This is a genomic window from Pseudomonas sp. D8002, assembly GCF_013385695.1.
Classification (GTDB): Bacteria; Pseudomonadota; Gammaproteobacteria; order Pseudomonadales; family Pseudomonadaceae; genus Aquipseudomonas.
The window spans coordinates 89,751-146,497 of record NZ_JACAPM010000012.1; the positions used below are offsets into that span (position 1 = coordinate 89,751).

54 protein-coding genes, 3 tRNA genes and 1 riboswitch (1 of these 58 only partly in view) are annotated in these 56,747 nt (G+C 58.6%); of the genes, 34 read left to right on the forward strand and 23 right to left on the reverse strand.

Annotation, left to right across the window (positions count from 1 at the left end):
• Nucleotides 1-9: 9 nt before the first annotated feature.
• The 4 genes from HX807_RS06790 to HX807_RS06805 form a co-directional block, all read right to left on the reverse strand.
• A complete protein-coding gene (locus HX807_RS06790) occupies nt 10-525 on the reverse strand; it encodes a DUF1003 domain-containing protein (protein WP_003211469.1) in 516 nt (171 codons plus the stop codon).
• A gap of 80 nt (nt 526-605) precedes the next feature.
• Nucleotides 606-1,925 (reverse strand): PAS domain-containing methyl-accepting chemotaxis protein, encoded by a 1,320-nt coding sequence (locus HX807_RS06795; protein WP_177049565.1) that lies wholly within the window; start codon nt 1,923-1,925, stop codon nt 606-608.
• 239 nt (nt 1,926-2,164) lie between these two features.
• On the reverse strand, nt 2,165-3,223 hold the full coding sequence (locus HX807_RS06800; RefSeq protein WP_177049567.1) for a diguanylate cyclase: 1,059 nt from the start codon (nt 3,221-3,223) through the stop codon (nt 2,165-2,167).
• A 188-nt stretch (nt 3,224-3,411) separates the two neighbouring features.
• Nucleotides 3,412-4,032 (reverse strand): TetR/AcrR family transcriptional regulator, encoded by a 621-nt coding sequence (locus HX807_RS06805; protein ID WP_003211473.1) that lies wholly within the window; start codon nt 4,030-4,032, stop codon nt 3,412-3,414.
• A gap of 124 nt (nt 4,033-4,156) precedes the next feature.
• Here HX807_RS06805 and HX807_RS06810 point away from each other — a divergent pair, with 124 nt between their 5' ends.
• The 3 genes from HX807_RS06810 to HX807_RS06820 all read left to right on the forward strand — a co-directional run bounded on the left by HX807_RS06810 (nt 4,157) and on the right by HX807_RS06820 (nt 7,721).
• Nucleotides 4,157-5,215 (forward strand): MBL fold metallo-hydrolase, encoded by a 1,059-nt coding sequence (locus tag HX807_RS06810; protein ID WP_008432945.1) that lies wholly within the window; start codon nt 4,157-4,159, stop codon nt 5,213-5,215.
• Between the two features lie 123 nt (nt 5,216-5,338).
• On the forward strand, nt 5,339-6,103 hold the full coding sequence (locus tag HX807_RS06815; protein ID WP_177049569.1) for a hypothetical protein: 765 nt from the start codon (nt 5,339-5,341) through the stop codon (nt 6,101-6,103).
• A gap of 235 nt (nt 6,104-6,338) precedes the next feature.
• Nucleotides 6,339-7,721 (forward strand): amidase family protein, encoded by a 1,383-nt coding sequence (locus HX807_RS06820; protein ID WP_256349372.1) that lies wholly within the window; start codon nt 6,339-6,341, stop codon nt 7,719-7,721.
• 6 nt (nt 7,722-7,727) lie between these two features.
• On the opposite strand, the gene HX807_RS06825 is transcribed toward HX807_RS06820, so the two are convergent.
• Nucleotides 7,728-8,522 (reverse strand): SDR family oxidoreductase, encoded by a 795-nt coding sequence (locus tag HX807_RS06825; RefSeq protein WP_177049571.1) that lies wholly within the window; start codon nt 8,520-8,522, stop codon nt 7,728-7,730.
• Between the two features lie 116 nt (nt 8,523-8,638).
• Here HX807_RS06825 and HX807_RS06830 point away from each other — a divergent pair, with 116 nt between their 5' ends.
• Nucleotides 8,639-9,577, forward strand: a complete 939-nt coding sequence (locus tag HX807_RS06830) for a GlxA family transcriptional regulator (protein ID WP_177049573.1) — start codon at nt 8,639-8,641, stop codon at nt 9,575-9,577.
• Nucleotides 9,578-9,594: 17 nt separating this feature from the next.
• Here HX807_RS06830 and HX807_RS06835 read toward each other — a convergent pair whose 3' ends face one another.
• Nucleotides 9,595-9,975, reverse strand: coding sequence for a helix-turn-helix transcriptional regulator (locus tag HX807_RS06835; protein WP_177008444.1), 381 nt, complete (start codon nt 9,973-9,975; stop codon nt 9,595-9,597).
• A gap of 104 nt (nt 9,976-10,079) precedes the next feature.
• Nucleotides 10,080-10,850 carry a helix-turn-helix transcriptional regulator gene (locus tag HX807_RS06840; protein WP_177049575.1) on the reverse strand — a complete coding sequence of 257 codons (771 nt, stop codon included), beginning with the start codon at nt 10,848-10,850 and terminating at the stop codon, nt 10,080-10,082.
• Between the two features lie 115 nt (nt 10,851-10,965).
• Between HX807_RS06840 and HX807_RS06845 the strand changes: the two genes are divergently transcribed.
• The 3 genes from HX807_RS06845 to HX807_RS06855 all read left to right on the forward strand — a co-directional run bounded on the left by HX807_RS06845 (nt 10,966) and on the right by HX807_RS06855 (nt 12,912).
• On the forward strand, nt 10,966-11,772 hold the full coding sequence (locus tag HX807_RS06845) for a sulfite exporter TauE/SafE family protein (protein WP_177049577.1): 807 nt from the start codon (nt 10,966-10,968) through the stop codon (nt 11,770-11,772).
• A gap of 77 nt (nt 11,773-11,849) precedes the next feature.
• Nucleotides 11,850-12,212: a hypothetical protein gene (locus HX807_RS06850; protein WP_003211495.1), complete on the forward strand. Its 363-nt coding sequence runs from the start codon at nt 11,850-11,852 to the stop codon at nt 12,210-12,212.
• 43 nt (nt 12,213-12,255) lie between these two features.
• Nucleotides 12,256-12,912 carry a hypothetical protein gene (locus tag HX807_RS06855; RefSeq protein WP_102369730.1) on the forward strand — a complete coding sequence of 219 codons (657 nt, stop codon included), beginning with the start codon at nt 12,256-12,258 and terminating at the stop codon, nt 12,910-12,912.
• Nucleotides 12,913-12,924: 12 nt separating this feature from the next.
• Here HX807_RS06855 and HX807_RS06860 read toward each other — a convergent pair whose 3' ends face one another.
• From HX807_RS06860 to argH, 6 genes are all read right to left on the reverse strand, one after another.
• A complete protein-coding gene (locus HX807_RS06860; protein WP_177049579.1) occupies nt 12,925-13,875 on the reverse strand; it encodes a hypothetical protein in 951 nt (316 codons plus the stop codon).
• A 64-nt stretch (nt 13,876-13,939) separates the two neighbouring features.
• Nucleotides 13,940-15,109, reverse strand: coding sequence for an MFS transporter (locus HX807_RS06865; RefSeq protein WP_003211499.1), 1,170 nt, complete (start codon nt 15,107-15,109; stop codon nt 13,940-13,942).
• A gap of 147 nt (nt 15,110-15,256) precedes the next feature.
• Nucleotides 15,257-16,078: an ABC transporter substrate-binding protein gene (locus HX807_RS06870; RefSeq protein ID WP_008432932.1), complete on the reverse strand. Its 822-nt coding sequence runs from the start codon at nt 16,076-16,078 to the stop codon at nt 15,257-15,259.
• 25 nt (nt 16,079-16,103) lie between these two features.
• Nucleotides 16,104-16,868: an amino acid ABC transporter ATP-binding protein gene (locus HX807_RS06875; protein ID WP_003211502.1), complete on the reverse strand. Its 765-nt coding sequence runs from the start codon at nt 16,866-16,868 to the stop codon at nt 16,104-16,106.
• A 24-nt stretch (nt 16,869-16,892) separates the two neighbouring features.
• Entirely contained in the window at nt 16,893-17,771 is an 879-nt protein-coding gene (locus tag HX807_RS06880; RefSeq protein ID WP_003211504.1) for an amino acid ABC transporter permease, read from the reverse strand.
• A 138-nt stretch (nt 17,772-17,909) separates the two neighbouring features.
• Nucleotides 17,910-19,337, reverse strand: a complete 1,428-nt coding sequence (argH, locus tag HX807_RS06885; protein WP_102369728.1) for an argininosuccinate lyase — start codon at nt 19,335-19,337, stop codon at nt 17,910-17,912.
• Nucleotides 19,338-19,599: 262 nt separating this feature from the next.
• Here argH and HX807_RS06890 point away from each other — a divergent pair, with 262 nt between their 5' ends.
• From HX807_RS06890 to HX807_RS06900, 3 genes are all read left to right on the forward strand, one after another.
• Nucleotides 19,600-20,559: a LysR family transcriptional regulator gene (locus HX807_RS06890; RefSeq protein ID WP_102369727.1), complete on the forward strand. Its 960-nt coding sequence runs from the start codon at nt 19,600-19,602 to the stop codon at nt 20,557-20,559.
• A gap of 284 nt (nt 20,560-20,843) precedes the next feature.
• A complete protein-coding gene (vapB, locus tag HX807_RS06895; RefSeq protein ID WP_008432930.1) occupies nt 20,844-21,083 on the forward strand; it encodes a type II toxin-antitoxin system VapB family antitoxin in 240 nt (79 codons plus the stop codon).
• Nucleotides 21,076-21,480 (forward strand): type II toxin-antitoxin system VapC family toxin, encoded by a 405-nt coding sequence (locus tag HX807_RS06900; RefSeq protein WP_008432929.1) that lies wholly within the window; start codon nt 21,076-21,078, stop codon nt 21,478-21,480. The genes vapB (HX807_RS06895) and HX807_RS06900 overlap by 8 nt, the downstream gene beginning before the upstream one ends.
• A gap of 41 nt (nt 21,481-21,521) precedes the next feature.
• On the opposite strand, the gene HX807_RS06905 is transcribed toward HX807_RS06900, so the two are convergent.
• From HX807_RS06905 to HX807_RS06930, 6 genes are all read right to left on the reverse strand, one after another.
• Nucleotides 21,522-22,163 carry an HAD-IB family hydrolase gene (locus HX807_RS06905; RefSeq protein ID WP_087693117.1) on the reverse strand — a complete coding sequence of 214 codons (642 nt, stop codon included), beginning with the start codon at nt 22,161-22,163 and terminating at the stop codon, nt 21,522-21,524.
• 73 nt (nt 22,164-22,236) lie between these two features.
• Entirely contained in the window at nt 22,237-22,953 is a 717-nt protein-coding gene (locus HX807_RS06910) for an HNH endonuclease (protein WP_177049581.1), read from the reverse strand.
• Nucleotides 22,954-23,019: 66 nt separating this feature from the next.
• A complete protein-coding gene (locus tag HX807_RS06915; protein ID WP_177049583.1) occupies nt 23,020-23,631 on the reverse strand; it encodes a Bro-N domain-containing protein in 612 nt (203 codons plus the stop codon).
• Between the two features lie 358 nt (nt 23,632-23,989).
• The gene (locus tag HX807_RS06920) at nt 23,990-24,844 is read right to left on the reverse strand and encodes a DNA adenine methylase (RefSeq protein ID WP_177049585.1); all 855 of its coding nucleotides are present in this window, start codon (nt 24,842-24,844) and stop codon (nt 23,990-23,992) included.
• Between the two features lie 6 nt (nt 24,845-24,850).
• A complete protein-coding gene (locus tag HX807_RS06925; RefSeq protein WP_218174046.1) occupies nt 24,851-26,284 on the reverse strand; it encodes a ParB/Srx family N-terminal domain-containing protein in 1,434 nt (477 codons plus the stop codon).
• A gap of 175 nt (nt 26,285-26,459) precedes the next feature.
• Nucleotides 26,460-27,710, reverse strand: coding sequence for a ribonucleotide-diphosphate reductase subunit beta (locus HX807_RS06930; protein ID WP_169355882.1), 1,251 nt, complete (start codon nt 27,708-27,710; stop codon nt 26,460-26,462).
• 483 nt (nt 27,711-28,193) lie between these two features.
• Between HX807_RS06930 and vapB (HX807_RS06935) the strand changes: the two genes are divergently transcribed.
• Entirely contained in the window at nt 28,194-28,424 is a 231-nt protein-coding gene (vapB, locus tag HX807_RS06935) for a type II toxin-antitoxin system VapB family antitoxin (RefSeq protein WP_177049589.1), read from the forward strand.
• Nucleotides 28,421-28,834: a type II toxin-antitoxin system VapC family toxin gene (locus HX807_RS06940; protein ID WP_177046730.1), complete on the forward strand. Its 414-nt coding sequence runs from the start codon at nt 28,421-28,423 to the stop codon at nt 28,832-28,834. Before vapB (HX807_RS06935) ends, HX807_RS06940 begins: the two co-directional genes overlap by 4 nt.
• A 36-nt stretch (nt 28,835-28,870) precedes the next feature.
• On the opposite strand, the gene HX807_RS06945 is transcribed toward HX807_RS06940, so the two are convergent.
• The 3 genes from HX807_RS06945 to HX807_RS06955 all read right to left on the reverse strand — a co-directional run bounded on the left by HX807_RS06945 (nt 28,871) and on the right by HX807_RS06955 (nt 31,523).
• Nucleotides 28,871-30,127, reverse strand: a complete 1,257-nt coding sequence (locus HX807_RS06945; RefSeq protein WP_177049591.1) for a DUF1479 domain-containing protein — start codon at nt 30,125-30,127, stop codon at nt 28,871-28,873.
• Between the two features lie 128 nt (nt 30,128-30,255).
• Nucleotides 30,256-31,119, reverse strand: a complete 864-nt coding sequence (locus HX807_RS06950) for an AraC family transcriptional regulator (protein WP_177049593.1) — start codon at nt 31,117-31,119, stop codon at nt 30,256-30,258.
• Nucleotides 31,120-31,253: 134 nt separating this feature from the next.
• Nucleotides 31,254-31,523, reverse strand: coding sequence for a DUF2790 domain-containing protein (locus tag HX807_RS06955; RefSeq protein ID WP_008435250.1), 270 nt, complete (start codon nt 31,521-31,523; stop codon nt 31,254-31,256).
• A 394-nt stretch (nt 31,524-31,917) separates the two neighbouring features.
• Between HX807_RS06955 and acs the strand changes: the two genes are divergently transcribed.
• From acs to astE, 14 genes are all read left to right on the forward strand, one after another.
• The gene (acs, locus tag HX807_RS06960) at nt 31,918-33,873 is read left to right on the forward strand and encodes an acetate--CoA ligase (RefSeq protein ID WP_003214346.1); all 1,956 of its coding nucleotides are present in this window, start codon (nt 31,918-31,920) and stop codon (nt 33,871-33,873) included.
• A 684-nt stretch (nt 33,874-34,557) separates the two neighbouring features.
• Nucleotides 34,558-35,343: an ABC transporter substrate-binding protein gene (locus tag HX807_RS06965; RefSeq protein ID WP_003214343.1), complete on the forward strand. Its 786-nt coding sequence runs from the start codon at nt 34,558-34,560 to the stop codon at nt 35,341-35,343.
• A gap of 91 nt (nt 35,344-35,434) precedes the next feature.
• A complete protein-coding gene (locus HX807_RS06970; protein ID WP_003214341.1) occupies nt 35,435-36,124 on the forward strand; it encodes an ABC transporter permease in 690 nt (229 codons plus the stop codon).
• The gene (locus HX807_RS06975; protein ID WP_008435252.1) at nt 36,121-36,819 is read left to right on the forward strand and encodes an ABC transporter permease; all 699 of its coding nucleotides are present in this window, start codon (nt 36,121-36,123) and stop codon (nt 36,817-36,819) included. Before HX807_RS06970 ends, HX807_RS06975 begins: the two co-directional genes overlap by 4 nt.
• 1 nt (nt 36,820) lies before the next feature.
• A complete protein-coding gene (locus HX807_RS06980; protein WP_008435255.1) occupies nt 36,821-37,933 on the forward strand; it encodes a succinylglutamate desuccinylase/aspartoacylase family protein in 1,113 nt (370 codons plus the stop codon).
• 27 nt (nt 37,934-37,960) lie between these two features.
• Nucleotides 37,961-38,725 carry an ABC transporter ATP-binding protein gene (locus HX807_RS06985; protein ID WP_003214336.1) on the forward strand — a complete coding sequence of 255 codons (765 nt, stop codon included), beginning with the start codon at nt 37,961-37,963 and terminating at the stop codon, nt 38,723-38,725.
• A 247-nt stretch (nt 38,726-38,972) separates the two neighbouring features.
• Nucleotides 38,973-39,953 carry a GlxA family transcriptional regulator gene (locus HX807_RS06990; protein WP_003214334.1) on the forward strand — a complete coding sequence of 327 codons (981 nt, stop codon included), beginning with the start codon at nt 38,973-38,975 and terminating at the stop codon, nt 39,951-39,953.
• A gap of 309 nt (nt 39,954-40,262) precedes the next feature.
• On the forward strand, nt 40,263-41,483 hold the full coding sequence (locus HX807_RS06995) for an aspartate aminotransferase family protein (protein WP_003214332.1): 1,221 nt from the start codon (nt 40,263-40,265) through the stop codon (nt 41,481-41,483).
• 245 nt (nt 41,484-41,728) lie between these two features.
• Entirely contained in the window at nt 41,729-42,748 is a 1,020-nt protein-coding gene (aruF, locus tag HX807_RS07000) for an arginine/ornithine succinyltransferase subunit alpha (RefSeq protein ID WP_003214328.1), read from the forward strand.
• 49 nt (nt 42,749-42,797) lie between these two features.
• A complete protein-coding gene (gene astA, locus HX807_RS07005; RefSeq protein WP_003214325.1) occupies nt 42,798-43,823 on the forward strand; it encodes an arginine N-succinyltransferase in 1,026 nt (341 codons plus the stop codon).
• Nucleotides 43,820-45,289: a succinylglutamate-semialdehyde dehydrogenase gene (gene astD / locus HX807_RS07010; RefSeq protein ID WP_168197533.1), complete on the forward strand. Its 1,470-nt coding sequence runs from the start codon at nt 43,820-43,822 to the stop codon at nt 45,287-45,289. The genes astA and astD overlap by 4 nt, the downstream gene beginning before the upstream one ends.
• A 158-nt stretch (nt 45,290-45,447) precedes the next feature.
• Entirely contained in the window at nt 45,448-46,794 is a 1,347-nt protein-coding gene (gene astB, locus HX807_RS07015; protein ID WP_102369720.1) for an N-succinylarginine dihydrolase, read from the forward strand.
• Nucleotides 46,795-46,817: 23 nt separating this feature from the next.
• On the forward strand, nt 46,818-47,108 hold the full coding sequence (locus HX807_RS07020; RefSeq protein WP_003214319.1) for a hypothetical protein: 291 nt from the start codon (nt 46,818-46,820) through the stop codon (nt 47,106-47,108).
• 11 nt (nt 47,109-47,119) lie between these two features.
• The gene (gene astE / locus HX807_RS07025) at nt 47,120-48,124 is read left to right on the forward strand and encodes a succinylglutamate desuccinylase (RefSeq protein ID WP_177049595.1); all 1,005 of its coding nucleotides are present in this window, start codon (nt 47,120-47,122) and stop codon (nt 48,122-48,124) included.
• Between the two features lie 130 nt (nt 48,125-48,254).
• On the opposite strand, the gene HX807_RS07030 is transcribed toward astE, so the two are convergent.
• Nucleotides 48,255-48,764: a 6,7-dimethyl-8-ribityllumazine synthase gene (locus HX807_RS07030; protein WP_003214313.1), complete on the reverse strand. Its 510-nt coding sequence runs from the start codon at nt 48,762-48,764 to the stop codon at nt 48,255-48,257.
• Nucleotides 48,765-48,875: 111 nt separating this feature from the next.
• A riboswitch (FMN riboswitch) is annotated at nt 48,876-49,045 on the reverse strand.
• A 190-nt stretch (nt 49,046-49,235) separates the two neighbouring features.
• Here HX807_RS07030 and ltaE point away from each other — a divergent pair.
• The 8 genes from ltaE to mgtE all read left to right on the forward strand — a co-directional run.
• Nucleotides 49,236-50,240 (forward strand): low-specificity L-threonine aldolase, encoded by a 1,005-nt coding sequence (gene ltaE / locus HX807_RS07035; protein WP_177019548.1) that lies wholly within the window; start codon nt 49,236-49,238, stop codon nt 50,238-50,240.
• Nucleotides 50,241-50,386: 146 nt separating this feature from the next.
• Entirely contained in the window at nt 50,387-53,005 is a 2,619-nt protein-coding gene (gene alaS, locus HX807_RS07040) for an alanine--tRNA ligase (RefSeq protein ID WP_177049597.1), read from the forward strand.
• A 95-nt stretch (nt 53,006-53,100) separates the two neighbouring features.
• Complete coding sequence (locus HX807_RS07045; protein WP_003214308.1) at nt 53,101-54,342, forward strand: aspartate kinase; 1,242 nt, start codon at nt 53,101-53,103, stop codon at nt 54,340-54,342.
• 186 nt (nt 54,343-54,528) lie between these two features.
• Nucleotides 54,529-54,717 (forward strand): carbon storage regulator CsrA, encoded by a 189-nt coding sequence (gene csrA / locus HX807_RS07050; RefSeq protein ID WP_002554426.1) that lies wholly within the window; start codon nt 54,529-54,531, stop codon nt 54,715-54,717.
• A 62-nt stretch (nt 54,718-54,779) separates the two neighbouring features.
• Nucleotides 54,780-54,870: transfer RNA gene (locus HX807_RS07055), tRNA-Ser, on the forward strand.
• Between the two features lie 108 nt (nt 54,871-54,978).
• Nucleotides 54,979-55,055: transfer RNA gene (locus tag HX807_RS07060), tRNA-Arg, on the forward strand.
• A gap of 72 nt (nt 55,056-55,127) precedes the next feature.
• Nucleotides 55,128-55,204: transfer RNA gene (locus HX807_RS07065), tRNA-Arg, on the forward strand.
• A gap of 339 nt (nt 55,205-55,543) precedes the next feature.
• Nucleotides 55,544-56,747, forward strand: the 5' portion of a protein-coding gene (gene mgtE, locus HX807_RS07070) for a magnesium transporter (RefSeq protein WP_003214265.1). Its footprint extends 239 nt past the window's final position; only the first 1,204 of its 1,443 coding nucleotides appear in the window; its start codon is at nt 55,544-55,546; its stop codon lies beyond the right edge, outside the window.

A 56,747-nucleotide genomic window follows, 5' to 3' on the forward strand; every position in this document is an offset into this window, starting at 1 on the left:
GTGGGAGGGTCAGGTCTTGCGCACGAATTGGTCGTGCATTTCGCTGGTCAGCCCTTCGATGCGTTCGGTCAGTTGTTTGGTCATCTCGGTGAGCTTGGTGTTCTGCTCCAACAGTTCCAGGAGTTGCTTGGTGGTCTGCGCCGCCTGGGCCTGGCGTTCGGTGTTGGCCACGGCCAGGGCTTCGCGGTGCTGGGCGTCGGCGTCGGATTGGGCCTTGTCCCGTGCGGCCTGGCGGGTCTGGGCGAGCAAAATCAACGGCGCGGCGTAGGCCGATTGCAGGCTGAACGCCAGGTTCAAGAGGATGAACGGGTAGACGTCAAAGTGCGTGATGCCGGTCATGTTGAGCACGACCCACAGAATCACGATTGCCGTCTGCGCCCCCAGGAACGTCGGGGTGCCAAAGAAGCGCGCGAAGGCTTCGGCTTTCAACGCAAAGGTGTCGTTGCCAAAGGTCGGCGCGAGATGGGCGTGTTTACGATGAAAGCGCAGGTGGTCAACGTTGGCTTCAGGTTTATCCGGGGTCATGGCGGGCTCGAATCCGTGGCGTAAGACAAGCCACCACTATAGACCGAGCCCTCGGCCTGGCACATGAAGAAGCCTGTCGCTTACCTGTTGCCCCGTTCATTGGCAAACGCACTCACAGCCTGCACCGCCTCGCTGGCGCCTTCGCGAATCTGCAGGATCACGGTGCCGGCCTGGTTGGCGAGGTCCACGCCCTGGGCGGCGCGGTCGCGGGTACCGTCCATGCTGTCGATGGCCTGGCGGGTTTCGGTCTGGATCATCTCGATCATCGACGAAATCTCGGCCGTTGAACCGCTGGTGCGCGCCGCCAATTGCCGCACTTCATCGGCCACCACCGCAAAGCCACGCCCTTGTTCGCCGGCGCGTGCGGCTTCGATGGCAGCGTTCAATGCCAGCAGGTTGGTCTGGTCGGCAATCCCGCGAATGGTGTTGACGATGGCGGTGATCTGCTGCGAACGCTCGCCCAGCTTGGCGATCAGCGCGGAAGAACCGTCGATATTGGCGGCAATCTCACGCATGCCGGTGGCGGTCTGCTGGATCACCTCGGCGCCTTTTTCGGCGATGTCCCGGGTTTGCAGCGAGATGTGATAAGCCTGGGTGGCGCTTTGCGCGTCGGCCGCGTGTTTCTCCACCATGGCCGTGACGTCGGAGGCGTATTTCACCACCTTGCACAGGCGCCCGCTGGCGTCGTATACCGGGTTGTAGTTGGCTTCCAGCCACACCACCTGGCCGTTTTTGTCGATGCGTTCGAACTGGCCGTTGAACAGCTCACCCTGGTTCAGCCGTCGCCAGAAATCGCTGTAGGCGCTGCTGTTGGCCAGCTCCGGTGTGCAGAACATGCGGTGATGCTTGCCCTGCACCTGCGCCAGGTTGTAGCCCATGCGCTGCAGGAAATTCTGGTTGGCGCTGATGATGGTGCCGTCGAGGTTGAACTCGATCACCGCCATGGCGCGGTCGATGGCCTGCAACTTGGCGTTGGCTTCACTCTCGGCCTGCATTTTCGGGGTGACGTCCATGGCGTACTTCACCACTTTCACCACGCTGCCGGACTCGTCGCGCACCGGGTTGTAGCTGGCCTCCAGCCAGATCGGCTGGCCGTCGCTGGTCACGCGCTCAAACGTGCCGGATTGGAATTGGCCGTTGCGCAGTTGCGTCCATAGCTGGCCGTACTCGGCGCTGCGGGCAAAGACCGGGGTGCAGAACAGGCGGTGGGACTGGCCCACGACTTGGTCGGCGGTGTAGCCCATGGCCTTGAGGAAATTCTCGTTGGCCCGCAGGACTGTGCCTTGCAGATCAAATTCAATCACCGCCATGGAGCGGTCGATGGCGTCGAGAAGGCTGGCTTGCTGGGCAAGGGTGGCTTGCAGGGTACTGATGGTTTTTTTATGGGCGTTGAATAGCATGGTCGTGTGCTCGGGGGAAGCAAGCGTCAGGGGTATCCATGGGGGCGCCTGCCACCGTAAGGCCTGGCCCTACGGCAAACGTGCTCATTGCCAGCTTCCTTGTGCTGACAGCGGGGTGGAACAGCGGGTTCTGAGTCGTATGGCCGGCAAGAAGTTCTATGCCAGTCGACCAATGGCGGCATTATGCTATCGGTCGGCGACGGGCGCGTTTAATTCAGACGAGATGCAGAGGGCGGGATTCAGGCGGAATGGGCGACCACGTAGTCGCTGATATTGACTCGGTTACGGCCGGTGTCCTTGGCCGCGTACAGCGCGCGGTCCGCTGCGTTGAGCCACATGGCCGCGTCGGTGAAGGTGCTCTGGAAAGACGCCAGGCCAATGCTCAGGCTGACCCGCAGCTCGGGGATTTCCGGGTTGCGGTAATTGCTGAACACCTCGCGCATGCGTTCCATGACTTGCGCGGCCTGTTCCATGGGCATGTCAGGAAGAATCACACAGAACTCGTCGCCGCCGTATCGCCCGGCCAGGTCGTTTGCCCGCAGGTTGCGTCGAAGTTCCAGGCTTAGTTGGCGCAGAACCTGGTCACCGATGATGTGCCCATAGCTGTCGTTGATCTGCTTGAAATGGTCGATGTCGATCAGTGCGATGGTGGCGTTCCCATGTTGTTGCTGGCACTTGTGAAACTTCAGGTGCAGCAGGTCTTTCCACGAACCGTGGTTGAGCAGGCCGGTGAGGCTGTCGGTGCGGCTCAAGGCGCTCAGGGCGCGTTTGTGTTCCGACAATTTGATCGCCAGGCGGTAGCAGACCATGCCCAGCGCCATGGGATACAGGGTCAGCATCGGCAGGCAGGCGTAGACCTGGACCAGGCTGACGTCGGGATTGAAGTGGATGCCAAACAGCAGCCAGGACACGCCGATACCTGCCAGTTGCGCCACGATGCCGTGGAGGAACAGGCGTTTGCCGCCGGCGGCGACGTTGTTCATGGTCATCATCGACAGGATGGTCACGGCCGTCAGTGGCGTGAACTGTGTAGTTGCCGCCCAGAACCCGCCGAGCAGCGAGTCGTAGAGCAGGTTTCGCCGTTCCGCCTTGTAGGGGAAATCGGAGCGGGTCGAAAGTTGATAGGCCAGGTGCGCCCAGCCAAAACCATTGAACAGCAGCAACGCCCAGACCCAGCCTGGCATTGGCAGTGGGTAGAGCGCGGCGATGACGCTGATGCAGCCGATGCCCAAGCCGATGATCCTTGGCCTGTAGATACGTCTGGCAAATGACAGCCCTTTGCCTCGTTGGTTTTCCATAGATTCCTGGGTCGATTCTTTTTTTGCAGGTACGACGGCACACGTGATCGGGAAAACCACTGGTCGGATAATACGTGTGAATATTGTCAGTTATTCGCGTGGGAATAATCAGTGTCCTTCCAGGCCATTTGCAAAGGACACGCGGCGAATCAGATAAAAACGACCTTGGATGTCGTTCCTGCAACAGGTCAGTGCTGCGGCACGACCTCATAGCCTGCGAGGAACAGGTCGATGGCCGACTCGATGACGTTCGCTTGGGCGTCGGCGTCCAGGGTCGGCTGGCCGAGGGTGATCTGTGGCCAGAAGGCAAAGGCCTTGAGCAGGCTTTGCACCTGGTGGGCGGCGAAGCATGGGTCGGTGCAGCTCAGCCGGCCGTCTTCCTGGGCGGCGCGCACCCATTGGGTGAAGCCTTCTTCACGCTTGCTCAGGCGGTTGACCATGTCCTGGGCACGTTCCGGCGAGTGGATGGTGGCGGCAATCGCGACCCGGGCCAGGTCGAGGAAGTTGGCGTCCGACATCATCGTCATCTTGGCCTGCAGCAACCCGCGCAGTTGCTCTCGCAGCGGGCGGTCGCTGGCGTAGCTGACGTCCAGTTGCGCAACACTGCTGGCCCACAGTTGATGCAGGATCTCGGCGAACAGCTCTTCCTTGCTCGGGAAGTGGTTGTACACCGTGCGCTTGGAAACCCCCGCCGTGGCGGCAATCTTGTCCATGCTGGTGACCTCGAACCCGTTGTCACGAAACTCGGCAATGGCGGCTGCCACGATGGCTTCGCGTTTACGGTCGGTGAGGCGCAGGGGTACAGTCATGGTGGGAGTTCGGCTCTGAAGGGAAACTTACACTCGGTAGTTTACTTGCTCCCGGTTTTGTTGCAATCTAGAAACTACACTGTGCAGTGTAATTTTTAGAGCAGTCTGCAGGAGTTCCTCGGTAATGGCCACGATCTCAACCCGTCTCGACAGTTCTTCTACAGCGCCCAAGTCTTCCGAACAGCATCAAGGTCACTTCACCAATCAGAAGCCCATCCAGCATGGCGGCTTGGGCAAGACCCTGGGCATCATGTGGAAGATGCTCTTCCAGAAGCCCCGTAGCACGCGCCCGGTGGGTGAGATCCCGGTGCAGCCGCTGACTCGCGAGCAACTGTTTGCCGCCCCGGACCATAGCGTTTTCCGCCTCGGCCATTCCACCGTGCTGCTGAAAATGCGCGGCAAGTTCTGGCTGACCGACCCGGTGTTCGCCGAGCGTGCTTCGCCGTTCAGTTGGGCGGGCCCCAAGCGTTTCCATCAGCCGCCGATCAGCCTTGAGGACCTGCCGCCGATCGAGGCGGTGATTCTTTCCCACAACCACTACGACCATCTGGACCACAAGGCGGTGGTGCAACTGGCGGACAAGACCCGCTATTTCCTCGCGCCGCTGGGTGTGGGCGATACGCTGGTCAAGTGGGGCGTGGATGCCAGCAAGGTGCGGCAGCTGGATTGGTGGCAGGGCACTGAAGTGGACGGGATTCGTTTTGTGTCCACGCCTGCCCAGCACTTTTCCGGGCGCGGCCTGTTCGATGGCAACCAGACGCTGTGGTGTTCGTGGGTGATGATCGACGGCTCACGGCGAATTTTCTTCAGCGGTGATACCGGCTATTTCGAGGGCTTCAAGCGTATCGGCGAGCAGTACGGCCCGTTTGACCTGACCCTGATGGAGACGGGTGCCTACAACGTCGACTGGCCCCACGTGCACATGCAACCGGAAGAAACCCTGCAGGCGCACATCGACTTGAAGGGCCGCTGGCTGCTGCCGATCCATAACGGCACGTTCGACCTGGCGTTTCATGCATGGCACGAACCCTTCGACCGCATCATGGCGCTGGCATGGGAGCGTAACGTGTCGATCACCACACCGGCGATGGGGCAGGCGTTCATGCTCAACCAGCCGGAGCGCGGGCAGGCCTGGTGGCTGGACGTCGAGCATCAGGGCAGTGAAGCGCACGTCAGCGGATAATCACCGTCTGATCGCGCTTTCAGGGCTTTTGAACGAGCCAAAACCAGCCATTTCCGACAGACATCCACCTCGCTGAAGGGATGCAATCACGCCTCGAAACTTTATTCCGGGGCGTGGGAGTGTATGGACGATAAGAGTAGGAAGGTCACGGGGCCGGGCGTGCGCTGCCTGTTCAAGCCTTCAGGATCGGGGGACAGTTGTACTCCCCAGCCTTGCGCCCCCACTGCCAGCCAGGGTGTTGTGTTTGGCAGTCATGCGGCCGGTACGATCGTCAATTCGGCCACTCACCAGGGCGGCCTGGAGTTTGGCTCCACGGGCGGTTACGGCCCCAGGCTCGACCTCCCTGGCCCCATGATGCACAGCGTGCGCGATCCCGCGTTATCACTGATTGCCCTCAGCGGTGTCGACCCCGAGGGGCGGGTGATGGTGGAGATTCCACCCGTCGCTGATCCGGGTCATCTGATCAACACACCGCCCCTGGCTGGCAGCCGTATTGGTTTTGCCAGCGAGTACGTTACCGGTGATGTGCGCAAACCCGCCAAACACAGCCCGCACTTTGCCCGGGTACTGGACGTACTGCGTGCAGCCGGTGCGCAATTGGTGCCTGTGACGGCGCGGGTGACCGATGACACACGTCACTTCACCCTGGACCCCGGCAATGAGATTAACGACCGGGTCACGGAAAACCGCCTGGATGGGGTGGTGGCGGATGCGCAAGGTGTTGCTTTCCACAAAGCAGCGACTGCCGATAACCCACGCTTCAGCGTGCCCGCGGGCACCGACGTCGACGGGGTGTCGAGGGTCGTCTGGTTCTATGGTGCGCACTGGTCCAGAGATCGTCTGGCGGCGTTGGTGCGAGGTTGTCAGCAGGTTCTAGGGCGGCTTTAAGGGCCTACGCCATGGGGAGAGTGATCGTACGCCGCGGTAAGAGTTGCCCCCGAGTCATCGAGTATTTCGCTTCTTAGACTGAGGCAGGGATATCGAACGGTATTCCCAACATTCAGGCAGGCGGGGAGTATTTATGATTGGACCAGGTTTGGGCGCGGGATGGGCAGCGGGGCTTTTCGATGCAGTGGTGAACCCGCCACAGGCCTACAGGAGTGCCGACGATTTGGCGGCGGCCATGACCCGGCCCAATGGGGCCAGTTCCGATTCGGTGGTGAGGGATTCGCTGAAGCTGATCGCCAACATGGACAAGGGCTTGCAGGGCGGCAATGCGTTCATTGAAATCAATCCTGACGCTCGTGTGAACGCCCGTGCGCTGGATCTGGAACGGGCCGAAGGCAAAGTGCGCGGGCCTTTGCATGGCGTTCCGATAGCGCTCAAGGATGTGTTCGAAACCGGCGACAAGATGCAGACCAGCGGTGGCTCCATGGCGCTGGTGGGCAGGCCCGCTTCAAGGAACGCCAAGGTGGTGGACAACCTGCTGAAGGCTGGCGTTGTGATTATTGGAAAAACTAACATGAGCGAATTGTCCAATTTTCGCTCTGAGGCGCCGGTTGATGGCTGGAGCTCCAGGGGCGGCTTGACCCTCAACCCGCATCGGCTGGATGGCCAGGCGGCGGGCTCGAGTACGGGCTCTGCGGTAGCCGTTGCTCAAGGGATTGTGCCCTTGGCATTGGGGGTCGAAACCAATGGTTCAATCATTACGCCGGCGGCTTACAACGGTGTTATTGGTTTCAAACCGACCGAAGGGTTAGTGAGCACTGAAGGGGTGATGACCAGTTCCCGCCAGGACACGGTGGGCACCTTCACCCGTAACGTGCGTGATGCGGCGCAAGCACTGGATGCGATGACGGATACCAACCGCTACACCCAGGGAATCAAGCCTGACGCCTTGGTGGGCAAGCGCATCGGCTATACGCCGTTGCCTGAGTTATCTGCAGAAGATGCCAACGACCCGGCGAAAAAAGCCGACAGGCAGCACTTCGAGGATGCCATTACGTTGCTGCGAGGCAAGGGCGCGACATTGGTACCCGTGGGTCAACTGGGTGAGGGCGTCCCGTACGAAACCCATGAACAATATAACGACGCGTTGTTATCGGACGTTAAACACCAGCTTGAAGCCTACCTGGCCGGACGGGCAGGCTTGCCGGTGAAGTCGCTGGCTGAGCTGATTGAATTCAACGAGCGCAACAGCGGTCCGGGTGTGCCGGATCAACAGATGCTCACCATGATCAACGGGATGGATATCAGTGATGAGGCGCGCAATGAGTTATGGGCTGCCATCGGCCCGATTTTCAAAAACACCATCGATAAGCCGCTGGCCGAGCATAAGCTTGACGCAATAGTGTCCAATTTTCACTCGTACAGTTACTACTACTCGGCAGTGGCCGGTTATCCCGGTATCTCGATGCCATCGGGAATGGATGATGAAGGGATGCCAACGGCCGTTCACTTTTATGGGGCAAATTTGAGCGAAGCCACGTTGCTGTCGGTCGCCTACGGGTATGAGCAGGCCTCCCATGCAATCAGGAAGCCTGCGTTTACACCCGGCCTGCGCTAGTCCGGATTACTTCAACCCATAACGAGCGGCGGGTTCACGGTGCGACAGGTTCGGGCCCAGGGCCAGCCGTGCGCTTTCGTAGGTGTCCCAATCGGCGCTGTCCGGCAGGGACGGAATCGTCACGGCTTCGCCTTGGGCGAGGCCTGCCAGGGCGGCGTCCACCAGGTTTTCGGTGGTCATCACCATGGCTTCCGGCAGGTTGTTCACAGGCAGGCCGGCGATGTCCCAGAACTCCGTGGCGGTAGCGCCTGGCAGCACCACCTGGACCACTACGCCCTTGTCACTCAGCTCATGCTGCAGCGATTCGCTGAACGCCTGCACGAACGCTTTGGTACCGCCATACACGCCGTTCAGCACTTTGGGAGCGAGAGCGACAATCGAGCCGATGTTGATGATCGTGCCACGCCCTTGGGCGACAAAGTTGGTTGCCGCGGCTTTGGCCAGGCGGGTCAGCGCCAGTACGTTCAGCAGAATCATCGCGTCCATTTTGTCGGCATCCGACTCCAGCAGCGAAGCTGTGGCGCCCACACCGGCGTTATTCACCAGCAGGCTGATACGGCTGTCGTCCTGCGCGAGCTGGGCAATACGCGCCAAGTCGGCCGGCAGATTGAGATCGGCCGCTATCACTTCAACGTCACGCTGGGTGCTGGCCTTCAAGCGTGTTGCCAACTGCTCCAGGCGTTGCTGGTTGCGGGCCACAAGAATCAGGTCGTAGCCGGCACGGGCCAGGCGGTCGGCATACACCGCGCCAATTCCTGACGAAGCACCGGTAATCAGGGCATAACCTTTATGTTGCGACATGGCAGTTGCTCCAAATGGGCCGGGGAGGGGATCGGCCTTGTTGGAACCAAGATTATGGGTGTAATGTGGTGGCCGCAATGTCATATATCCCTCCTTTAGAGACATGAGGTTTGGCCATGGTGTCCGTCGGTATCGTGCTGTTTCCCGGTTTCCAGGTGCTCAGCCTGTCCACCAGCAGCGTGTTCGAATTTGCCAACTTCGTGGTGGGGCGACCGTTCTACCGCGTGGACTTGTTGTCGGAGCATGGCGGGCCGATAAAAAGCTCCATGGGCTTTGCCATTGATAGCCTGGCGTTCGGGCAGCAGGTCTACGACACGATCCTGGTGCTGGGGGACAACGAACTACTTGAGCCCACTCCTGGCATGGTGGAGTACCTGCAAGCATCATTGACGGCGTCGCGCCGGGTTACATCGGCCTGCACCGGTTCGTTCCACCTGGCAGCGGCCGGCCTGTTGGAAGGGCGCAAGGCAACCACCCACTGGTACCACGCCATGACGTTTCGCCAGCGCTACCCCAACGTGAAGCTGGAGGAAGACCGGATCTTCACCGTCGATGGCCCGCTCTGGACCTCTGCCGGGATGACCGCCTGCATCGACCTGGCCTTGGCCCTGGTCGAGCACGATTTGGGCGTGGAAGTGGCCCGCGACGTGGCGAAAAAACTGGTGGTTTACCATCGCCGTGCCGGTGGCCAGTCGCAGTTCTCGGCGTTGCTGGAACTGGACCCAAAGTCCGACCGCGTACAAACCGCCCTGGCGTGGGCCAAAGGGCACTTGCACGAGGACCTCTCGGTAGAACAACTGGCGCAAGCGGCACACCTCAGCCCGCGTCAGTTCAGCCGACTGTTCCGCGCCGAAACCGGGCAATCGCCGGCCAAGGCGGTAGAACACCTGCGCATTGAAGCCGCGCGCTTGATGCTCGAATCCGGCAGCCACTCCATCGACGTCGTCGCCCGGGAGACGGGCTTCGGTGACCCGGAGCGCATGCGTCGAGCCTTCCTGCGAGCGTTTGGCCAACCGCCACAAATGATCCGTCGGGCGTTGCAGTTGCAGGCGTGAGTTGATGGCCTTGCGCGCTACGCACCATTGGGCTGAGGTGTTGTTGGGTCAATGGACGCCGCTGTTGAATCCAGAAACCTTGAGATGATCCCTTTGGCGGCCGGTTGTGCCGGAGTGCTGGCGCGGCCCCGCACATTCATCCCCCAGCCCGGCGCAAAGCCCGGGAAAAACACCAACCCTTCAGCCTCCAGGCGAAACGCCACACTCAGGCGGACTTCATCGTCCACATCGCCATGGCTTTCAAAACGTTGAAGGGCGTCCACTTCCACATCCGCTTCCCGGGCCAGGTCTTCCCGGCTCCAGCCCAGCATCAGGCGGGCCTGGACGCTGTGCCGTGGGGTGAATTGATGAAGGACGATCTGCTGTTCTACGGTGCTGCTCATTGCCAGAGAGGACATGGACTTTCTCCAGGTTCGACGGGGGGAGGGCAAACTATACTGTGTTTTTGTACAGTTGTTTTGACCGCTCATCAACTGGATTTTCCGATAGCGCTGCCGCCGCTCTATTTCGCCCCTTCCAGGTAGGTGCTCGGTGACTGCCCAAGCACCCGGCGGAACATGCTGGAAAATGCCGCCGGGTTTTCATAGCCCAGGTCCAGGGCGATCAGGGTGACGCTTGCACCGCTGGCCAACCGCGCCAAGGCCTGCACAACACAGGCCCGCTGGCGCCACTGCACGAAGCTCAGGCCGGTTTGTTGGCGGAAATGCCGGCTGAAGGTGCGCAGGCTCAGGTGCGATTGTTGCGCCCATTGAACCGGTGACTGGTGCACGTCCGGCCGCTGCAGAAACGCCAGGCACAGAGCAAGCAGGCGAGGGTCCTCCGGCAGCGGGATATGCAGGGGCAAGTGCGTGGCGCGTGCCAGTTCATGCAACAGCAGGCTGACCAGCGCACCGTCGCGCCCGGCCTCGTCGTATTCCAGCGGCAGCTCCACCGCCTCCATCAGCAGCTGGCGCATCAGGGGGGAAACGTTGATGACGTGGCAGTCGGTGCCCAAGTCGGTGACGGCGTGCGGTTCGATATACAGGCTGCGCGTCGACACGCCGAGCATCAGCACTTCATGGGGCACTTGGGCGGGAATCCACACCGCGCGCTGGGGCGGCACAACCCAGTTGCCTTGCTGGGTGCTGACTTGCATCACCCCGGTGGCGCCATACAACAACTGGCCGCGCCGATGGCTGTGGCGCTTGAGCAGATAGCCGTGGGGATAGTCGGTGCCGATTGCCACGACCGTTCGCGGGGTCAGGTCGAGCTGAGCGATGGAAACGTTGCGCATGGAGCTGATCCCGGAAGTGGCAATATCTCGCACATTATTGGCCGACATGCGCAAGCGGGCCAAGCCTTGAATCTCTATCGTCGACAGCTCTCCCTGATACTGAAGGCGATTCTCGATGTTCTATCTATTACTGGCACTGTTCGGCTGCATGACCGGCGTGACCGCTGTGCTGTTCGGCTTCGGTGGCGGGTTCGTGGTGGTGCCGTTGCTGTACGGCATGCTCAAGCTCAGCCACGACGCGGGCGTGAGTGGATCAGCGATGCATATCGCGGTCGCCACCTCGACCTGCGTGATGATCGTCAACGCGCTGCTTGCTACCGGAAAACACCAGCGCAAAGGTAATCTGATTCGCCACTACCTGTGGCCGTTGGGCGGGTACATCGGGGTCGGCGCCGTGCTGGGGGCAGGGGCTGCAATGTTCGCCAGCGGCGATTTCATGCGGTACGCCTTTATCGCCTACCTGGCCGTCACCATCGTCGATTGTCTGTTGCGCAGGGGCTTTCTCAGCCAGGACGACAGGCTCCAGCCACGACGCCTGAGCGGCATGGAAGTGACGGGCGGCGGCATCGCCATTGGCCTGATCGCGACCTTCCTGGGGGTGGGCGGCAGCGTGATGACCGTGCCGCTGTTACGCCGTTGTGGCTTGAGCATGTCCCAGTCCACGTCCATGGCTAATCCGCTGAGCGTGCCGGTGGCGCTGGCCGGTACATTCACCTACATGCTCATGGCGGGATTCGCCAAGGTGCAATTGGGCGCGTGGTTTGTCGGCTATGTCGATTTGCTGGCGTTTGCCATCCTCACCCTGGGTTCGCTGCTGGGCATTCGCCTGGCCACGCCGTGGATTGGTCGTATCCCGGATGCACTGCATGCGCGGGTGTATATCGGGTTGTTGGGCGTGGTGATGGTGAGCATGCTGGTCTGACGCAAGTGGATTTTGCGTTCTTTTAGCCGCAGGCTAGGGTTACTTCTCTATTCAAAAGAAAGTGACCGGGGGATGTCATGTCCATTTCCGAAAGCGATTGGCAGAAGTTCAAGGTCCTCAGGGCATTGGCGCTTGAACGCTTTTACCTAGGCGTACTGGCTGATGCAAAGACCATCAGCGAGCGCGAAACGCTTTCTGCCGAGGCTCGGTACAGGACGCTGTATAGCCTCACCAGGGATCGCGATAACGATGTCGTCCGAATGTTTGATCTCTACAGTCGTTCGAAAGCCCGCGAGAGCCTTGCGCAAATGATCAGGCATGATTTGTTGAGTGATTCAGAGTTGTCGGTATTAAGCGAAGAGACATTGAGCGCTATCGGCTACGCGGTCAGGCAGCGTTACGAAATCGAGTGGGTTGCTGCACACGTACAAGGCGACTGAGTCTTGTCTTAGACTTCAGTCAGAATATTCAGGAAATATCTTGATGCTTAGTTTTAATTGTACGCAGGCGGCTGGTAATTTTTTTAGCCGGGTTCACAAAGGCAAAAAAATTACCCCGGTTCAAAAACTGCCGACACAAGAGCGCCAGGGCGATGACCTGTACGCCGACCCTCATCAGTGGCTGGTCCATGCCGCGACGGTGCAACGTAAACATGTGCTGTTGGCGATACATCTGAAAACCCGCTATTGCATGCTGTTTTTTGATATGAAAAAAGCCGACGCCGATGGCTTCGTGCGCACCTTTATTAATCGGTGGATGAGTGGTGTTTTGGATCTCGCCTTGAAGTCTGATGTTTTGGATTTGGTTGATCCGTCTGTGCCTGAGCAGCAATTCGTCAGTTTGGTCGAGTCGTACTCTCTACAGCAGCGGGGTGATCGGAGTGCGCAGACTCAAATCAACGAAATATTGCGGAGTTTTGAGATGGACGCAGAAGGCGTGGATCTTGTTGCAATGCCTTGGAGCGCTCTGCATTACGACGCTCGAATCAACCATACGCCTCGAAGCTTGAAAGATGTGAAGGGGCTTCATTTACCGGATGAGGAAATGCTGATTCACTGGTTGGTCACGGTAGGCGGCTTGGACCCTGCGGGCGCCGCACTTGCACGTGAAAAGTACCGTTTATTCAGCCGAAGGGCCTGACCTGGAATCGCATTACCGTTCTCCCAACCCCGGCGCCTCGCGAATAATCAGGTGATCCAGGTTCTCGATATTGGCACTGAATACCCCGAACGTCTGCTCGGGGTTTTTCTTGCTTGGCACCTGTTTCAGCTCCGGCGTTACCCCGTAGAAGAAGCAATACAGCGCTCGATCACTGTCCACCGCGGCCTTGATCTGCTCCAGGAACGCCTTGCGCTTGCGGTAGTTCTCGATCAGTTTTTTGCTCAGGTAAACGTTGATGGAATAGGGCTTCTTGTCGAGCCAGGCTTTCTTTTCGAAGTCGATGCGAAAGCTGCTGGTGTAGTCCTTGATCTCCTTGATCTTGCCCCAGTAGATCAGGCCTTTGTTGTCCTGCAGGTATTCGATCTTCTTGAAAAACGTCCAGTAGGTCGCGGTGTGCTCGCCGATCTTCAAGGGCATGCTTTTGAGCTTGTCCTTGTCGCCGATATTGGACACGTAGCATTCCACCGGGTGGGCAAAGACGCTGGTCTTGTCCGGGGTGGTGTCGCTTGAGCTGTGAGACAAGGCGTTGCGGGTTGCCGGCGTTTTCGGCGGCTCTTGTGCGGTGCCACCCTCAGCACCGATGACCGGCGTTTTGCGTTCGTACTGGCGCCGCGTCAGGACAAATTCCGACGGAAAGTTTTCCTCCGGCCCATCCTCAGATTCGCCTTTTCCGGCAGGGCGACTGGCGTAACGGCAACCCTCGATATGCCGGGTGCTGGGGATGTTCTTGAAGTGGGGCGTACGCAGGTAATTGACGTTTTTTGCATTGAACGTGCCCAACACATTGCCCGCCGCAAACGCCGCCCGGCATTCGTCGTTGGGGCACAGGAAACTGTCCTTGTCGGAATCGAAGGCGGCGGTTTCGTCGAAATTCAGGTCGCGCACGTCATAGATCGACAGCTTGTCGTCGAGACTCAGGCTGTAGGCCGTGTCGAATTTCATGGGGCTCGGGTCCGTGAGAGGTTTCGCTATTAATAGCGGGATATCGAGCAAATATCAGTAGAAATTACGCACGGACCACCACACGCCGGCCACTCAGGAAACACAAGGTGCCACCCACCGCCGTCAGCCCGCTGAGTACATAGAACATAGAGGCGGGGGATGCGTTGATCAGCAGGTAGCCGCAGATCACCGGGCTCAGCGCCCCGCCAAATGCCGCCAGGTTTTGTGCGCCGTAATAACTGCCGCGCAGGGCGTCCGGGGCGATGGTGTCGATAAACAGGAACTCGGACGGGTAGATGATCATCTCCCCGAGGGTGAACACAAACATCGCGACACACCACGACACCAGGCCGTCTGCCATGCTGAAGCCGATCAACCCGGCAATAAACAGCGAGGTGCCAAGCACGATCCAGTAGCGCAGTTGTTCACGCTTGAGGAAGCGGCCGATCTGGTACTGCATAAGGATCACCGTGATGGCGTTGCACGCCAGCACCGCAGAGAGAATTTTCAGCGCGTTCTCCGGCTTGTAGGCCACCAGCAGAAACTGCGACAGATAGAGGGTGTAGCGCCCGTGGACAATGGTGCTCAACAGGCTGCCGCTGGTAAACAGGATCAAGGTGCGATCGCTGCGCAGGGTCCTCAGGGTGCTGAGAAAACTTAAGGGTTTGTTGCTGTCGTCGCGCTGGGTCGGTGGGATGCCGATCATCAGGAACAGGCTGCCAAAGGCAATCGCGCTGGCGATCAGGAACGGTGCCAGGGGCATCTGCCCGGCAATCACCACGCCGAGCATCGGGCCGGTGGCGTAGCCGACATTGGTCAGGGTGTAGCGCAGGGAAAACACCTTGGCCCGCTGGCCCACCGGCAGGTTCTCGCTGATGATCGCCTTGGAGCCGATCAGGAACAGTGCCGAAGCGGCTTCGGTGATCACCAGGGTCAGGGTGGTCAGGTACAGGTTGCTGGCGAAGGTCAGCAACAGAAAACCGATGGAGCTGGAAAGCATCGCCAGGATCAGCAGCTTGCGCTTTTCCAGGCGGTCGATGATGTAGCCACCATATAGGCCCAGCAGGGTGGCGATGAACACGGCGATGCCCATCAGCAAGCCGATGTCTTGCTGGTTGAGGCCCAGGCGGGTGCTCAGCAACAGGGCGAGCAATGGGCTGGTCATGGCGCGGCTGACGACGATGGTCACCGAGCAGATCATCAGGCGGCGGATTACCAGGGAGTACGTGGCCACGGTGGGGCGGATGTCCTTATTCTTTTTTCAAGGCGATGAAGATCCAGTGTGGGAGTGGGCTTGCTCGCGAATGCGGTGTGTCAGTGCCAACTGTACTGGCTGATCCACCGCATTCGCGAGCAAGCCCGCTCCCACATTTAGATCGAGTTACTGGCCGGCATTGATGCTGATTTTTTCCACCGCACCCTGCTCCAGATCCCACTTCTTCAGAATCTTGCCATACGTCCCATCATCAATCATGCCCTGCAACGCCTCACTGATGGCCGTGACCAACTCGGTATTGCTCTTCTCAATCCCAAGCCCGGTGAACTGCTTGGAAATCGCCAGGCCCACTGGCTTGTACTTACCCTTGTCCAGCGACATTAGGTAAGGAATGGTTTCACTGCCCTGCATCGCCGCATCCAGACGGTTCTGCTGCAACTGAGCCCGCGCATCCGCCGAGCCCTCGGTACCAATCACCACGATGGCTGGCTTACCGGCCTTTTCGCAGTTTTCCTTGCTCCACGCGGCAATTTCCGACGGCCAGGTCGTACGTCGGCTGGTGCCGACTTTTTTACCGCACAGGTCAGTCAATTCCTTCAGGTCTTCACGCTTGGCCAGAGTGTACAGCTGCGGGCCGCTGGTGAAGTAGTCGATAAAGGTCACCGCCTTCTGACGCTCGGCAGTGTCGCTCATGCCCGACAGCACAATGTCCACGCGCTTGGTGGTCAGGCCGCTGAGCATTTGTTCGAAGCCGGTTTCCTGCCACTTGATCTTCACCCCCAAACGCTCGGCCAGGGCGTTGCCCAGGTCAAAGTCCAGGCCGGTGAGCTTGTTGGTGGCGGTGTCCTTGAAATCCATCGGCGGGTAGTTCGGCACGATGGCCGCGCTGATCTCACCCTTGTCCTTGATCGCTGCCGGCAACGCCGCCAAAACCGAAGTGGAGGCCATCAGGCCTACGAGCAAACTTGGAAGAAACAGATTTTTCATGGGGGCGTTCTCGTTAGTTTTTTAGTTAAGTGCGAACGGCAGAAATAAAGCTTTGGGTACGCGGGTTTTGTGGGCTTATTAGAATTTCTTCCGGGCTGCCGGCTTCCACAATCTGGCCGGCATCCATAAACACCATGCGGTTGGACACTTCGCGGGCGAAGCCCAACTCATGGGTGACCACAATCATGGTCATGCCGGTGGTGGCCAAATCGCGCATCACCGACAGCACTTCTCCTACCAGCTCCGGGTCGAGGGCTGACGTGGGTTCGTCAAACAACATCAGCTTGGGGCGCATCGCCAACGCACGGGCAATTGCCACACGTTGTTGCTGGCCGCCGGACAACTCCACCGGGTAGGCATTGCGTTTGTCCGCCAGGCCGACGCGGGCCAGCAACTCCAGCGCGTCCTCGGTGGCTTCCTTGGGCGAGCGCTTGAGCACCTGGCACGGGCCCTCGATGATGTTCTGCAACACAGTCATGTGCGGGAACAGATTGAAGCGCTGAAACACCATGCCGGTGGCCAACCGCTGACGGGCGATCTGTGATTCATTCAATTCGTGCAGCTTGTTGCCGACGACCCGGTAGCCCACCAGTTCGCCATCGACCCACAGGCCGCCCTTGTCGATTTTTTCCAGCTGATTGACGCAGCGCAGCAGGGTACTTTTGCCGGAACCGGACGGGCCGATGATGCACAGCACTTCGCCTTGTTCGACTTCCAGGTTGATGTCCTGCAACGCGTGATACTGGTCGTAGTACTTGTTCAGGTTCACGGCCTTGACGATGCTTCTCATGGGGCAAATCTCCTCAGTCAGGGCTTACGAACGCTTGCCGGCGCCGCGGGCAAAACGACGCTCAAGGCGGCTCTGACCGAATGAAAGAACAGTCACCACCGCCAAGTACCAGATGCCTGCAACAATCAGCAGCTCCATGACCCGGGCGTTGGCGTAGTAGATGTTTTGCGCGTTGTGCAGCAGCTCCGAGTACTGGATCACACTCGCCAGGCTGGTCATTTTCACCATGCTGATGAACTCGTTGCCTACAGGCGGAATGATCACCCGCATCGCCTGGGGCAGAATCACCCTACGCAGCGCCTGAAGGCTCGGCATGCCGATCGACTTGGCGGCTTCGTACTGACCGGTGTCCACCGACAACAGGCCGGCGCGCACCACTTCAGCGGTGTAGGCACCCTGGTTGATGCTCAGGCCGAGGAGGGCGGCCACGAACGGCGTCATCAGGTCCACGGTGTCGATGCTGAACAGCCCGGGAATCGCGATCACCGGGAAAATCAGCGCCAGGTTGAACCACAACAGCAGTTGCAGAATCAGCGGCGTACCCCGGAACAGCCAGGTGTAGGTGATGGCCACGTAACGCAGGATCGGGTTGGCCGACATGCGCATGATCGCCGTGATCACCCCGATCACCACGCCCAGCGCCATGGCCAGGATCGACATGATGATGGTGTTCACCAGGCCCCAGATGATCGCCTCGGACGTGAGGAACTGACCGATGTAGGACCATTCGATCTGGCCGTTGGCGAATGCACGCAGCAAGGCAGCCAGTGCGATCACGATCAACGTGGCAAAAAACATCCGCCCGTAATAGCGACGCGGCACGTGCTCGTACTGGGTGATATCGAACTGGTTCTCGGTCTGCTGGCGCTCGGCTTGCAAGCGCTCTGCCGGGGTTTGTTTCATGGTGACTCTCCAAAACAACTGAATACACTGATCGTTCCCACGCTCTGCGTGGGAATGCAGCAAGGGATGCTCTGCGTCCCCAAAGCGTGACGCGGATCGTCACAAGAGGCATTCCCACGCAGAGCGTGGGAACGATCTTTAAATTCGAAAGCCGGTGTAGTTTTCTGCCCACTTCTGTTGCGCAGCCAGGGCCACCTTCAACCGCCCAATCTGCTCCCGCACCCGATCCGGCGCCGTACCGCCCCAACCACTGCGCGCCGCAATCGCCGCTTCCAGGGTCAGGCACTCACGCACTTGCGGCGTCAGCCGCGTATCCACCTCTGCCAACAACGCCGGCGAGGCTTCCCACAATTCAATTTCATGCTTCTCACAGGCCTGCACCAAGGCACCGGTAATCTCATGGGCCTCCTTGAACGGCACACCACGAGTGGCCAGCCAATCCGCCACCTCAGTTGCCAATGTGAAACCCATCGGCGCCTGACGCCGCAGCTCTTCCACCTGCACCTTCATCGTCGCGACCATCCCGGCCATCGCCGGCAGCACCAGCAGCAACGTATCCACGCTGTCCAACACACTGTGCTTGTCTTCACTCAAATCGCGGTTGTACGACAGCGGCAACGACTTGAGCGTGGACATCAGCCCGGTCAGGTTGCCAATCAATCGCCCGGCTTTACCCCGCGCCAATTCGGCAATGTCCGGGTTCTTCTTCTGCGGCATGATCGAGCTACCGGTGGCGTAGGCATCGTCCAACTGCACCCAGCGAAATTGCCGCGACGACCACAGGCAAAACTCCTCCGACAGCCGCGAAATATTCACCCCGAGCATGCCCGCCACAAACAGAAACTCCGCCACGTGGTCGCGACTGGCTACAGCGTCGATAGAGTTTTCGCACGGCCCGGTGTAACCCATCTCCTTGGCCGAATGCTCCGGCTGGCGCGCAATCGCCGAGCCGGCCATCGCCGCAGCACCCAACGGCGACAACGCCGTACGCGCATCCCAGTCCACCAGGCGCTGCACATCCCGCAGCATCGATTGCGCATGAGCCAACAAGTGATGGGCGAACACAATCGGCTGCGCCTGCTGCAAATGGGTGAAGCCCGGGCAGATGCTCTCGATATGCTGCTCGGCCTGGTCCACCAGCGCCTGCTGCAAGCCCAACACCTCGGTGGTGATGGTGCGCGCGTGGTCTCGCAGGAACAGGCGCAAATCGTTGGCCGTCTGGTCATTGCGCGAACGCCCGGCGCGCAGCTTGCCGCCCAGGGCGCCCAAACGCTCGGTCAACACCCGCTCGATGAAGGTGTGCACATCCTCGTCATCCAGCGTCGGGTGCAGTCGGCCAGCGGCAAAGTCCTCACCAATCCGGTCCAGCGCTTCCAGGGTGCGCAAGGTTTCCGACTCATCCAGCAACCCGGCGCGCTGCAACTCACGGGCATGGGCCCGGGAGCCGGCGAGGTCGTAGGGCGTCAGGCGAAAATAGCGCTCGGGGCAACGGGACAGCGCCGCCAAAGCAGCAGACGGGCCGGACTTGAAACGAGCACCCCAGAGGCGATCGGTGGGCTGAGACATGGTGTTCCTCACGCTTGTTTTTAGAAGTGACAAGCCCGATGGACGTGGCTTGGCCTTATGGATTCGGAGGGCAGTAGCAAAACGAAAAGTCCTGATCGTAGTGTCAGGTTTTTAGGGGCGTTAAATCAGCCGGTAAAAGCTGTTCAACCCGCTGTATTCAAGGTTGCCAAGGGCGGTTAAGTATGTTCATTATTGCCGCCCGGCGATGTTCATGGAGTAGGTCAAAGCCTGTTGAATATGGCACTTGAGGTCAACACGTATTATGGAAACCCCACTTTCCAATTCTGGAAACATACCGCCAAAACCCGGCACAAGACCGCCCCTGCAACTCAGCGGCCTGGACTTCAAATTGCTGCGGGTGTTCAAGGCTGTGGTCGAAGCGGGCGGCTTCAGCGCGGCGCAGAACGAGCTGAATGTGGGCCTGGCGGCGATCAGCAAGCAGATTTCCGACCTGGAAATTCGCATCGGCATGCGCCTGTGTACGCGAGGGCGGGAAGGGTTTGGCCTGACCGAAGAAGGCAAATTAGTCTATCAAGCGTCCATTGAATTATTTGCCTCGGTAGACAGTTTCAGAGACAAGCTTAGTTCAGCACAGAACGAACTGATCGGCGACCTTAGTGTGGGCGTTATTGATAACACCGTCTCCGACGTTAATTCACCGCTGATTAATGCGCTGGGAAGATTACATACAGAGTCGCCAAAAATAAGATTACGCCTGCATGCCTCGCAACTGGACGAAGTTGAACGGGGCGTGGTGGAAGGGCGGCTGATTGTCGGCATCGTCCCGGTGTACCAGCGGCGGGAAGAATTCGATTATTTCCCGCTGTACGAAGAAAAGTCCCACGCGTACTGCGCCGTCGGACATCCGCTGTTTGAAGCGAGTGACATCAACGCAGATGTGTTGCGCCAGCATGAAGTGGTCAACCATCGTTACGCGATCCACAGCGACAAGGCCAACTTCGTCAGCTACGACAGCCAGTCCGCCTCAGCCTCCCAGGTAGAAGCCGTGGCCATCCTCATTCTCACCGGCCGCTTCCTGGGCTTCCTCCCCGAACACTACGCCGCGCCGCTGGTGAGGGAAGGGCGCCTACGCGTGTTATGCCCGGAGCAGATCCACCTGAGCACGCCGTTCAACCTCATCCTGCGCCACAACGCCCCACGAAGCCCGCTGGTCAAAGCCTTCGCAACGGCACTGGGCGTGGATCTCAAAGCGCCAATCTAACGAATTCCCACCACCCTTAGAACCTACAGAGATCCCCTGTGGGAGCTGTCGAGCCCCAGCGAGGCTGCGATGGGATCAACTCGGTCTACCCGCAGACCCTATCCACCCGCATCACTGCCGCAACTTGCCCAACTTCTTCTTCGCATGAAAATGCGCTTCCTGCGCCGCCACCAACAGCTACCTGTTCGGCTACGCTCGTCGGGTAGCTGCTATAGAGCTATGCAATAGAGCACCTGCAAACTATCATTCTTACCTGTCTTCCCATGCCTTGAGAGGTGTTCCTTATGTCTACTGGAACGATCTTCACCAATAACCGTACACAAAATATCCGCATCCCTGCTGACATGCGTTTTCCCGCTGGGGTGAAAACTGTAGAGGTGCGTGCCGTGGGGCGCGAACTGATTATTTCGCCGGTTGAAAACACTTGGGACAGCTTTTTCCTTGCAAGCGAATCGGTATCTGATGATTTTATGGAGGAGCGCGCCGACCAAACCCAGCAAGAGCGAGAGTCCTTTGATGATTAAGTACATGCTTGATACGAACATCGTGATCTACATCATCAAGCGTCGGCCTATGGAAATACTGGAAAAATTCAATGCGAATGTAGGTCGTATGGTGATCTCTTCGATCACCCTTGCGGAATTGATGCACGGGGCCGAAAAAAGCCAGTTTGTTGAGAGAAATACTCGGGCGGTGGAGGACTTCATCTCCCGGCTTGACGTCATTCACTACGATGACAAGGCCGCTTTTCACTACGGCTCGATCCGCTCCGATCTCGAAAAGAAGGGCACTCCAATCGGCGTAAATGACCTGCACATCGCGGGCCACGCCAGAAGCTCAGGATTGGTCTTGGTGACTAACAACGAAGGTGAGTTCAAGCGAGTGAATGGCTTGATCGTGGAAAACTGGATCGCCGCCTAAGGCAGTCAATCCAGCGCACACAGATAGGTCGTCCAGGCGATTCAGCGTTGCTTGATTCGTTTCTTCTTCGCATGAAAATGCCGAAAATGCGCATCCTGCGCCGCCGCCAACAACTCCCGATCCCCGCGCGTATCACCCCAGGCCCTGAGCCGATACTCCCCCAGATCCCCATAAACCGCCTCAAGCCGAAGCACCTTGTTCTCGCACCGGCAATTATTCCCCGTGAGCTTGCCCGTCAATACTCCGTCAACCACCTCAAGCTCAGTGCCTATCAACTTGATCCCAAGCCGATCCGCAAACGGCTGCAACACCAACGCTGGCGATGCCGAACACAGCGTCACCACCGCCCCGGACTTCACCTCATCGGCCACCGATTGCAGCCCGGTTGGCCGCATCAACTTGTTCCAATAGGCCTGGCAATACGCTTCAGCTTTCTGCTGAACCCACGCCTTATCCACGCCGGTCATAAAGGTGCGGATCAACTGCGCCTTGAGCTCATCACGGCTGATGACGCGCAACAGAAACTGCGCGCCAGGCACCGCCAGCTTCACCATCCTGCGCACGAACTCGCCTTTACCAAAGGCGAACTTCAGGAACGGCACGAAGCTGTCGTGGTGGGTCAGGGTGCCGTCGAAGTCAAAGACGGAGAGTACTTTGGCATCCAAGGGGCCGGATTCGAGCATGTCTGGGTTCACGGGCGGGTCTCGGTCCTATCTACTATTTTTTGGAAGGTGCATCTGCTCTGACAGCAGGAGTTTACTCCGGTATCAATCTGTTGATTTTGGAGTAAAGCCCTTTGGTGAAAACATCCCGGTCGCTCGACCGGTGACACCGCTGATGGCAGTTGGGGCACAAGGCTACAGCATTGGTGATGCGATCCGAACCCTTCTGGGCGAGGTGCTTGACGTGATGTACTTCAAGAAATGGCTCGCCGTTGTCTAGCTTAAACGGGGCATCCAAGCCGCAACCTTCGCATTTGCCTTCCGCCTGCTGACGTATCCACGCCCGCACCACCGGATCGCGTACGTAGGATGTGCTGGTGGTGCTGACCTGTTGCGGCACAGCGATGCCTCCAGGTTCAGTCTTGATGGGTTTGCTTTGAAGCTTTGCCGCGCGCCGCTCAAGTGTCTCTTCATCAAACGTTGGGGCATTGTCTTCAGATTCAAAGATTCCCCGCTCTGCGAGCATTCGACGAATACGAGAAACTATTCTCGAGCCGACATTATGTGCAGCGGTGTAACCAGCAATCGGCTTTTGATTCAGCATCTCAAACACAGCAGAAATATTGCGCATACGGTAGTCGACCGACGCTTTGGAACGAGCGCTCAGAGCACCGGCTAACAAAAGTGCGTGCTCCGCTGACTTTTTAAACGGCTGGCTAGCACTCTCCAGCTTTAACATTTTCAGATAAGCATCGACGGAAGCTTCAAGCTCCTCATCGGTCCATCCGGTATTACCTTTTTGTGTGTCCATACAGCCGCCGAGGGTAGAAAACCCTCGGACGATACTGAGTGGCCATTATTACGTCTATGAAATTTCCTACGGCTCGGTCGGATTTGGCGGTCGTATATGCCAGGAAAATCGCTGCTTCATTCGGAAAGTCTGAGTCAGCTTTCGCCACCACGGCGTTCTTGCTAACTCCCTTCGGCAGGTGCTGGTCACCAATAGATATGGCATATCCCGGAGCCGTATCCAACCTTCATCTTGCCAATGCAGCAGGTTTAACGACATCTCCGGCCAATCCGGCATGCTTAGCAACGGCCGCTCAACCGTTCTTGGCTGACGCTCGTCTCGTAAAGTTGGGATAACTTCATGAGTGAGCCAACTACGTAGCAACCTGTTCTCCGGCGCGTAGTGGTAGACCAGCAACGCGTAGGCGCCGGACTCGCTAATCATCAGCATTTCTTCCGGTTGACCGTGAAACAGCAATCGCAGGCTTTGCCGCTGATCCTGATCAAGCTTACGGGTCGTTCGCTCATCCAGATATAGCACCATCAGCCGCCCGAGATCGCGGGCACAAAACCAGGGTTGGTTTTCTAAAAGAAGGGCATGAAGGTGAAGATTATGGCGAGTGAAAACGATGGCAATAGAAGGGTCGGGCTCGGCTACTTTCTTAGCCGCCGACGAGTCGAGCAGATATTGGCTAGGCATTTGCTATGACCTCTACGTGATTTTCGGGAGGGCCAGAGCCCAACGTAGAGAAAGAGGGTTTAAGAAACTCCAACTTGCATGACCTCAATACATAGTTAGATCCGCGTGAATTTATATCAGGCGGATTTTTGACTGTGTGAGTGAGGCCGGCTTCTACGTTGGGCGTTTCTTAGGCACCTATCAATAGAGTAGTCGAAAATTTATACAGTGAATACCGATAAAAATCCCATTTCGCTGTGAGAGCATTCTGAAGTGGGGATCTTACGTCGAAAGTTAAAATTCAGGAGTTAATAGAGTATTTCTGGAGGGGGAAGCTGTAGATGAATATAGGGTGACGCAACATGTGTCACCCACACGTTCATTCGTCAAAGCGAATGCTTGGAGGGATAAGTATGTTTTTCGAAAAAAACAGTACTTCTTGCCCTTTCATTTTTTTTGCTGCGCTATAAACGAGGTCTATTTCGGTGATTCGATGGTCGGCATATATGCGTCGAATCTGAGGGTGGTCATCATAGGATAGCATCCAAGGTGTTGTAAGCGTTTTTAATAGTTCGCTTATTCTTGAGTGGTCACCCTCTTCGTAGAAGTTGTCATATAGTCTTTTGCCTTTAACAAAGTATGGAGGATCTATATATGACAGGGCATCACGGAAGTTTCTTCTGTCTATTTCGCTTAAAAAAAGCTCGGCGTCTAAGTTGTATAAAGAAATTTTATCTTTGGCTTTGGCAATTGCGGTGATCCTATCTATTAGATCATGTTTGTTGAAGCGAGCATCGATTTTATAATTGCCTTTCTGCTCATATCCTCCAATTGCTCCAGCATTAATTATGCCGGATCGATTTGTTCTGTTGAGGAAAAAGAAGGCAAACCCTATTTCTAGCGAGCTGTGATTTTCAGGATTTTTTATAACCTCGCGCTGCACATACCATGTAGTCATGTCAACAGTGCAGTCGTAAATTTGTTGCATAAGGGCTTCAGTATTATTCAGCAAAGTATGCCAAAAGCTATAGACACCCCTATTTAAGTCATTTATGTGTACATGTGACACTGATCCGCTAAGCAGTAAATCCATCGCCACTGCTGCGCCACCTGCGTAGGGCTCAACATATTGTCCCCCCAAGAAGTCGTTAGCGGATAATAGGTCTTTAACTAGCCAGGATAATTTAGACTTTCCACCAGGATATCTAAGCGGGGTAAAGTATCTAGTTGCCATGCTGGTTTAACCTTGAGTATCTTTTATGTGCGTCCATAATGCTCTTAAATATTCCTCGTAACAACGATCCCACGCCTCTTTAAGGTTTGTCATGGAATTTTCGTACCGTCCATGCATGAAAGCGTGAAGAGCTTGTGGGTGTAGAAAACTATTAGGGTTGGCGGCGTCGCCGCTTGATATTAAGTTGTTTAATTCTCGTGGTATACGGTTTTCTTTGAATAGGTTGGCCGAGGCAGCCTTTACCATGTCACCTAAAGCTATCTGTCCGAACGAGTTTTTTCTCAAGCTTTCGCCGAGTTTAAAGTCCTCTACATAAATTTGAGAAGATATATCAACCAACGCGCGCGCAGCGCAGGCTACTACTAATCCGTGCTCGTTAAGTTTTAATGTGTCAATTTGTCTATATAGCGTACTGCACTTGGTTTTCGCAGGAGGTATGCTGAGGCTGCCGATAAATAGTTTGTCTCGGTCAGCTGGATTTTGAAGTTTTCTTGGTTTTGGTTTTGGATAGAGGCCTTCCAGCTTATCTACGCTAATAGATTTTTGATTAGGTGCGCTAGTGTTTTTATTGGTGCTTTGTGGTAGTGGGAATTTTTCTGTGCCAGAAGTGTTTATTTCTTTCGTGGCTGGAGTTTGTGAACCTTTGTTTGCTACTTCGTCTAATATCTCTGTAATGAATGAGCTTTTTTCAGCTGAGTCATAAATTTTTGATACGATGAACGAAGGCTCAGAAAGGCGCTCAAGAATTTTCCCCAATACTTGGTCGTGTACAGATTTTTCAATTGAAGTTCTTACTGATGAATCTTTGTACGAAACCCCTAGCGCTCTCTTGAATTCAGCGCTAGGTACAAGACGGTCAAGGTTAGATATTTTTTCGCTGATGCGGGCTGCTTGTTGATCAGTTATTAGTTTGTGTTCTAGGGCATAGTTTATGAAGTGCAGAGATCTCCAGTACCGCGCTTTTCCAGAGTAGTCTTGCTCATGTCTGCTCTTTTCCGCGGCGCCCCATTTGAAAGTTCCTGCACCATTTTGCTGACCAAGGTGTCTTAACCCCATCATCCATAGAACTCGGTGGCGGTCATCGCATGAGATACAATCTATTTTATAGTTGAAATTTAACGGTTGATTTATATTTTCTATTTTCTTTCGAAATAAGGGGTCGTCACAAAGAGATGGGTCGCGTAGAAGTTTAATTGCGGCCATGCGCCTATTGCCTTCCTTTACGACATACACATTGCCTAGCGGCTGAACTAATATTTTTTCTATATCGCTTAGCCCATCTTTTGCAATGCTGCGCATGAGTTGAATAAGTTGGTCGCCCAAAATATTTGCATGCCAGTTTATGATTTCTTTTTGATCTTGGAATATTTCGTGACGCGGATTCTCGCCATCCATCAAAATTTTTGAAGTGTCGAGTTTAACATTCAAGATTGTCGCCATCATAATTCCCTATTCAGCATGACGTTTCTTTTCGTTTTGACCTAGCACCATAAGGCATGCTGAGGAAATTTTACGCATGCTGGCACAATGATTTCGATAGGTCTACAGAATGACGAATCCCTACTTGTTAAAAAAGGTGTGAAAAAGGGCCTCGTAAGGCCCTTCATTGCGCTGGTTAGTCCCAGCTCAGCGCGCCACCAGTCTGATACTCGATCACACGGGTCTCAAAGAAATTCTTCTCTTTCTTCAAGTCCATGATCTCGCTCATCCACGGGAATGGGTTAGTCGTCCCTGGATACTCTTCCTTCAACCCAATCTGCGACAGACGACGGTTCGCGATGAACTTGAGGTAATCCTCCATCATCGCCGCATTCATCCCCAGCACCCCACGCGGCATGGTGTCGCGAGCGTATTCAATCTCCAGCTGAGTCCCTTGCAGGATCATCTGGGTCGCTTCTTCCTTCATCTCGGCATCCCACAAGTGCGGGTTTTCGATTTTGATCTGGTTGATCACGTCGATACCGAAGTTCAGGTGCATCGACTCATCCCGCAGGATGTATTGGAACTGTTCTGCCACGCCGGTCATTTTGTTGCGGCGGCCCATGGACAAAATCTGGGTGAAGCCGCAGTAGAAGAAGATGCCTTCCAGGACGCAGTAGTACGCGACCAGGTTACGCAGCAATTCTTTGTCGGTTTCGACGGTGCCGGTTTCGAACTTCGGATCGGAGATCGAACGGGTGTACTTCAAGCCCCACGCAGCCTTTTTGGCGACCGATGGAATCTCGTGGTACATGTTGAAGATCTCGCCTTCATCCATGGCCAGCGATTCAATGCAGTACTGGTAGGCGTGGGTGTGGATCGCTTCTTCGAAGGCCTGGCGCAGGATGTACTGGCGGCACTCCGGGTTGGTGATCAGGCGGTACACGGCCAGTACCAGATTGTTCGCGACCAACGAATCCGCAGTGGAGAAGAAGCCGAGGTTGCGCATCACGATGCGACGTTCGTCGTCGGTCAGGCCTTCCGGGTTTTTCCACAGGGCGATGTCGGCGGTCATGTTGACCTCTTGCGGCATCCAGTGGTTGGCGCAGCCGTCGAGGTATTTCTGCCAGGCCCAGTCGTACTTGAAAGGTACAAGTTGGTTGAGGTCGGCGCGGCAGTTGATCATGCGCTTTTCGTCAACGGCGACGCGGGCGGCGGAGCCTTCGAGTTCGGCTAGGCCTTCGGCGACGTCGAGTTTGTCGAGGGCGGCCTTGGCGCGCACGATGGCGGCGGAGTCATTGGCGGTGACGGCGCGGGCTTCGATGGCGGCAGCAGCGCCGGCACCGTCGAGGCGGTCCATGTTGGCTTCGGTGGCGTGGCCGGCGTTGGCGCCTTTGGCAACTACTTCGCCGTCTTCTTCTTTGTCGAATTCGTCCCAGCTCAGCATGACGTGTCGTCTCCTGCGTGAGGGCTCTAAGGTGCCCGTGTGAAACCGGATGGTTGAGTGTTCACACGGCCCCAAGGCCGCGGTGGATCTTAAGGAATCGTTTGTTGCAGCTAGCGCACGCATTAAACGGAATCAGGGCTACGGGTGTTCTGCTTGAGGCTTGAGGGGCGGAGCAATGCTTGCTGGCTCCAGCGGGGGCCTCAGGTCTGGCTCTTCGTCCCAGTGTAAAGGGATATTGCAGGCCCGATTTACCCGCGCATTATAGGGAAAAATTCGACTTTGTGTTGCGGCGGATGGTCTCGGTGAGCGGACAAAAAGGCTGCTTTTCGAGCCGGAGCGAGGGTTTGCAAGGGTTTGGTGCATCTGGATTTTTTTACAGTCGCGCAGCAGTGCTACCGATGGTCGCCGCGTAGACCTATGGCTTGCATATGTCAGAGTGTGTCGCTAGATTGCATAGGTCAGGCATATGTAGGAGTGACGATTATGCGCACTGTCTCAATTTTCAAGAATGGTAAGAATCAGGCAATCCGCTTGCCCACGGATATGGCGTATGACGGCGTGGGAGAGTTGGAAATCACGCGTAACGGCGACACCATCACGCTGCGGCCTGTGCGTCCTAGTTGGGGGTCGTTCGCTGAGCTACCCAAGGCTGATCCGGATTTTCTGGAAGAGCGTCCCGACATTATCAGCGATGAAGGCAGGTTTAATCTGTGACCGTCTACATGCTTGATACCTGTATTTGTTCTTTCATCATGCGCGAGCGTCCTGAGTGTGTTTTGGAAAGATTGGCCGCAGAGATTGCACGCAATAATCGAATCGTCATATCTGCGATCACCTATTCCGAAATGCGTTATGGGCAGATTGGTAAAAAAGCATCACCCAAGCACAAGGTTCTGGTGGATGAGTTTGTGAAGCGGTTGGATGAGGTTTTGCCTTGGGGGGTAAATGCGGTGGATGCGACCGTAGACGTGAAACGGAGCCTGACAGACGCTGGCTTGATCATTGGTCAGAACGACACCGCGATCGCGGGGCATGCCATCGCTGCGGGTTGTACATTGGTGACGAATAATGTCCGTGAATTCAGTCGCGTCGCCGGGTTGTCTTACGAGGACTGGGTTCATTAGGTTGGATAGGGAGCCGCAAGGCGATCTAATAACCCTCTATTCCAGCCCCAACCCTTTGCGGCCCAGCGCATTCAATTGCGACTTCATGAAGCGGTCACCCCAGTCCTTTTCATAGTCCTCCCGGGCAAAGTCATCCGGCGAGACGCCTTGCTCGAACGCCCTGAGCACATCCTTGGCGTACCGCAGGTTTTTCGGGCACATGGGCGCGGCGGGCACGTACATCACGTTGCCCCAGCCCTGTTGGTTTTCGACGGGGGCGACGCTGTGGATCACGTCGCAGTGCCACCACACCGAATCGCCGGCCTGTACGTCCGGAATCGGGGTCATGCCCTGGACCAGCAGCGGGTGCCATTTCTCTGAAACTGGCAGCACCTTGCCCGGCGCGACGCCGCACAGCTCATCCTCGGGGACATCGTCCAGCAACGGGCGCAGCAGCATGTAGGCCATGGCTTTGGGGATCGGCAAGGTATGCAGCACGCCCTGGTCGGCCTGCATGTCGCACAGTGCGGTCCAGCCCTGGAAGGTGCGGAAGGCCGAACATTTCACTGTGTCCTTGTAGGCGTATTCATCGACTTCGGTACGATGGGCGGCGTCCCAGGGGTCGTAGGACTTGAAGTCGTTGCGGTAGATCTTGTCGAACAGCTTGAGGTAGGCGGGGTGCAGCCAGCGTTCCAGGGCGCCCGAGTCGGTGTGGGGGCCAAGCCCTTTGGAGGTGGTGCCGGGTGGGCGGCGGCGGACGCGGTCGGGGTACAGCGCATTGATGTCTGGGTCGAACCATTGCCGGCCTTGGGAGTTGTAGGTCCACAGGCGGTTCAGGAACGACTGTGCGGCGCCCATGCGCTGGTGTTGGCGCAGTTGCATCTGGGCGTCGGACCAATAGATGGGGAATATTTCCGGGCGTGAGGCTTCGAGGTTGCCGAAGAAGTTGTCAGCCGGGCCGCGATACACCTCGTCGAAAAGGTTGTGGTCGAGGTAGTCCAGCAGGCTCTTGTCCCACGCCAGCACCTGTTCCCTGGGGAAGTGGTTGCGGATCACCAGGCAGCCCCGGCGCTTGATGAGGGCTCGTTGTGCTTCGGTGACCTGGCCGGTGGCGATGGTTTCAAAGTCGAGTTCGGGCCAGACAGACTGCTGGGCCTTGATCGAGGCGATTTCAGCCCTGATGAACTCGCTGACCTCGGCGAACAGCCCAGGCACGTCGCCGATCTGCGCGCGCAGGGCCTTTTTCATGGCGACGATGCTGCGCTTGTAGTCGTCCGGCAGCTCGGCACATTCGAAGGTGTGGTAGTTGCTCATGGGGTGACCTGTCTTGTTGTTGTGCATACAGGTATGGAATCACCCCGGCCTGCTTGGGCGGCAGCCTGATTTGGAGCGTTGAGTAGTACGATTGTGGCGTTTGTTTCGAGGCGTATAGAAGAATCGGCTTATTGAAAGTGATGCCCGTGTTGAAGCCGAAACTGTGACGGCGTCATGCCCTTGTGCGCCTTGAACTGCCGATTGAACAACGCCTGGGAGGCATAGCCGACCTGTTCGGAAATCGCGCTGACCGCCAGGTTGCCCTGCATCAATAAAGCGCAAGCATGTCCGATGCGTAGCCGGACGATGTAGTCCAGCGCCGTGCAGCGTGTGTGTTTGCGGAACATGCGATGGAAGGCTGAAACGCTGACGCAGGCCATTTGCGCCAGCTCGGGAATGCCGACAGGTTGCGCATAGTGGCCGTGCAGGTAGTCCAGAACGCGGCGGATGCGCGCGTCTTCAACGATGTGAGGGGCGGCGTTTTCCGTCGCGATGCGCTGCGCGGCGATATCCCGGGACAATGTGTTGAGCACGGTGAGCAACGAGATCAGTCGCTGGGAAGCGTCTTGCTCGACCATTGCTTCGATCACCGGGCGCAGCGCCCGGGACGTAGCATCACTGAAACTCAACGCCTGTCGCGCTGCAGCCAATAGCGCGCGCGTCGACCCCATCTCCGGAAACAGTTGCACCAGCGAGTCCGCCCAGGCCTCGGAAAACCAGATGACCAGGGCAATGTGCGGTTTGGCGGGGTCGATCAGCTCGGCTGAAGACCAGCTATGGGGCACGTTCGGGCCCACCAGCACCAGGTCGCCATCATCGTAGAGCGCCACATCATTGCTGATATAGCGGTGCCCGCGACTGTTGAGGGTGAGGGTCAGTTCGTATTCGGGATGGTGATGCCATTCAAACGGAATCGCCTCCGGTAGACGCCTGTTCAGCAGGGTCCAGGAGGTGTTCGCGTCGGTTGGGATTTTTTCGAAACTGGCTCGCATGAATGCATTCTGCCTTGCAGGTGGGGTGGCGGCGCCACAATCGTAGCATTCGATTAGAGGGGGGAGCGCTCTTTGCCGCAAGAACGATTTCTTGCGGCGAATAAGATCAGGTTCAGTTCAAACTAACGAAGTTATTATCCGTTAGAGCAACCGTTACCCATGACCTGATATTGAAGAATATGACGCTGACCTTGTGAGTCTTCATATTCCATTTTTACCGGTACAACTTTGCATACATCCGGGACTTCACTCATGGACACTACTTTGGCGACGTCCAGATGGGTGCTGTAAGTGTAATCCTCAACAATCGGGGTGCTCTGGCTGGCTACGTCAGTCGGGGCTTCGTCGGCCAGGGCGGCGGTGGCGCACAAGCTGCTAAGGGCCATAACTAATAACGCTTTCATTTGACTATTTACCTTTTGGCGGTCGAAAGGGGTCACGGGGCCCTTGTGAGGCCACGTATGTAACTTGATTGGGAAGTTCGGATTAACGTTGCCTTCGTGGGGGCTGTTACGTTGTTAATCACAGTGCCTTGATGGCGAGGTTGATTTTAGGCGTCCGAGTTATATTCATATACCCGTGCTTTTGATAAACACTATTGGTGGTTTTTGTAACAATCGCGAAATGAAGGTTTTTTCAGAAACCTGCAAAGCGCCACAAACCACGGGCCAGAGCGCTGCCAGGGGATAGGTGGGCAATTTGTAGGGGCTTGTTACTACCATCGTCGAATGGTTCTATAGGTCCGTCCCGGCTACAACAGGGCCATACAACAACAACTATGTCACCGAGGTAAGAAAGATGAGTGCGGCTTCTCTGTACCCCGTTCGCCCCGAAGTAGCAGCCAATACGCTGACCGATGAGGCGACCTACAAGGCCATGTACCAGCAGTCGGTGGTCAACCCCGACGGTTTCTGGCGCGAGCAAGCCAAGCGCCTTGACTGGATCAAGCCTTTCACCACGGTGAAGCAGACCTCCTTCGACGATCACCATGTCGACATCAAATGGTTTGCCGACGGCACCCTCAACGTTTCCTACAACTGCCTGGACCGCCACCTCGCCGAGCGTGGCGACCAGCCAGCAATCATCTGGGAGGGCGACGACCCTGCCGAAAGCCGCACCATCACCTACCGCGAGCTGCATGAAGAAGTCTGCAAGTTCGCCAACGCCCTGCGCGGCCAGGATGTGCACCGCGGCGACGTGGTGACTATCTATATGCCGATGATTCCCGAAGCCGCGGTCGCCATGCTGGCCTGTGCCCGGATCGGTGCGATTCACTCGGTGGTGTTTGGCGGGTTCTCGCCAGAGGCCCTGGCCGGTCGGATCATCGACTGCAAATCCAAGGTGGTGATCACCGCCGACGAAGGCATTCGTGCCGGCAAGAAGATTTCCCTGAAGGCCAACGTCGACGACGCCCTGACCAACCCGGAAACCAGCAGCATCCAGAAAGTCATCGTGTGCAAGCGCACCGGTGGCAACATCAAGTGGAACCAGCATCGCGACATCTGGTACGAAGACCTGATGAAAGTGGCGGGCACCGTGTGTGCGCCGAAAGAGATGGGCGCCGAAGAAGCGCTGTTCATCCTTTACACCTCCGGCTCCACCGGCAAGCCGAAGGGCGTGCAGCACACCACCGGCGGCTACCTGTTGTACGCAGCCCTGACCCACGAGCGCGTGTTTGACTACCGCCCGGGCGAAATCTACTGGTGCACTGCCGACGTCGGCTGGGTCACCGGCCACACCTATATCGTCTATGGCCCACTGGCCAACGGCGCGACCACGCTGATGTTCGAAGGCGTGCCGAACTATCCGGACATCACCCGGGTGGCGAAGATCGTCGACAAGCATAAGGTCAACATCCTCTACACCGCACCGACCGCGATCCGCGCCATGATGGCTTCCGGCACCGCCGCCTGCGAAGGCGCCGATGGCAGCAGCTTGCGCCTGCTGGGTTCGGTGGGTGAGCCGATTAACCCGGAAGCGTGGGACTGGTACTACAAGAACGTCGGCCAATCCCGTTGCCCGATCGTCGATACCTGGTGGCAGACCGAGACCGGCGGCAACATGATGAGCCCGCTGCCGGGCGCCCATGCGCTCAAGCCGGGTTCGGCGGCACGTCCGTTCTTTGGCGTGGTACCGGCGCTGGTGGACAACCTCGGCAACCTGATTGAAGGCGTGGCCGAGGGTAACCTGGTGATCCTGGATTCGTGGCCGGGCCAGGCACGTACGCTGTATGGCGACCATGACCGTTTTGTGGACACCTACTTCAAGACCTTCCGTGGCATGTACTTCACCGGTGACGGTGCGCGTCGTGACGAGGATGGCTACTACTGGATCACCGGGCGGGTGGATGACGTGCTGAACGTGTCCGGCCACCGCATGGGCACCGCCGAAATTGAGAGCGCCATGGTTGCCCACCCGAAAGTCGCGGAAGCGGCGGTGGTGGGGGTGCCTCATGACATCAAGGGCCAGGGCATCTATGTGTATGTCACGCTGAAAAACGGCGAAGAGCCGAATGAAGCGTTGCGCCTGGAGTTGAAAAACTGGGTGCGTAAAGAGATCGGGCCGATTGCTTCACCGGATGTGATCCAGTGGGCACCGGGCTTGCCGAAGACCCGTTCGGGGAAAATCATGCGCCGGATCCTGCGCAAGATTGCCACCGCTGAATACGACGGGTTGGGGGATATTTCCACCCTGGCGGATCCAAGCGTGGTGGCGCATTTGATCGAGACGCACAAGACCATGAACGTCGCGTAAGGCGGGTTTGTGGGACGAAGCCCCATTCGGCGTAGGCCGGGTGGGGCTTTTTTGTGCGATCGGACAGGCGACCTATAACCCATGTGGGAGCGGGCTTGCTCGCGAAGGCGGCGTGTCAGCCAGCACATCACCCACTGACACACCGCCTTCGCGAGCAAGCCCGCTCCCACATTTAGATTGCATTCCAAGGCTGGTCATCCGGTGGGGCGACTTACACAAAGCCAATAAATATCGGATTGTGTTGTAGGAAGTTTCTGAATGTTACCGAGCCCGGCAAATGTGTAACCCCACGCCCAAACATGAGGCAAAGTGCTACGCCGTTGCCCCGAAAACCCGCGTCTTAGACGCCCTGAAAAATTAGATCCAACGCTACACTTGCCGTGCTAGAAGGGTTTGCGAATAATAGGCCCGCAACTTGCAGCGTTAACAGGTTTAATATCTTTTGCCTCTGCATAAAATCAAGAGGCTGTCAATGTGCCGGAACCGCTTTCTCGGTGCTTCTGTAAATTGTTGTCGCATTGAGGAAATATCGGCTTCCGGCCTGTCGTTAGAATGCCGATCACTCGCTCGTCGTCGCCGATGCTGAACTGGCGCAGGACGCAGCACCGCTATTCGGTTTCACTCATTCGCATCGTGGGCCCTGGCTCATACTGCTGTTTTGCCCTATACCGATGGAGTCCCAAGATGAAGAAACTCGTGCTGTTGGGCGCCCTGGCGCTGTCCGTGCTGTCCATGCAGGCTTTCGCCGAAGGCAAGCCACTGAAGATTGGTATTGAAGCGGCTTACCCTCCGTTTGCCTCCAAGGCACCGGACGGCAGCATCGTCGGTTTTGACTACGACATCGGCAACGCCCTGTGTGAGCAGATGCAGGTCAAGTGCACCTGGGTCGAGCAGGAATTCGACGGCCTGATCCCGGCGCTGAAAGTGCGCAAGATCGACGCCATCCTGTCCTCGATGTCCATCACCGACGATCGCAAGAAGTCCGTGGACTTCACCAACCGCTACTACCTGACCCCAGCTCGCCTGGTATTGAAGGAAGGCACTGCCGTCAGCGACAGCCTGGATGAATTGAAAGGCAAGAAAATCGGCGTGCAGCGCGGTTCGATCCACGACCGTTTCGCCAAGGAAGTGCTGGCTCCCAAAGGCGCCACCATTGTTCCTTACAGCTCGCAGAACGAAATCTACCTGGACGTAGAAGCCGGTCGCCTTGATGGCACCGTAGCCGACGCCACCCTGTTGCAGGAAGGTTTCCTCGACACGCCAGCCGGTAAAGGCTACGCGTTCACCGGCCCGGCCTTCACTGACGCCAAGTACTTCGGCGACGGCATCGGCATCGCGGTACGTAAAGGCGACAAGGAAAACCTGGACCGCATCAACGCTGCAATCGCTGCGATCCGTGCCAACGGCAAATACAAGGCAATCCAGGACAAGTACTTCAACTTCGACATTTACGGCCCAGAAGCCAAGTAAACCGTCGCAGCTGTCTGTCCAGAATGGCGCAAGCACCAGGATCTCTGAAGTTTGCGCCATTTTTTCATCCCCCTTTTCGAGGACCTGAATCATGTTGAAAGGCTACGGGGCTGTCATCCTCGATGGCGCTTGGTTGACGCTTCAGCTCGCCTTGTCGTCCATGGCCCTGGCCATTGTTCTGGGTCTGATCGGGGTCGCGTTGCGCCTCTCGCCGGTGCGCTGGTTGGCCTGGCTGGGCGACCTGTACTCCACGGTGATCCGCGGGATCCCCGACCTGGTGCTGATCCTGCTGATTTTCTACGGCGGTCAGGACCTGCTTAACCGCGTTGCGCCGTTGCTCGGCTACAACGACTACATTGACTTGAACCCCTTGGCCGCCGGTATCGGCACCCTGGGTTTCATCTTTGGCGCCTACCTTTCGGAAACCTTCCGTGGCGCCTTCATGGCCATTCCCAAGGGCCAGGCCGAAGCCGGCCTGGCGTATGGCATGAGCCCGTTCCAGGTGTTTTTCCGGGTGATGGTGCCGCAGATGATTCGGCTGGCGATCCCCGGGTTTACCAACAACTGGCTGGTACTGACCAAGGCCACCGCATTGATTTCGGTGGTGGGCCTGCAAGACATGATGTTCAAGGCCAAGCAGGCGGCAGACGCCACCCGCGAACCTTTTACCTTCTTCCTCGCAGTGGCGGCGATGTACCTGGTGATCACCAGCGTGTCGTTGCTGGCCCTGCGTCATCTTGAGAAGCGCTACTCGGTAGGCGTAAAGGCGGCTGATCTATGATCTTCGACTACAACGTCATCTGGGAGGCCATGCCGCTGTACCTCGGCGGCTTGCTGACCACCCTGAAACTGCTGGCCATTTCGCTGTTCTTCGGTTTGCTCGCGGCCTTGCCCCTGGGCCTGATGCGCGTGTCCAAGCAGCCGATCGTCAACGGTGTTGCCTGGCTCTACACCTATGTGATTCGCGGCACGCCGATGCTGGTGCAGCTGTTCTTGATCTACTACGGCCTGGCCCAGTTCGAAGCGGTGCGCGAAAGCTTCATGTGGCCACTGCTGTCCAGCGCGACCTTCTGCGCCTGCCTGGCGTTTGCCGTGAACACCAGCGCCTACACCGCCGAAATCATCGCCGGCAGCCTCAAGGCCACGCCCCACGGCGAGATCGAGGCAGCCAAGGCCATGGGCATGTCGCGCTACAAGCTGTATCGCCGGATCCTGCTGCCATCGGCCCTGCGCCGGGCGCTGCCGCAATACAGCAACGAAGTGATCATGATGCTCCAGACCACCAGCCTGGCCTCCATCGTCACCCTGATCGACATTACCGGTGCCGCACGCACGGTGAACGCCCAGTACTACTTACCGTTCGAAGCCTATATCACGGCGGGTGCGTTCTACCTGTGCCTGACCTTCATCCTAGTGCGCCTGTTCAAGTTGGCCGAAGGCCGCTGGCTGAGCTACCTGGCTCCACGGAAGCATTGATATGGAACGTATCGATCACCTGTTGCCCTGGGGTCACCTGGGCTGCGAACGCCAGCTGACGGTGTTTCGTTTCGGCAGCGGCGAGCGCAAGGCTTATATCCAGGCCAGCCTGCACGCGGATGAATTGCCCGGCATGCGCGCCGCCTGGGAGCTGAAAAAGCGCCTGACGGAACTGGAACAGCAAGGCGCCCTCAACGGCGTGATCGAGCTGGTTCCCGTCGCCAATCCGATGGGCCTGGGGCAACTGCTGCAAGGCAGTCACCAGGGCCGTTTCGAGATCGGCAGCGGCAAGAACTTCAACCGCGACTTCGTTGAGTTGAGCGAGCCGGTTACCGAGTTGCTCAACGGCAAGCTGGGGGATGATCCTCACGCCAATGTGCGCTTGATCCGCCAGGCCATGAGCGATGCGCTCAATGCGTTGCCGGCGCCGAGCAGCCAGTTGCAAGGCATGCAGCGGGTGTTGCTGAGCCATGCCTGCACCGCCGACGTGGTCCTCGACCTGCATTGCGACGCCGAAGCCGCGTTGCACATGTACGCGCTGCCGCAACACTGGCCGCAGTGGCGTTCGCTGTCGGCGCACCTGAATGTGAAGGTCGGCCTGCTGGCGGAAGATTCCGGCGGCAGTTCGTTTGACGAAGCCTGCTCGCTACCGTGGCTGCGGCTGTCCCGGGCGTTCCCCGAGGCGCAGATTCCCCTGGCGTGCCTGGCGACGACTCTGGAGCTGGGTGGCCAGGCCGATACTGGCCGTGACGAAGCGATTTTCCACGCTGAAGGCATCCTGGCGTTCCTCGCCGAGCAAGGCCTGATCCGTGGTGAATGGCCCGCGCCGCAGCACGAACCCTGTGAAGGCCTGCCTTTCGAAGGCACCGAGTTGTTGTTCGCGCCCCACGCCGGCGTGATCAGCTACCTGCGTAAAGCCGGTGACGTAGTCGAAGCCGGCGACCCGATATTTGAAGTGATCGATCCCTTGTCCGACCGCGTGAGCATTGTTTGCGCGGGCACGCCTGGGGTGCTGTTTGCCGTTGAACGGCTACGTTATGCCCAAGCGGGTTTCTGGCTGGCCAAGGTGGCGGGGCGCGAAGCGCTGCGGCACGGGCGCTTGCTCAACGACTGACCAACTGTTTTTGTGAGAACCGACCGCATGTACAAACTTGAAGTCCAAGACCTGCATAAACGCTATGGCAGTCATGAAGTGCTCAAAGGTGTGTCCCTGGCCGCCGCGGCCGGTGATGTGATCAGCATCATCGGGTCCAGTGGCTCGGGCAAAAGTACCTTTTTGCGCTGCATCAACCTGCTGGAGCAGCCCCACGCCGGCAAGATTCTGCTCAATAACGAAGAGCTGAAACTGGTGGCCAACAAGGACGGCGCCATGAAGGCCGCGGACCCGAAACAGCTGCAACGCATGCGTTCGCGACTGTCGATGGTGTTCCAGCATTTCAACCTGTGGTCCCACATGACCGCGCTGGAAAACGTCATGGAAGCACCGGTGCACGTCTTGGGCATGTCGAAAAAAGACGCCCGGGAAAAGGCCGAGCACTACCTGGCTAAAGTCGGTGTGGGCCATCGTAAGGATGCGTTCCCTGGCCACATGTCCGGCGGTGAACAGCAACGCGTGGCGATTGCCCGTGCCCTGGCGATGGAGCCTGAGGTGATGCTGTTCGACGAACCCACTTCGGCGCTGGACCCGGAGCTGGTGGGCGAAGTGCTCAAGGTGATGCAGGACCTGGCCCAGGAAGGCCGGACCATGGTGGTGGTGACCCACGAAATGGGCTTTGCCCGTGAAGTCTCCAACCAGTTGGTATTCCTGCACAAAGGCATCGTCGAAGAACGTGGCAACCCGCGCGAAGTGCTGGTCAACCCACAGTCCGAGCGTTTGCAGCAGTTTCTTTCCGGCAGCTTGAAGTAAACAGAACTGCTTTTATGCACTGAATTAGTGCAAGCTTCACAATCCTGAGGTTGCCCAATCCCCTGTGGGAGCGGGCTTGCTCGCGAAAGCGGTGTATCAGTTGATACATCCGGTGACTGATCCACCGCATTCGCGAGCAAGCCCGCTCCCACATTTGGATCTTCACCCGCTTTAGAGATTTGTGTTGGTTTACCGGCTAGCATTGGCCTTTGTCTTCATTACTGTTACTCGCTTCGGATAGCACTCCATGACTGCCCATCGAATTGGTTTCCTGATTTGGCCCAGCACTAAAGCACTGACGCTTGCGCTGGCTGAGGAGGCCTTGCGCGTTGCTCAGCGGGTGCATCCGGACGTGGTGTACGAACTCTCGTTTTTGCAGGCCGAACCGCCAATCGACGGCGCCTGGCAACTGCCGGGTGAGCCCTGGGCCGGCAAGCTGGAAGGTTTCCAAAAGCTGTTCCTGCTGGCCGATGAGCCACCGACCGTCATCGCCTCCCAGCTCAGCACCGCCCTCAAGCAACTGGTGCGTGCCGGGTGTGTGATCGGCGGCCTGTCGGCCGGTGTGTATCCGCTGGCCCAGCTCGGTCTGCTCGACGGTTACCGCGCCGCTGTGCACTGGCGCTGGCAGGACGATTTCGCCGAGCGTTTCCCCAAGGTCATCGCCACCAGCCATCTGTTCGACTGGGACCGTGACCGCCTGACCGCCTGCGGTGGCATGTCGGTACTCGACCTGCTGCTGGCAGTGCTGGCCCGTGACCACGGCGCCGAACTGGCCGGGGCAGTCTCGGAAGAACTGGTGGTAGAGCGCATCCGCGAAGGCGGCGAGCGCCAGCGCATCCCACTGCAAAACCGCCTGGGTTCCAGCCATCCAAAGCTGACCCAGGCGGTTTTGCTGATGGAGGCCAACATCGAAGAGCCGCTGACCACCGACGAAATCGCCCAGCATGTGTGCGTGTCCCGACGACAGCTCGAGCGGATCTTCAAGCAATACCTCAATCGCGTCCCCAGCCAGTACTACCTGGAACTGCGCCTGAACAAGGCCCGCCAGATGCTCATGCAAACCAGCAAGTCGATCATCCAGATCGGCCTGTCCTGCGGCTTCTCCTCGGGGCCGCACTTCTCCAGCGCCTACCGCAACTTCTTCGGCGCCACCCCTCGTGAAGACCGCAACCAGCGCCGCAGCAGCAGCCCGTTCGAATTGTCGTCGGTGCCGTCCGAGCGCGGCTAGGCATCAGTGCTCGGCCGGCATCTCCAGGTATGACGCTGTTCCTGTGCGCGGATGAGATCAACAGCAGACCAAAACGGCCATCGGCGACGGCATTGGATAGTTGTGCCTCACCGACCGCCCAAAACCGGCCCGGGCGGTTTAAACTGCGCCATTGCGATGCTATTTGTCGCATTGGCGTAAACCCGCGAAAATCGCGGGTTGGCGCTATAAGAAGTTGTCGCTTGGCGGCAAGGCCGCGCTGAAAACTGTCCTTACAATCCCTGCATCGCCCGCCAGTTTCAGGCAGGCGTTCCTCTTCAGGAGACTCCGATGTCCGTTGAGCAAGCCCCGGTGCAACGTGCCGATTTCGACCAGGTCATGGTTCCCAACTACGCACCTGCCGCTTTCATCCCCGTGCGTGGCGCAGGTTCGCGCGTATGGGACCAGGCGGGCCGAGAGCTGATCGACTTTGCCGGCGGCATCGCGGTCAACGTATTGGGCCACGCCCACCCGGCGCTGGTCGGTGCACTGACCGAACAGGCCAACAAGCTGTGGCACGTGTCCAACGTCTTCACCAATGAGCCGGCCCTGCGCCTGGCCCATAAGCTGATCGACGCCACGTTTGCCGAGCGTGTGTTCTTCTGCAACTCCGGCGCCGAAGCCAACGAGGCCGCCTTCAAGTTGGCCCGTCGTGTCGCGTTCGACCGCTTCGGCACCGAGAAATACGAAATCATCGCCGCGCTGAACAGCTTCCACGGCCGTACCCTGTTCACCGTGAACGTGGGTGGCCAGTCGAAGTACTCCGACGGCTTCGGTCCGAAGATCGTCGGCATCACCCACGTGCCTTACAACGATCTGGAGGCGCTGAAAGCCGCCGTCTCGGACAAGACCTGCGCCGTGGTGCTGGAGCCGATCCAGGGCGAAGGCGGCGTGCTGCCGGCAGAACTGTCGTACCTGCAAGGTGCCCGCGACCTGTGCGACGCGAACAACGCGCTGCTGGTGTTCGACGAAGTGCAAACCGGCATGGGCCGCAGCGGCGAGTTGTTCGCCTACCAGCATTACGGCGTCGTGCCGGACATCCTCACCAGCGCCAAGAGCCTGGGCGGCGGTTTCCCGATCGCCGCCATGCTGACTCGCGAAGACCTGGCCAAGCACTTGGTGGTCGGCACCCACGGCACCACCTACGGCGGCAACCCGCTGGCGTGCGCGGTGGCGGAAGCGGTGATCGACGTGATCAACACGCCAGAAGTGCTGGCCGGCGTTAACGCCAAGCACGACTTGTTCGTTTCCCGTCTGGAGAAGATTGGCCAGCAATACGGCATCTTCACCGAAGTGCGTGGCCTGGGCCTGCTGCTCGGTTGTGTGCTGAGCGATGCCTGGAAAGGCAAGGCCAAGGACATCTTCAACGCCGCCGAGCGCGAAGGCTTGATGATCCTGCAAGCCGGCCCGGATGTGGTGCGTTTCGCCCCGAGCCTGGTGGTGGAAGATGCCGATATCCAGGAAGGTCTGGACCGCTTCGAACGTGCGGTGAAAAAGCTGACGCAAGCCTGATGGACCGTTGGGTGCCCGGCGAGTCGGGCGCCCAACACAAATTTTGTATGCCGGACTCTTTAGTTGAAGCTGTGAAGATCGAATGTGGGAGCGGGCTTGCTCGCGAATGCAGTGGCTCAGTCACCTGAAATGTTGAATGACACACCGCTTTCGCGAGCAAGCCCGCTCCCACACGTGACCTCACTGATTTCAAGATCGTGTCCGGCATTTTTTCCTGTGAGTTTTTCGAGTTAAGGAGTGACACCATGCTGGTGATGCGCCCCGCGCAAATGGCTGATCTGGGCGAGGTACAGCGTCTGGCTGCGGACAGCCCGATTGGTGTCACCTCCTTGCCGGATGATGTCGAACGCCTGAGCGACAAGATCGCTGCGAGCGAAGCGTCCTTCGCCGCCGAGGTCAGCTTCAACGGTGAAGAAAGCTATTTCTTCGTCCTGGAAGACACCGACGCCGGCAAGCTGGTGGGCTGTTCGGCCATCGTTGCCTCGGCCGGCTACTCGGAACCGTTCTACAGCTTCCGTAACGAGACCTTCGTGCACGCTTCCCGCGAGCTGAAGATCCACAACAAGATCCACGTGCTCTCGCAGTGCCATGACCTCACCGGCAACAGCCTCCTGACCAGTTTCTACGTGGTGCCGGAGCTGGTGGGTTCGCCGTGGTCGGAGCTCAACTCCCGTGGCCGCCTGCTGTTCGTGGCCGGCCACCCGGAGCGCTTCGCCGATTCGGTGGTCACCGAGATTGTGGGCTACAGCGACGAGAACGGTGATTCGCCGTTCTGGGACGCCATCGGCCGCAACTTCTTCGACCTCAACTACGCCGCTGCCGAGCGCCTGTGCGGGTTGAAGAGCCGGACCTTCCTCGCCGAGCTGATGCCGCACTATCCGATCTACGTGCCGCTGTTGCCCGACGAAGCCCAGGAAGCCATGGGCCAGGTGCACCCGCGGGCACAGATCACCTTCGACATCCTGATGCGCGAAGGCTTCGAGACCGACCATTACATCGACATCTTCGACGGCGGCCCAACCCTGCATGCGCGCGTCTCAGGCATTCGCTCGATCGCCCAGAGCCGTGTGGTGCCGGTGAAGATCGGTGAGATGGTCAAGGGTGTCGGCCGCCAGTACCTGGTGAGCAACGGCCAGTTGCAGGATTACCGCGCGGTGATGCTGGAGCTGGACTACGCGCCGGGCAAGCCAGTGACCCTGGACCTGGAAACCGCCGAAGCCCTGGGCGTCGGCGAAGGTGCCAGCGTTCGACTGGTAGCGGTTTAAGAATGAGTTTCGCGGGTGGCTTGCAAGGCGGCCCGTTTGAGGAGATAGCATGATCGTTCGTCCCGTACGCAGCAGCGATTTACCGGCCCTGATTGATCTGGCGCGCAGCACCGGCACCGGCCTCACCACCTTGCCGGCCAACGAAGAGCGCCTGACCCATCGGGTCGGCTGGGCTGAAAAGACCTTTCGCGGCGAAGCCGGGCGCGGTGATGCGGACTACCTGTTCGTGCTGGAAAACGACGAAGGTCGCGTGGTGGGGATTTCCGCCATCGCCGGTGCAGTCGGTCTGCGCGAGCCCTGGTACAACTTCCGGGTCGGCCTGACGGTCAGCGCCTCCCAGGAGCTGAACATCTACCGTGAAATCCCGACGCTGTTTCTGGCCAACGACCTGACCGGCAACTCCGAGCTGTGCTCGTTGTTCCTGCACGCCGATTACCGCAACGGCCTTAACGGCCGCATGCTGGCCAAGGCGCGCATGCTGTTTATCGCGGAATTCCCGCAGCTGTTCGGCAACAAGATCATCGCCGAGATGCGCGGCATGTCCGACGAAGCCGGGCGCTCGCCGTTCTGGGAAAGCCTGGGCCGGCACTTCTTCAAGATGGAATTCAGCCAGGCCGACTACCTCACCGGCGTGGGCAACAAGGCGTTTATCGCCGAGCTGATGCCGAAGTTTCCGCTGTACACCTGCTTCCTGTCTGAGGACGCGCGCAACGTGATCGGCAAGGTCCACACCGACACCGAGCCGGCCCTGAGCATGCTCAAGAGCGAAGGTTTCAGCTACCAGGGCTACGTCGACATCTTCGACGCGGGCCCGGCGGTGGAGTGTGAAACCACCAAGATCCGCGCCGTGCGCGACAGCGAAGCGCTGGTGCTGGCGATTGGTACGCCGGGCGACGACGCCACGCCGTTCCTGATCCATAACCGCAAACGTGAAGATTGCCGCATCACCGCCGCGCCGGCGCGGTTGGCTGCGGGCACCCTGGTGGTCGATCAACAGACCGCCAAGCGCCTGCAACTGATCGCCGGTGATCAAGTGCGTGCCGTACCGTTGTCCGCTGCCCGGGAGTCGAAATAATGAATTCGCTATACATCGCAGGTGAATGGCTGGCTGGCCAGGGTGAAGTGTTTGAGTCGCTGAACCCGGTGACCCAGCAGGTGGTGTGGTCGGGTAATGGCGCCACCGCCGAGCAGGTCGAGTCCGCCGTCCAGGCCGCACGCCAGGCGTTTCCGGCCTGGGCCAAGCGTTCGTTGGAAGAGCGCCTGAGCGTGCTGGAAGCCTTCGCCGCCAATTTGAAGAGTCGTGCTGACGAACTCGCCCGCTGCATCGGTGAGGAAACCGGCAAGCCTCTGTGGGAATCGGCGACTGAAGTCACCAGCATGGTCAACAAGGTCGCGATCTCGGTGCAAAGCTACCGCGAGCGTACCGGCGAGAAGAGCGGCCCCTTGGGCGACGCCACTGCCGTGTTGCGCCACAAGCCCCACGGTGTAGTGGCGGTGTTTGGCCCCTACAACTTCCCGGGTCACTTGCCTAACGGGCATATCGTGCCGGCCTTGCTGGCGGGTAACACCGTGCTGTTCAAACCGAGTGAGCTGACCCCGAAAGTCGCCGAACTGACCGTGCAATGCTGGATCGACGCCGGCCTGCCGGCGGGCGTGTTGAACCTGCTGCAAGGCGCACGGGAAACCGGGATCGCCCTGGCGGCGAATCCGGGCATCGACGGTCTGTTCTTCACCGGCTCCAGCCGCACCGGCAACCATCTGCACCAGCAATTCGCCGGGCGCCCGGACAAGATCCTCGCGCTGGAAATGGGCGGCAACAACCCGCTGGTGGTGGACGAAGTGGCCGATGTGGATGCGGCCGTGTACACCATTATCCAGTCGGCGTTTATCTCCGCTGGCCAGCGTTGCACCTGTGCCCGTCGCCTGCTGGTGCCGGAAGGCGCCTGGGGCGATGCGTTGCTCGCACGCCTGGTGGCGGTGAGCTCGACCATCGAAGTCGGCGCATTTGACCAAACGCCGGCGCCGTTCATGGGCTCGGTGATTTCCCTCGGTGCTGCCAAGGCGTTGATGGATGCCCAGGAATTGCTGTTGGCCAATGGCGCCGTGGCGCTATTGGAAATGACTCAACCCCAGGCCCAGGCTGCGTTGCTGACGCCGGGGATTATCGATGTGACCGAGGTTACGGAACGCGCTGACGAAGAGCTGTTCGGCCCACTGCTGCAAGTGATCCGCTACGCTGATTTCGAGGCGGCGATTGCCGAGGCCAACAACACTCAATACGGCTTGGCGGCCGGGTTGCTGTCGGATTCCGAGGCGCGTTACCAGCAGTTCTGGCTGGAAAGCCGTGCCGGGATCGTCAACTGGAACAAACAGCTGACGGGTGCTGCGAGCAGCGCGCCATTTGGCGGGGTAGGGGCTTCGGGCAACCATCGCGCCAGCGCCTATTACGCGGCGGACTATTGCGCGTACCCGGTGGCCTCCCTTGAGACCCCGAGCCTGGTGCTACCGGCGACGTTAACCCCGGGTGTGACGCTGATCTAAATGTGGGAGCGGGCTTGCTCGCGAAGGCGGTGTGTCATTCAACATTTCAGGCGACTGAACCACCGCTTTCGCGAGCAAGCCCGCTCCCACACTTGATTTGTGGTGTGTTCAAGTAATTTGATGCCTATAAAAATACAGATGTTCGTGGAGCCTCGCCGATGAAATCCTGTGAAGTCAATTTTGACGGTCTCGTGGGGCCGACCCATAACTACGGCGGCTTGTCCTACGGCAACGTCGCGTCCCAAAGCAACAGCCAGCAGTCCTCCAACCCGAAGGAAGCGGCGCTGCAAGGCTTGGCGAAGATGAAGGCCCTGATGGAAATGGGCTTTGTGCAAGGTGTGCTGGCGCCCCAGGAACGTCCGGATGTGGCCGCCTTGCGCAACCTCGGTTTTGCCGGCACCGACGCACAAGTCATCCAGCAGGCCGCCAAGCAAGCCATGCCGCTGCTGGTTGCCAGTTGCTCGGCGTCGAGCATGTGGGTGGCCAATGCCGCGACCGTCAGCCCGAGCGCCGACACCTTTGACGGCCGCGTGCATTTCACCGCCGCCAACCTCAACTGCAAATACCACCGCAGCATCGAACACCCGACCACCAGCCGCGTGCTGGGGGCGATGTTCGCTGACCAGAAGCACTTCGCCCACCACGCCGCATTACCGGCGGTGGCGCAGTTCGGTGACGAAGGCGCGGCCAACCACACGCGTTTCTGCCGGGACTATGGCGAGGCGGGCGTAGAGTTTTTCGTGTTCGGCCGCAGCGCGTTCGACACCCGCTACCCGGCGCCGCAAAAGTACCCGGCACGCCAGACTCTTGAAGCTTCCCAGGCGGTCGCGCGCCTGCACGGCCTGCGGGATGACGGCGTGGTCTACGCCCAGCAGAACCCGGCGGTGATCGATGCCGGTGTGTTCCACAACGATGTGATCGCGGTGGGCAATGGCGAGGTGCTGTTCTATCACGAGGATGCGTTCCTCAATACCGATCAGATGCTCGGTGAATTGCAGGGCAAGCTCGGCAAGCTCGGCGGCAATTTCCAGTCGATCTGCGTGCCACGGGCCCAGGTGGGTGTTGAAGACGCGGTGCGTTCCTACCTGTTCAACAGCCAGCTGCTGACCCGCGCCGACGGTTCGATGCTGCTGATCGTGCCGGAAGAATGCCGCGCCAACGAGCGTGTCTGGCAGTACCTGCAAGGCCTGACGTCCTCCGGCGGGCTGATCCGTGAAGTCAAAGTCTTCGACCTCAAGCAAAGCATGCAGAACGGCGGTGGCCCGGCGTGCCTGCGCTTGCGTGTAGCCTTGAATGAAACCGAACTGGCGGCGGTCAACCCAGGGGTTATCATGACGGCGCCGTTGTACGACACGCTGACCCAATGGGTCGACAAGCACTACCGCGACAGCCTGCGGGAAACCGACCTGGCTGACCCGCAATTGCTGCTTGAGTGCCGGACGGCACTGGATGAACTGACGCAAATCCTTAAACTGGGCTCGGTTTATCCTTTCCAGATCAATTAACGCCGCACGGCTGAGAACTATTTATGACCACCGACACCCTGAAACTGATCCTTGAAGATACCGACGGCACCCAGCTGGAAACCTCCTGCACCCGCGTCGCCGTGGTGTGGCAGGGCAAGGAGATCTGGATCCAGCACGACGGCCGTGGCCAACTGCTGATCGGCGTGGACGTGGAAGAAGGCGACGCGGAATACGCCAACCTGCTGATGCGCCCATTGGCCACCAACCTGATGAGCCTGCAACTGGAAATGGAACCGGCCGACGTTGAAGGTGATGACGACGATCACGTCCACGGTCCTGGCTGCAACCACTAAGGAAGCTGCGTATGCTCGCCCTCGGCAAACTGCTTGAACTGACCCTCGCCGGTCGCGAACCGGCGCAAAAAATTCAACTGACTGTCGACGGCGTGCAACTGCGCTGGCTCAGTGAGGGCGCGCTGGAAGTGCGGCCTCCTGAGGCGCGGGACAACGGCAGCGACGTACTGCTGTCGTCCGGCATCCATGGCAACGAAACCGCGCCGATCGAATTGGCCGACCGCTTGCTGCAGGGCATTGCCCGTGGGGAGATCAAGCCCCGCACCCGTATTCTGTTCCTGTTCGGCAACCCTGAGGCCATGCGCCGCGGCGAGCGTTACCTCGAACTGGACGTCAACCGGCTGTTCAACGGCCGTCATGAACAAAACATCGGCCCCGAAGCCATGCGCGCCGCCGAGCTTGAGCAGTTGGCCCGCACCTTCTTCAGCGTGCCTGGGCGTAGCCGTTTGCACTACGACCTGCACACCGCCATCCGTGGCTCGAAGATCGAGCAGTTCGCACTGTACCCGTGGAAGGACGGTCGCCAGCATTCACGTCGTGAACTGGCGCGCCTGCGAGCCGCCGGCCTGGAGGCGGTGCTGTTGCAGAACAAGGCGTCGATCACCTTCACGGCGTTTACCTATGAGCAGCTGGAGGCCGAGTCCTTCACCCTGGAGTTGGGCAAGGCCCGGCCGTTCGGGCAGAACCAGGGCGTGGACGTATCGCGCCTGGAAACCCGCCTCACGCAGATCATCGAAGGCAACGAGCCGGCCACCGAGAGCCTGGATGGCCTGCAGCTGTTCAGCGTCTCCCGGGAAGTGATCAAGCACAGCGATACCTTCGTCCTGCATTTGCCGGCGGACGTGGAAAACTTTTCGGAGTTGGAGAAGGGTTATCTGCTGGCCGAGGACATTGCCAAGACCCGCTGGGTGATCGAGGAGGAGGGCGCACGCATCATCTTCCCGAACCCGAAGGTCAAGAATGGCTTGCGAGCAGGGATATTGATTGTGCCGACCACGGATGCTGGCCTGGCCTGAATCCCGAGACTGACTCGGTCAAATGTGGGAGCGGGCTTGCTCGCGAAGGCGGTGTATCAGTCAGACATGTATTGACTGACACTCCGCTTTCGCGAGCAAGCCCGCTCCCACATTTGCTTTGCAGTGTTGCTTAAACCGCGAGAGCCCGTGGCTCATTGCGACGCAGTGCGCGAACCTTGTGCAGGGTGTCGGCGCAGGTGCGTGCCGCTTCCTGGCCCTTGTGCACGAAGTGCTCATAGAAGAACGTATGGTGCTCGCTGCCCGCGTGGAAGTGGTGCGGGGTCAGGGATACCGAGAACACCGGCACTTCGGTTTCCAGCTGGACCTGCATCAGGCCGCTGACCACGGACTGGGCCACGAACTCGTGACGGTAGATCCCGCCGTCCACCACCAGGGCGGCCGCGACGATACCGGCATAACGGCCGGACTTGGCCAGCAGCTTGGCGTGCAGGGGCATTTCAAAGGCGCCGCCGACTTCGAAGAAATCGATGTCCGATTCCTGGTAGCCCTGGGCGATCATTTCGGCGAGGAAACCTTTACGGGATTGGTCGACAATATCCTTGTGCCAGCAGGCCTGGATAAACGCGACGCGCTCGCCGTGGTGGTTTTTGCTTTTGCTGTCGATTGCGGTGGGTTGCATGTTCTGACTCCTGTTTAAGAAAAAAACAGGGCGTTATGAATCGAATGGGATTTAAGGGTACGCACAGCGGGCTCATGTGAACATGACGTCAGCGCGGCCCTTAGGTGCCAATCCCGTTCTCTCTTCATCCGGACTATGACCGTCGGCCCCGGGATCACACCGGGTCTGCTGACCTTGTCGCCGTCCTGCCGAGGCAGTTCGAGGCGCCAAGCGCTCGCGGGCTATGCACATTGCGTGCAATTACCGCCGGTGGGGAATTACACCCCGCCCTGAGAACGTTGCCGCCAGAACCCTGGCGGCGGAGAGTTTTTATCATGGTTTTTCAGAAACTGCACGGTTGGTTTATCGATAACCTATATCGGTTTGTTTGGTTGGTATTCGATTGTGCAAGCACGGGGCTTGATATTCCGCGGGTTTGCCCGCAGTAATCGTCAACACAAGAAACGCTCCAATCCGCTAGAGGCTAGTTTGATGAACGTGATTGACCTGCGCAGCGACACAGTGACCCAACCGACCCCAGGCATGCTCGAGGCGATGGCCACTGCCGCCAGCGGCGACGACGTCTACGGCGAGGACCCGAGCGTCAATCGCCTGGAAGCCGAACTGGCCAAGCGCCTGGGTTTTGCCGCCGCGTTGTTCGTGCCCACCGGCACCATGAGCAACCTGCTGGCGTTGATGGCGCACTGTGAGCGTGGCGAGGAATACATCGTCGGTCAGCAGGCCCACACCTACAAATACGAAGGCGGCGGCGCGGCGGTTCTCGGCTCGATCCAGCCACAACCCCTGGAAGTGCAGGCCGACGGTTCCCTGAACCTGGAGCACGTGCTGGCCGCGATCAAGCCGGACGACTTCCACTTCGCCCGTACCCGCTTGCTGGCGCTGGAAAACACCATGCAGGGCAAGGTCCTGCCGCTGGAATACCTGGCGGCCGCGCGAGCCTTTACCCGGGAACACGGCCTGGCCTTGCACCTGGACGGCGCGCGGCTCTACAACGCGGCGGTCAAGCTGGGTGTGGATGCGCGGGAGATCGCCCAGCACTTCGATTCGGTGTCGGTGTGCCTGTCCAAGGGCCTGGGCGCGCCCATCGGCTCGGTGCTGTGCGGCTCCACCGCGTTGATCGCCAAGGCCCGTCGTTTGCGCAAGATGGTCGGTGGCGGCATGCGCCAGGCCGGTTCGCTGGCGGCGGCGGGGCTGTACGCCCTGGATCACCAGGTGCAGCGCCTGGCCGACGACCACGCCAACGCCCAATGGCTGGGGGATGAACTGCGCAAGGCGGGTTATACGGTGGAGCCGGTGCAGACCAATATGGTCTACGTCGACATCGGTGATCGAGCCCAGGCCTTGAAGGCGTTTGCCGCCGAGCGCGGGATCAAGTTGAGCGCGGCGCCTCGCCTGCGCATGGTCACGCACCTGGACGTCAGCCGGGCGCAGATCGAGCAAGTGCTCGCGACATTTGTCGAGTTTTCCCGGAAATGACAGTGCAGACCGTCTAATTGACTGTTTCTATCACATAAACACGCTGTACCACGGGCAAAGGGCCGATATAATGCGGCCCTTTGCCGTCGCTCCGTCTGATGACGTTTAGCACTGGCCTTTGGCCGCAGCCTCCGTGGAAGAACCTAATGAAAAGCGCAGAAATCCGTGAAGCCTTCCTTCGCTTCTTCGAAGAGCAAGGTCACACCCGTGTCGCCTCCAGCTCCTTGATCCCAGGCAATGACCCAACCCTGCTGTTCACCAACGCGGGGATGAACCAGTTCAAGGACTGCTTCCTGGGCCAGGAAAAGCGCGCCTACACCCGCGCCACCAGCAGCCAGAAGTGCGTACGCGCCGGCGGCAAGAACAGCGACCTGGAAAACGTGGGCTACACCGCCCGCCACCACACATTCTTCGAGATGCTGGGTAACTTCAGCTTCGGCGACTATTTCAAGAAAGACGCGATCACCTTTGCCTGGACCTTCCTGACCGGCGTGCTGAAGCTGCCGAAGGAAAAACTCTGGGTGACCGTCTACGCCACCGATGACGAAGCCTACGACATCTGGACCCAGCAAATCGGGGTGCCAGTCGAGCGCATGATTCGCATCGGCGACAACAAGGGCGCGCCTTACGCGTCCGACAACTTCTGGACCATGGGCGATACCGGCCCGTGCGGCCCGTGCACCGAGATTTTCTACGATCACGGCGCCGACATCTGGGGCGGCCCACCGGGCTCGCCGGAAGAAGACGGCGACCGCTACATCGAAATCTGGAACAACGTGTTCATGCAGTTCAACCGCACCGCCGATGGCGTGTTGCATCCGTTGCCAGCGCCGTCGGTGGACACCGGCATGGGCCTGGAGCGGATCAGTGCGGTGATGCAGCACGTTCACTCCAACTACGAGATCGACCTGTTCACCAACCTGCTGAGCGCTTCGGCGGCGGCCATTGGCTGTGCCAACGACAACCAGTCGTCGCTCAAGGTGGTGTCGGATCACATCCGTTCCTGCGGCTTCCTGATCGCCGATGGCGTGCTGCCGTCGAACGAAGGCCGTGGCTATGTGCTGCGCCGCATCATCCGTCGCGCCTGCCGTCACGGTAACAAGCTGGGCGCCACCGGCAGCTTCTTCTACAAGATCGTTGCCGCGCTGGTGGCCGAGATGGGCGATGCCTTCCCGGAACTCAAGCAGCAGCAAGCCAACATCGAGCGCGTGCTCAAGGCTGAAGAAGAGCAGTTCTCCAAGACCCTGGAGCACGGCCTGAAGATCCTCGAGCAGGACCTGGTCGAGCTCAAGGGCACCGTGGTGCCGGGCGACGTCGTGTTCAAGCTGTACGACACCTACGGTTTCCCGATGGACCTGACCGCCGACATCGCCCGCGAACGCGAGCTGACCATCGACGAGGCCGGGTTTGAGCGTGAGATGGAAGCCCAGCGCGTCCGTGCCCGTTCCGCCAGCTCCTTTGGCCTGGACTACAACACCCTGGTAAAGGTTGATGTGGCGACTTCGTTCATTGGTTACGAAGCCACCGTTGGCTCGGCCAAGATCGTGGCTATCTATAAGGACGGCAAGTCAGTCGACGTGCTGAACGAAGGTGACGAGGGTGTTGTGGTCCTCGACCAGACCCCGTTCTACGCTGAATCCGGTGGCCAGGTTGGCGACTGTGGTTTCCTGAGCTCCACCTCCGGTCGTTTTGAAGTGCGCGACACCACCAAGACCGGCGGTGCGTTCCTGCATCACGGCGTGCTGGTGCTGGGCAACCTGACCGTCGGCGCCCCGGTGGACACTCAGGTAGATGCCGACGTACGGCATGCAACTGCCTTGAACCATTCTGCCACTCACTTGCTGCACGCTGCGTTGCGTCAGGTGCTGGGTGAGCATGTGCAACAGAAGGGTTCGTTGGTCGATAGCCAGCGCCTGCGTTTTGACTTCAGTCATTTCGAGGCGATCAAGCCTGAGCAGTTGAAGGCCCTGGAAGACATCGTCAACGCCGAGATTCGCAAGAACACCCCGGTGGAAACCGAAGAAACCGATATCGAGACCGCCAAGCAAAAAGGCGCCATGGCGCTGTTTGGCGAGAAGTACGGCGACGAAGTGCGCGTATTGAGCATGGGCGGCAGCTTCTCGGTGGAGCTGTGTGGTGGTATTCACGCCAGCCGTACCGGCGACATCGGCCTGCTGAAAATCATCAGCGAAGGCGGCGTGGCTTCCGGCGTACGTCGTATTGAAGCGATCACCGGTGCTGCGGCCCTGGCGTACCTCAATGCGGCAGAAGAACAACTCAAGGAAGCGGCCGGCCTGGTCAAGGGCAGCCGCGAAAACCTGATCGACAAGCTCTCCGGCGTACTGGAGCGCAACCGTCAGCTGGAGAAACAGCTGGAGCAGTTGCAGGCCAAGGCGGCCAGCGCGGCGGGCGACGATCTGTCGGCTTCTGCCCTGGACGTCAAGGGTGTGAAAGTGCTGGCCGTACGCCTGGACGGTCAGGACGGCAAGGCGCTGTTGGCCTTGGTCGATCAGTTGAAGAACAAGCTCGGCCGCGCAGTGATCCTGCTCGGCAGTGTCCATGAGGAAAAGGTCGTTCTGGTTGCCGGTGTAACCAAAGACCTGACTGGCCAACTCAAGGCCGGTGATTTGATGAAGCAAGCCGCCGCGGCAGTGGGCGGGAAGGGCGGTGGTCGTCCGGACATGGCGCAAGGCGGTGGTGTTGACGCCGGCGCCCTGGACGCGGCCCTGGCCCTGACCGTGCCGTTTGTCGAGGCAGGTATTTAAGACGCTGTTAATGAGCCCGTGGTCTAGTTGCGGGCTCAGTCAGTGCTGGTTGATTGAATAACAGGCGCCCCTTTACGGGCTGAGGCGGCTTAGAAATGGCTTTGATCGTACAGAAATTTGGAGGCACCTCGGTCGGCTCTGTCGAAAGAATCGAGCAGGTCGCCGACAAGGTTAAGAAATTCCGCGATGCCGGCGATGACCTGGTGGTGGTGCTGTCGGCCATGAGCGGCGAGACCAATCGCCTGATCGATCTGGCCAAGCAAATCAGTGGCGATCAGCAACCGGTTCCCCGTGAACTGGACGTGATCATTTCCACCGGTGAGCAGGTGACCATCGCATTGCTGGCCATGGCGCTGAACAAGCGTGGTGTGCCGGCGGTGTCCTACACTGGCAACCAGGTCCGCATTCTTACGGATAGCGCGCACACTAAAGCCCGCATCCTGCAGATTGATGACCAGAAGATTCGCGCTGACCTGAAAGCCGGTCGTGTGGTAGTTGTCGCCGGTTTCCAGGGCGTCGACGAGCACGGCAACATCACCACCCTCGGTCGTGGCGGTTCCGACACCACTGGCGTGGCCCTGGCGGCAGCCCTGAAGGCTGACGAATGCCAGATCTACACCGATGTGGATGGCGTCTACACCACCGACCCGCGGGTCGTGTCCGTGGCCCAGCGCCTGGACAAGATCACCTTCGAAGAGATGCTGGAAATGGCCAGCCTCGGTTCCAAGGTGTTGCAGATCCGTGCCGTTGAGTTTGCCGGCAAGTACAACGTTCCGCTGCGCGTACTGCACAGCTTCAAGGAGGGTCCGGGCACCCTCATTACTATTGATGAAGAGGAATCCATGGAACAGCCGATCATTTCCGGTATCGCTTTCAACCGTGATGAAGCCAAGCTGACTATCCGTGGCGTGCCAGACACCCCGGGCGTGGCTTTCAAGATCCTGGGCCCTATCAGTGGCGCGAACATCGAAGTCGACATGATCGTGCAGAACGTCTCGCACGATAACACCACCGATTTCACCTTCACCGTGCACCGCAACGAGTACGATGCGGCGGAGCGGATCCTGCAGAACACTGCGAAGGAAATCGGCGCCCGTGAAGTGGTCGGCGATACGAAGATTGCCAAGGTGTCGATCGTGGGTGTGGGCATGCGTTCCCATGCGGGTGTTGCCAGCCGCATGTTCGAAGCCCTGGCCAAGGAAAGCATCAACATCCAGATGATCTCCACATCGGAAATCAAGGTGTCGGTGGTGATCGAAGAGAAGTACCTGGAACTGGCTGTACGCGCACTGCATACCGCTTTTGAGCTGGACGCTCCGGCCCGACAGGGCGAGTGATGCGTTGCCAGGAAGGCGCGGTTATCCGCGCCTTTCATTTTTTTGTCGGGCGCGTGGTGAAGACCTGTTCTTTTACCTGCGCTCGACAATACTTAGGCGTGTAGGGCTATGGCCATTTGGTTGTAGGTCGAATGCCTTTTTTTTGCAGACTGTTGTTCCCGAAATGAAATGCGTGAGGAGAAAGGTATGCTGATTCTGACTCGTCGATGCGCAGAAAGCCTGATTATTGGTGATGGCGAAATCACCGTGACCGTGCTCGGCGTCAAAGGCAATCAAGTGCGTATCGGGGTTAACGCTCCGAAAGAGGTGGCTGTCCACCGCGAGGAAATCTACCTGCGGATCAAGAAAGAGAAGGACGAAGAACCAAGCCATTAATTTTTATCGTTTTTTATGTTTGCAAACGGGGATGAAGCTGGTTAATATACGCCCCGTGTTGCGGAGAGCTGGCCGAGTGGCCGAAGGCGCTCCCCTGCTAAGGGAGTACACCTCAAAAGGGTGTCGGGGGTTCGAATCCCCCGTTCTCCGCCATTATTTGCTTAGTACGTTGCAATCTGGTTTTTTCGCTAAGTTGTTGAAACTAAACGAAAAAATAGCTTTACATAGAGATTGAACGGCCTATAATGCGCGGCAACAAATGCACTCGTAGCTCAGCTGGATAGAGTACTCGGCTACGAACCGAGCGGTCACAGGTTCGAATCCTGTCGAGTGCACCATTTAAGAGTTAGTTGCAGCAATGCAGGTAACTTGGCTTCAACCAGTTGTGATCTGGTCTAAAAACACAATCTGCACTCGTAGCTCAGCTGGATAGAGTACTCGGCTACGAACCGAGCGGTCACAGGTTCGAATCCTGTCGAGTGCACCAAACAACAAAAAGCCCGCCTAGTGCGGGCTTTTTGCCGTCTGGGGTTTTTATTTCCCGGGGCGCCTTTTTCTCCCGCCCATGTGTTTTCCTTTCAAGCTGCGTCGTCGCAGTTCATATGTGTGGCCAATGCTCAGCTTTGTGTCGCAAGCGCTTGTTCTTTCCAGTTTTTTGACGTTAAACGCGGCCGCCCGGTGTATCATTGCGCCCGTCAGCCCCGCCGGGGCTTGTGGAACACCTCCATGGACTTACCCAGTAGTTACTCAGTACCCCGTTTTACCAATCATGAATTGACTGATTGATCCTTCCGGCGTGCCCCGCTGCTGGGAGTGGAGTTCGCCTATGACCGAAGTTGAAGTAAAGAAAACACAAGAAAGCCTGCAGGATCGCCTGGCTCAAGTCGTCGAGCTGCTGCAGCGCCAGCGCGTGGTCGAAGACCTGACGCATCGCCAGGAAGGCGCGAACAACGACCGGGTCGAGAACCTGGTCCACCGGCAAAACCTTGTCGAGCTGCAACGCAAGCTCGATGACCTGCACTCCGCCGACGTTGCCTACATCCTCGAAGCCTTGCCGCTGAATGACCGCCTGACCCTTTGGCAGTTGGTCAAGGCTGACCGCGACGGCGACATCCTCCTCGAAGTATCCGACTCGGTCCGTGAAACCCTGATCGCCGACATGGACGATCACGAGCTCCTGGCGGCCGCCAAGGACATGGATGCCGACGAACTCGCTGACTTGGCTTCCGAGCTGCCGCGTGACGTCGTCCATGAGCTGATGGAAACCCTCGATGGCCAGCAGCGCGAGCGTGTGCGCTCGGCGTTGTCCTACGACGAGGAGCAGGTCGGTGCGTTGATGGACTTCGAGATGGTCACCATCCGTGAAGACGTCAGCCTGGAAGTGGTTCTGCGCTACCTGCGCCGGTTGAAAGAGCTGCCAGGCCACACCGACAAGCTGTTCGTGGTCGACTACGAAGGGATCCTCAAGGGCGTACTGCCGATCAAGCGCCTGCTGGTCAATGATCCGGACAAGAAAGTCGCGGACGTCATGGCCAGTGACCCGGTGAGTTTCCATCCGGACGAAGACGCTTACGACGCGGCCCAGGCGTTTGAGCGTTATGACTTGATCTCGGCCCCGGTGGTCGACAAGAACGGCAAGCTGATCGGCCGTCTGACCATCGATGAAATGGTCGACCTGATTCGTGAGGAGAGCGAAAGCGAAGTCCTCAACATGGCCGGTCTGCGGGAAGAAGAGGATATTTTTGCGTCGGTCTGGAAGTCCCTGCGTAACCGCTGGGCCTGGCTGGCGGTGAATTTGATTACCGCGTTTATTGCTTCACGGGTGATCGGCCTGTTTGAAGGCTCCATCGAGAAGCTCGTGGCCCTGGCTGCACTGATGCCGATTGTGGCGGGTATTGGCGGTAACTCGGGTAACCAGACCATCACCATGATCGTCCGCGCCATGGCGCTGGATCAGGTGGGGACCGGGCATGGCAAGCGTTTGATGCGCAAGGAGCTTGCGGTCGCGCTGATCAACGGCCTGGTGTGGG

Coding starts and splice junctions, on each gene's coding strand:
- HX807_RS06905 (WP_087693117.1), bottom strand. CDS start 22,163: ATGCTCGAATCCGGCCCCTTGGATGCCAAAGTACTCTCCGTCTTTGAC.
- HX807_RS06835 (WP_177008444.1), bottom strand. CDS start 9,975: ATGTCCTCTCTGGCAATGAGCAGCACCGTAGAACAGCAGATCGTCCTT.
- HX807_RS06925 (WP_218174046.1), bottom strand. CDS start 26,284: ATGGCGACAATCTTGAATGTTAAACTCGACACTTCAAAAATTTTGATG.
- HX807_RS06860 (WP_177049579.1), bottom strand. CDS start 13,875: ATGAAATTCGACACGGCCTACAGCCTGAGTCTCGACGACAAGCTGTCG.
- astB (WP_102369720.1), top strand. CDS start 45,448: ATGAAATCCTGTGAAGTCAATTTTGACGGTCTCGTGGGGCCGACCCAT.
- HX807_RS06920 (WP_177049585.1), bottom strand. CDS start 24,844: ATGGCAACTAGATACTTTACCCCGCTTAGATATCCTGGTGGAAAGTCT.
- HX807_RS06810 (WP_008432945.1), top strand. CDS start 4,157: ATGGCCACGATCTCAACCCGTCTCGACAGTTCTTCTACAGCGCCCAAG.
- argH (WP_102369728.1), bottom strand. CDS start 19,337: ATGTCTCAGCCCACCGATCGCCTCTGGGGTGCTCGTTTCAAGTCCGGC.
- HX807_RS06855 (WP_102369730.1), top strand. CDS start 12,256: ATGCTTAGTTTTAATTGTACGCAGGCGGCTGGTAATTTTTTTAGCCGG.
- astE (WP_177049595.1), top strand. CDS start 47,120: ATGCTCGCCCTCGGCAAACTGCTTGAACTGACCCTCGCCGGTCGCGAA.
- HX807_RS06910 (WP_177049581.1), bottom strand. CDS start 22,953: ATGGACACACAAAAAGGTAATACCGGATGGACCGATGAGGAGCTTGAA.
- HX807_RS07030 (WP_003214313.1), bottom strand. CDS start 48,764: ATGCAACCCACCGCAATCGACAGCAAAAGCAAAAACCACCACGGCGAG.
- HX807_RS06880 (WP_003211504.1), bottom strand. CDS start 17,771: ATGAAACAAACCCCGGCAGAGCGCTTGCAAGCCGAGCGCCAGCAGACC.
- HX807_RS06815 (WP_177049569.1), top strand. CDS start 5,339: ATGGACGATAAGAGTAGGAAGGTCACGGGGCCGGGCGTGCGCTGCCTG.
- HX807_RS07045 (WP_003214308.1), top strand. CDS start 53,101: ATGGCTTTGATCGTACAGAAATTTGGAGGCACCTCGGTCGGCTCTGTC.
- HX807_RS06930 (WP_169355882.1), bottom strand. CDS start 27,710: ATGCTGAGCTGGGACGAATTCGACAAAGAAGAAGACGGCGAAGTAGTT.
- HX807_RS06805 (WP_003211473.1), bottom strand. CDS start 4,032: ATGACTGTACCCCTGCGCCTCACCGACCGTAAACGCGAAGCCATCGTG.
- HX807_RS07020 (WP_003214319.1), top strand. CDS start 46,818: ATGACCACCGACACCCTGAAACTGATCCTTGAAGATACCGACGGCACC.
- HX807_RS06840 (WP_177049575.1), bottom strand. CDS start 10,850: ATGCGCAACGTTTCCATCGCTCAGCTCGACCTGACCCCGCGAACGGTC.
- alaS (WP_177049597.1), top strand. CDS start 50,387: ATGAAAAGCGCAGAAATCCGTGAAGCCTTCCTTCGCTTCTTCGAAGAG.
- HX807_RS06945 (WP_177049591.1), bottom strand. CDS start 30,127: ATGAGCAACTACCACACCTTCGAATGTGCCGAGCTGCCGGACGACTAC.
- HX807_RS06990 (WP_003214334.1), top strand. CDS start 38,973: ATGACTGCCCATCGAATTGGTTTCCTGATTTGGCCCAGCACTAAAGCA.
- HX807_RS06985 (WP_003214336.1), top strand. CDS start 37,961: ATGTACAAACTTGAAGTCCAAGACCTGCATAAACGCTATGGCAGTCAT.
- vapB (WP_008432930.1), top strand. CDS start 20,844: ATGTCTACTGGAACGATCTTCACCAATAACCGTACACAAAATATCCGC.
- HX807_RS06875 (WP_003211502.1), bottom strand. CDS start 16,868: ATGAGAAGCATCGTCAAGGCCGTGAACCTGAACAAGTACTACGACCAG.
- vapB (WP_177049589.1), top strand. CDS start 28,194: ATGCGCACTGTCTCAATTTTCAAGAATGGTAAGAATCAGGCAATCCGC.
- HX807_RS06995 (WP_003214332.1), top strand. CDS start 40,263: ATGTCCGTTGAGCAAGCCCCGGTGCAACGTGCCGATTTCGACCAGGTC.
- HX807_RS06870 (WP_008432932.1), bottom strand. CDS start 16,078: ATGAAAAATCTGTTTCTTCCAAGTTTGCTCGTAGGCCTGATGGCCTCC.
- HX807_RS06965 (WP_003214343.1), top strand. CDS start 34,558: ATGAAGAAACTCGTGCTGTTGGGCGCCCTGGCGCTGTCCGTGCTGTCC.
- HX807_RS06955 (WP_008435250.1), bottom strand. CDS start 31,523: ATGAAAGCGTTATTAGTTATGGCCCTTAGCAGCTTGTGCGCCACCGCC.
- HX807_RS06900 (WP_008432929.1), top strand. CDS start 21,076: ATGATTAAGTACATGCTTGATACGAACATCGTGATCTACATCATCAAG.
- HX807_RS06890 (WP_102369727.1), top strand. CDS start 19,600: ATGGAAACCCCACTTTCCAATTCTGGAAACATACCGCCAAAACCCGGC.
- HX807_RS06795 (WP_177049565.1), bottom strand. CDS start 1,925: ATGCTATTCAACGCCCATAAAAAAACCATCAGTACCCTGCAAGCCACC.
- acs (WP_003214346.1), top strand. CDS start 31,918: ATGAGTGCGGCTTCTCTGTACCCCGTTCGCCCCGAAGTAGCAGCCAAT.
- HX807_RS06915 (WP_177049583.1), bottom strand. CDS start 23,631: ATGCCTAGCCAATATCTGCTCGACTCGTCGGCGGCTAAGAAAGTAGCC.
- HX807_RS06970 (WP_003214341.1), top strand. CDS start 35,435: ATGTTGAAAGGCTACGGGGCTGTCATCCTCGATGGCGCTTGGTTGACG.
- HX807_RS06975 (WP_008435252.1), top strand. CDS start 36,121: ATGATCTTCGACTACAACGTCATCTGGGAGGCCATGCCGCTGTACCTC.
- HX807_RS06800 (WP_177049567.1), bottom strand. CDS start 3,223: ATGGAAAACCAACGAGGCAAAGGGCTGTCATTTGCCAGACGTATCTAC.
- csrA (WP_002554426.1), top strand. CDS start 54,529: ATGCTGATTCTGACTCGTCGATGCGCAGAAAGCCTGATTATTGGTGAT.
- HX807_RS06845 (WP_177049577.1), top strand. CDS start 10,966: ATGTTCTATCTATTACTGGCACTGTTCGGCTGCATGACCGGCGTGACC.
- HX807_RS06980 (WP_008435255.1), top strand. CDS start 36,821: ATGGAACGTATCGATCACCTGTTGCCCTGGGGTCACCTGGGCTGCGAA.
- HX807_RS06825 (WP_177049571.1), bottom strand. CDS start 8,522: ATGTCGCAACATAAAGGTTATGCCCTGATTACCGGTGCTTCGTCAGGA.
- HX807_RS06850 (WP_003211495.1), top strand. CDS start 11,850: ATGTCCATTTCCGAAAGCGATTGGCAGAAGTTCAAGGTCCTCAGGGCA.
- HX807_RS06950 (WP_177049593.1), bottom strand. CDS start 31,119: ATGCGAGCCAGTTTCGAAAAAATCCCAACCGACGCGAACACCTCCTGG.
- HX807_RS06790 (WP_003211469.1), bottom strand. CDS start 525: ATGACCCCGGATAAACCTGAAGCCAACGTTGACCACCTGCGCTTTCAT.
- HX807_RS06830 (WP_177049573.1), top strand. CDS start 8,639: ATGGTGTCCGTCGGTATCGTGCTGTTTCCCGGTTTCCAGGTGCTCAGC.
- astA (WP_003214325.1), top strand. CDS start 42,798: ATGATCGTTCGTCCCGTACGCAGCAGCGATTTACCGGCCCTGATTGAT.
- ltaE (WP_177019548.1), top strand. CDS start 49,236: ATGAACGTGATTGACCTGCGCAGCGACACAGTGACCCAACCGACCCCA.
- HX807_RS06820 (WP_256349372.1), top strand. CDS start 6,339: ATGACCCGGCCCAATGGGGCCAGTTCCGATTCGGTGGTGAGGGATTCG.
- aruF (WP_003214328.1), top strand. CDS start 41,729: ATGCTGGTGATGCGCCCCGCGCAAATGGCTGATCTGGGCGAGGTACAG.